This is a genomic window from Pseudomonas putida S13.1.2 (assembly GCF_000498395.2).
GTDB classification, from domain to species: Bacteria; Pseudomonadota; Gammaproteobacteria; order Pseudomonadales; family Pseudomonadaceae; genus Aquipseudomonas; species Aquipseudomonas putida_Q.
On the sequence record NZ_CP010979.1, the window covers coordinates 6,545,776 to 6,603,446 of the forward strand.

The following is a 57,671-nucleotide window of genomic DNA, read 5'->3' on the forward strand; positions in this document are numbered from 1 at the left end:
CCGTCGGCAAACAGGGCCGCGAATGCCCCCCCGCTAGCGGCGACCTGAAGCACATCTGCACGCCTGGCGATGTCGGCTGGAAGGCTGCCCCCGCTGGCCGCGAGCCCCCACGCTACAATGTGGCCATTTCTACGGCGAGCACAGAAGGCGGACGCTGTGGCCGTCACTTCTACAATGTCGGTCAGCCTGGCTATTTCGGCAGGTACACTACCGCCGTGGTTTACGTGTCCGAACGCCAGGACCTGACCCTGGCTGGTCAACAGGCAGTATGCATAACTGCCATGCGCTTCGATCGACTCGATATCCTCCCGCTGCTGGATGGCGGCGGGCATGTTGCCAGCGCCGGATTCGTTACCCCAGGAGAACACTTTCTTGCGCCCATCCGATGTCACTCGCCGGGCAATGAAGCCGCTGCTACTGCCTCGGACTTCGACCACATCGTCAAATGTCTCGTAGGCTTGGGGAAGAACAGCGCCATAACTGGCATGCCCCCAGCAAGCCACGCGGCCATTATCGCGTAATGCTGCAAAAGCATAGTAACTAGCGGCTACGTCATTCACATCGCGCAGGTCAAGAATGTGTTGCGGAATTCTCGCGCCGTACGCCAGCTGTCCCCAGCCGGTCAGGCGACGTTCGCCAGAATCACTGCCATACAACGCGACGAACGCAGAGTAGTTGGAGCGCACCTTGATGAAGTCCCGCCTGCCGATGTCCTCAGGCCTCATGGTGCCGCCGTGACTCGTGTGTCCCCAGCAAGTAATCGCACCATTGAGCCCCCTGGCTGCCATTGCCAAGCCATTGACGGAAAGATCGACGACGTCATCGAGCCCTGGTGCAACAGCTATGCTCCCCCAGGAATGAAGGCTGTAGGCGCCCGGGGTCGATGTGTCGATCAGGGCTGTGAAGCCATTTTTATTGCCCAGCACGTTTGCGACGTTAAGCACTACGCTGCTGGCGTGGGTGCGGACCTCGAGCATCCGTTCAGGTTGCGTATCGCGCCAAGTCTGCCCCGGGGTCCAATTGGCATCTCCGCTGTAGCGCCATTCGGCAAGCACCGGCACCGATTCCGACGCATGGACCGCAGTCAGCCGGCGTGGGGGTGTGATGTCCGCCCTTCCATCGACGTTGTAGCGCGCGCCCATGACCCGCAACGGTGCAGCACTGACCTCCTGGTTGACCGAGTACAGTCGCTCGGCTGATTGTTCCACCCGACCATCCAGGATGCGTTTGATGCGGTAACTGAGCTTCAAGCCTTGATTGAGGTTGGCGGTGACGACGTCGGTCCGGACCACCACGTGCAAGGCTTTACCTTCCTCGCCCGCTTTCACGATGTGAGTGATGGTTTCCACATGATTTGAAACCAGCCCTACCAGCTGCACCACCACTTCATCGCCAATGGCCAGCTTCGCAGCAGCGGCAATGACGACCGTCGCCTGGCCGTTGAGGTCGAACGGGTTGATATTGTCTTGCACCGCCTCATTGATCACGGGCAACGGCAAAGGACCGCGTTGCACCCGAAAGCTGACCACGCCCGACCAGTCCGAAGGGCGGTTGTGATCGAAGCGGATAATTTCATACTGAACATCAACTTCGCCATTTTCACTGGCAAGTACATACGTCAGGTCAATCGGCAAGGTGCGCGACTGGCCTTCCTCTCCGCGGGCGACTGAGTCATGTACCTCGGTCACACTGTTCGCGTGATCGCCATCCCAGTAGACCACCACCTTGTCACCGGCAGCGAGGCCCGCGGACGCCGGAATGGTCACTGTTGCGCCATGGGCGAGGGTGGAAGGGTCGAGCGTGCTCTGTTGCAGCTCATTGACGGTCGGCAGAGCCAGGTCCAACTGCGGTTGTTCGCCCAGCACCAGATCGAGATCGTACGAGATCTGGTCGGGTTGGGCGGGCCGTACGATGCGGTAGTATGCTGTCACGTCCTCGGTCTGGGTCAGGCCTCCAACGAGCTGCGCCGGCGGAATCTGAAACCTTATGCTAGTAGCGTCCGCGTCAGTGACGCTTTGAGTGTCGTGGTAGACCCCGCCGCTGGATGTGCTCCATTCGATTTCCACATCATAGGGTACGGTGACTGTACCGGGTAGCGTTACCACCAGATCGACGCCTGCGGCATATTCCGGCAGTGACGGGTCCAGCACGCCATTTGCGGGGTCTGGATCGAGTGATGGCGGCGCCAGGGTTTCTGGCGTTTCACCGACATCCAGTAAAGCCGTCTCAGACGGGAGTTGCGCGTTGCCTCGGGTCACGGTGTAGAAAATTTCCAGCGTACCGCCATCCAGCGGCAACAGCGCCCTTGCCGCGTCGATCCGGAACACTACATCCTGCCCGGCCCGGGCATTGCTGATACGCAACGCAGCGGGCTGTTCCAGCAGCAGTGTGGTGTCTGGCCGCTTACCGCGCCATGTCAGGATGACTGTATCGTTGGCCTGCAGTTGCGCGGTTGCTGGAATCACCACGATGACTGGGTCCAGGTCGGCATCCACATAGCCTTGGCTGATGCCGTTGAGCTGAGGCGGTGGCAACCGCAGTGGAGCGCCGACGAAGTTGACCCGGGTGCGCTTGGAGTGCTCCACCTGGCTGCCCTGAATGACTTCGTAGCTGGCCGTCCCACGCCCGCCCCATAACGGCTGCAGGTGCTCGGCAGGCAGGTCGAATACCAACGTACGGTTGGGCCGCACCACCACCTGTGTGCCCAGGTCGACCAGGGTGATCACGCCTTGTGCGGTCTCTGCAGTCCAGGTCACGTGGACCTGCGCACCCAGCGCAAAGCCCTGTGCTGGTGGGTCTATCTCCACACTGAGCCCGCTACTGCCAGGCTCGCCGGGCCTCAGGCGCAGGACGTTTCTTGCCGTTTGCGGATCAATCACGAAGGGCGCTGGCAACCCTGTTGCCTGACCGTTCGGGATGACCGTATCGGCTGACCAGTCAGCGGATTCGTTACCCACCTCGTCAACTACGTAATAGCTGATTTCCACGTTTGCATCCGAGGTTCCATTCACCGCATCCTGGGGAATGTCGATTACAACCGCTCTGCCTACTTCGTTGCGCTTGACCTCGTGCTCAAGCACGTGGCCCGACCAGCTCAGGTGTATGCGGTCGTATCGGCGCATCTTGGCGTAGGCCGGAATAGTTACTTTTACGTTCGTGCTGTCCAACTCGATCGTGGTATGGGACACCTGGGGCGCCGCCAGCTCATCCATATTGGCGGCATCTTCACCCGGATAATTGAACCGCACCAGCACGTTCAGGCGTGCGGACTGTTCTTCGCTATCGGTGCCTGTGGGCGTCACGCTGTAATACAGTTCGGTGATGCCCTCCGGTATATCTTCGGGCGGGATATTCAGCGTCAGGGGAACGCCGGTCTGGCCTTGACGGACCCGGTGAGTCCAGACCAGATCATCACTCCAATAGACCTTGATGACATCGTCCACCTGCATGTTGGGATACGCCTGGACGACCACCGGCAGGCCGGCACTGCCTTCGTTTATCAGATCACCACTGACACCCACTTCTGCGCCCCTGGTCTTGAGCGGTCGCACAGCGTCCGGAATGTAAATATGGCCCAGAGTTCCTGCAGTCACGTTGTTGGGGTCGAGTTCATTCAGATACTCGATGAAATCATCAATATCCGTTTGGAGGCCATTTCCGGCAGTCGTATTAGCCATGACCATACTCCTCAGTCGATGCATGAGATGTTTAATGTAGGGGTGGCGTCGACTTGCAAGGGATCGACGCATTTGTGCGCACTGTCCATCATTGAAAGACTAAGCACTAGCCTATTGGAGGTTCTATTCGAAGTGCTGATCTTCAGGCCGATAGGTAACCAACTTCCCGTTTGGAGCCGCCCCATCCAAACGTAGCAGTGGCAGATACCCAGTGCCGGTATCTGCATGGTATTCACGCTGATAACGCCTTCCGCCTTCCACGCCCTCACCCAATCTGGAGAAAAAGGCTTCCAATGGAAGGCTGGCAGGAACATTGCTGGGCCAGGCTGCCATGATCGCTTCATTCCAGGCGCCAGCCGCGGGTATGTTCGTCTTGATATCGACGATGGTTTGAAATGAGGAAGCGTCTGTACCGAAAGCACACGATGAGCCAATACTGTTACGATACCTATTCAGCCATTGTTGAGCAGTTGCCACTCCCATGGCGGCGCAAGTACCCGTAAATGTACACATATCTGCCGAGCCACCAGTGAAGTTATTGTAGGGGTAAATACAGCGTAATGAGACCCGTTGTGGCGTCGGGGTCCCAGAGGGTAACATTATTAAACCCTGGGGGTACGCGGCGCGAGCGACATTCATGTCGGCGGCAAAGTAGCTAAAAGATATCCCGTTTCCCCTGATCGAAGAAGGGCTCGGATTCCATGCCCTGAAATTCCCCAGACCAGTCCCACGAACCCACACCCCATTGCAGTTATAGCGGCTTGTACCATCGTCACAGGTGGGGGCTGTATCAGCGAAGCGCGCATTGATGCGTGATGCCACTTCATAGCCTTCAAATAACTGCTCTTGTTGCGCGAAGCCGAATGGCGTCAGCGTGTCGTCCGGCAAATAGCGAAGTAGCGGTAGCCATTCCCCTGTTGCCTGGTACCACGCCAGTTGGTGCCTTTGCCCACGCCATAATGCGCCCGGTGCACCCAACCGGTAATACAACGCCTGGATAGCTACTTTCCCTGGCACCGTAGCATCCCAGTTACTCACCTCTACGGTGTCCGGTTGCGGTCTTGCATGCACGTCATATTCTTTTTCCTGAGCCATCGCTTCAAAACGATTCATCAGGATAAAGCCGGTTTTCTCCTGCAGCGGTGCAGCGGGCAGATCACTGCGCAGGTAGTTGAATTGTTCACTGCCCCGCTGGTTGGCTGCCGCATCGTGTTCCCAGAAATTTTGCGCATGAGTTTGCGCCAAAGGGCGGGCCAGTACCCCGCTGCAGGCATAATCAGGTTGATTGGCCGCGCATTGCTCGGGTGTATCGGCCAGGCGTAGATTGAGCGCATCAGCGGTTTCGGCACCACTCATGGCCCAACTGTCAAGCGTGAACAGGCATAGCAAAGCTAAGCCGCAGGTTCGCAGCAATACAGGACTCATTGTCGACTCCTTGGCGCGTGTAGTGAGATGTTGATTACCGGCGTAATGCGTTACTGCAGCATTTATTACAGGTAGGGGACTGCCGGCCAAACATTGCACCCTTCAGCTATAGATTGCTGATGGCTGGCGTCGGGTCGCACCGGCTCCATGTTAAATGTTGGTTTATTTCGTATTTGGCGACCGTTGTCCGCGCCGGTCAAATGACAGACCAGTTGCCTGCGCATGCCGCCACCATACTTGTCACCGCTCCAGCGTGGGTCATCACCATATTTTCTCAGCAGTTCTGCATACATGGCTTCGGTTTCATCCGCTCCAATGGTGCGTGCATGCGCCGTGGGGGTAACCGATAGCGTCCAGACACCATTGCCCAAATGAGGATCGCCATCACGCTGGATCCACGTTGCGCTCTGAATGTAGCCTGCGGGAGAAGTCTTGTTGATCGGTCGCGGCAGGTCTCGATGTTGCGCGTCAGCCTCGCAGGAGAAATTCGCTTTGCTATTGGCGTCCTGCGGGAATTCCATTTTAATTGCCGGCACCCATTGTCCGGTGTGCTGGTAATAATCAAACTGGTTTTTCATTGCTTGCTTTTTTCCAGTTTGGGCGCTATAGAAAAATGCTGCTACTGGAACTTTGTCATTTTCCCAGGTCGCAATGCGCAACTCTGTCTGTGTCTCTTTCGCCTCTGCGGTGTCGGCGATTGCTTGGCGCGCAGCAATGAATTGTTGAAACGCCTGCGTCCGTTGTGCACGTGTCAGGTCCTTGTGCAGGCTGAAGCCGCATTGCTTTCTGTGCCGTTCATAGAGGCTATTGGCGTTCAATGAATTGTAGTGTTGGGTCCAATTCGTAGCACTGTTGACCCCCAGCGCCTGGCAGCTGTCTTCCGCTTCTACAGTGGTTGAATTATCCAGGCAACCTCTACCACTGCGGGTGTCTGTCCAGGCGTCGATTGGAAACGCACAGACCACATTCAATTTCTTTTCTCTATCGTTAACGAATTGGCGTGGCGTAAAGATGATCCCGTTATTTGCTCTCATGCCCGGATCTTTATAGGCGATACGGTCACTCCGTATCCAGGACACCGACACGCCTCCGGATTCCACAGATGCGGGGCTGGGATTCCAAACGTGGTATTTCAGTGGATCCGTGGGCGCGGGGATTTTTTCAGGGTTGCCCGACCTTTCATCCCATCGATGAGTGGCCCTTAACATGACGCCACTGCAGTCGGCTGCCGGGTCTATACCGCAAGTCGAGCTTGTGTCGGAGTACCATTTATCAATTTCCTTGACAACACCTTCGCATGTTGCAGCATCAACAACTGTGGTAAAGAAAAACAGAGGCACTATAACGGCCGAGGCGAACCCCGTCTTTATGTCTTTCATGGTGGCTTCCTTCCCTGTTTTCTACAACTGAGGCCCATGCTAGGAGTGCGCTGTACCTGCAACAACTGGCAAAAATGCTAGTTTTTCGCGCTCGTTGATTGCACTTAATAAATGAGCCTGGAATTCAATGGGTGATGGTCACTCAATCAATGACATAAGGTTCGGCGAGCAAAGCCTGGGTCTCAGGCTGCTTTGCTATGCACTGTGAAAGGAAGAGAAGTAGTACCGCCGTCCTGTAGCGCGAGATGTTCCAGGCAAGCCGTTCTACGAAAAATCAGGCAGCGATTGTCAGCCGCTAAGCGCCGGGCTATAGTCGAGTTCGTTCATGTCTTTTGAAGATCCGGTAATGCCAGCCATCCCTTCCACCACAAGCTTTGCCCTCGCGCCAGTCGCGGGCATGGTCGTGCGTGGCAGCCAGCAGCCGGCCATGATCAGTCATTACCCACCACCTGTCAGTGGCGTTGTAGGCGGCGTAGCTCCGCCTCCTTGCGTGGTCGTGCTGGGCTGATCGGCTTCTTGCCGAACCCCTTCGCACACGCAACCTACTGAACACGGTCGGCTACTTCCCTCGCTGAAGCGCACGCCGTCCGTTTGGCTTTTCTGCCTACTATCAGGTGGCAATACATGTCTGTCTTTACCAAAGCATCCGTGGCCTCGGCGGCCACGACCAGCCTGTTCGTCCTGCTGTGGAGCAGCGGGGCGATCGTCTCCAAGCTGGGCCTGGCGCATGCCAGCCCGTTCGCCTTCCTGCTGTTGCGCTCGGCATTGGCCCTCGCGGGCCTGCTGCTGATCGGCCCGCTGCTGGGGCTGCGCTGGCCGCGCAGCCGCGGGGCCATCCTGCGCGCCCTGGGTACCGGGTGTGTGCTGCTCGGCGCGTACCAGATCTTCTACTTGCTGGCGCTCAACACCCATGTCACCCCTGGCGTCATGGCCACGGTCATGGGGGTACAACCGATCCTTACCGTGGTGCTGATGGAGCGCCAACGTTCCTGGAGCCGTCTGTTCGGCCTGGGTCTGGGGCTGGGCGGGTTGATCATGGTGGTGTACCAAGGCATCAACCTGGGCGGGGTGTCGCTGGCGGGGATGCTGTTTGCCCTGCTTGCGCTGGCCAGCATGACCGTGGGCTCGATCCTGCAGAAACGCATCACCGATAACCCCATGGGCACGCTGCCGCTGCAGTACCTCGCCGGCTTTGCCATGTGCGCGGTGTTCGCACCGTTACAACCGCTGCATGTCGAGTGGACCGGCGGCTTTGTCGGCGCGTTGCTGTGGATGGGCCTGGTGGTTTCATTGCTGGCGACCTTGCTGCTGTACCGGCTGATCGCCAAGGGTAACCTGGTCAATGTCACCAGCCTGTTCTACCTGGTGCCGGCAGTCACTGCGGTGATGGACTTCCTGATCTTCGGCAACCGCCTGGCACCGCTCAGCCTGCTGGGCATGGGGTTGATCGTGGTAGGCCTGCTGTTCGTGTTTCGCAAGCCCGCCGCGCGCCTTGCCCAGGCGTAGGCCCTAGCGGAATTCTTCGGGGATGGCGTGGCGTAGCACGCCTTCCTCGAAGTCCAGCAGGCCGGCTTCGCGCTGGGTGAGCAGGTAGTAGAGCAGGGTGTCGAGCGAACGCGCTGGCGGGACTTCGACAGCCAGCATTCTCACGGCCTTCTCGACTTCGCATGGGCAGCCGAAATCCTCGAGTGCTATGCACACCTGCTCCAGGTCGCCTGCGGCTTTCACAAGAACGCGGAACACCGAAGCGCCGCCGCTTTGCAGCAGGGCCTCGAACCAGGATTGTTCGCCGTCTTCGCGAATGCAGATGGTATCGCCGGGCGCGATGCCGTAGGCATAGAAGGGGATGCTGTCGACCTGGTAACCGGTTGCCGTGGGTTTTGCCCAGAGCCCTTCGACCGAAGCGGGTGGGTAGCCTTGGGCATCCTGCTCCAGGCGCCAGAGCACGATCTTGTAAGCTGAGTTTTGCTCGGGGGGCATGGGCGTGACGAGTCAGGAGGGCTGCCTATCGTAATGCCGTTTGCCAGCGTTGTCTGCACCAGGCCTCACCGCCGGCTTGCCGACGAAGGGGCCGGGTGCAGAAAGCGCAACGTTTCAGAAGTAATAGCCGATGTTGATGTTGGTCCGGTAATACCAGTCATTGCTGCCCACCGAGTTGGTGCTGGTCCACCCGGTGCCATTCTCGGCGCCACCAAACGGGTTGGCATTGCGCGCCCAGGTCAGGTCGACCCAAGCCATGATCGGCATGGCCAGGAACTGCGCGCCGACGGTGAACATCTGCGAGTCGTCCCAGCCGTGCTCATCCTTCATCATCCGGCTGTAGTCGGTGTAGAACTTTATCTTCTTCAACTGCCCAAGCTTCGGGGTGAATACGTCATAGCCAAGGTTGACTGCGGCAATGCTCGCCTTGGAGGCGATCAGGTAAGCCGGGGTCAGGCCATTGCCACCCATCAGCACTGCGCTGTCACTGACGCCGGCCGGGTTTTTCGGGTTGTATTCATAGCGGATCGCCTGGCCCGTCAAAGTCCAGGGGCCTTTGTTGAACAGCGCGTGCACGCCGCCTGCCCAGTAATCGCCATCGTCATGGGTGGTGGCGTTGTACAGTTCGGCAGCGGCCAGCGAAGCGCCCAGTTCGGTCTTCCAGCCGTCGCCTGTGAAGGTGCGGGCGACACGGGCGTTGATCTGGTTGCGTTTCTCGTTGTCCTGGCGCGATTGGGTGAACGGTACGGCATTGTCGTCGAGGTCGGCGTAGCGGCCAACCTCCGGCGAATAGCGCAGGCTTGAGGGCAGCATGCGCGGGAAGTAGCCCAGTTGCAGGTCCCACTGCGCATCCTTGTAGCTGTATTTCAGGCCCGTGCCAGCGCTGACGCCGTAGCCCATGAAGAACGGGATGTGATAGCTCCAGCCAAACTGTGGGTAGGGCTCCAGGCCGAACGGCTTGAACGGTGCGCCAAGTTGCAAGTTGGCTTGTGGGTTGAAGCGGTAGCCGATGTAGCCGCGGTCGATAGAGCGCTTGCCGTCGTCCTGGAACCAGTAGCCGACATCGCTGAACAGCTGGCGGTGGCTGGCCTGCACATCGATGCGAAAGGTGTCGAACAGGAAGCGGCCGTTGTTTTCCGTGGTGTCCCAGTGTTCGTCGCGGTAGTTGATACGCAGGGCGCCGCCGATGTCCAGGCTGCTCTGGCCGTCGTCGCTGCGCCAGGCAATGTGCGGGAAGGGCTTTTTCGCGCTGGGTGGCTGGTCCGGGGCGGCGGGGCCGGGTTCGGAGGCCAGGCTTGCGCAACTGCTGATAATCAGACCGAGGCTTATTACATATCTTTTCATGCCATGCCCTGCAAGGTTGGGTGGTTTTCCGCAGGCAAAGGGCGAGCGTCGCCGCGAAACTGCGGGTTATTGTTTTATGGGTGATATGTTGTTTTACGCAGGGAATGGAGCAGGTTCTGTGCCAAACCTGTTAATTAAATAAATGTTCAATTAAAACAATTATTTATATTTGAAACGGGTGGTTTTGTACCGTATCTGGAACAGGCTGGAAGTTTGGTTACCGTTATGCCCACTCGTTGTGCACGTGTGCCATTGTTTGTGTCAGTAACGAAGAGCGCCAAGTGGCCAATGCCCGTGCAAAAAAAACCGGCCTTCAAGGGCCGGTCAAATTACGCGTGAGCAAAACATCACATCACAGATCAAGCACCAAGCGTCGGCTCTTGCATCCGGACACACACACCATCATCGATTTGTTCGCCGCCCGCTCAGCCTTGGTCAGCACCCCATCGCGGTGGTCCACATCCCCCTCCAGCACTCGGGTCTCGCAAGAGCCACACACACCCTCACGGCAGCTGTACTCGATATCGCATCCGGCTTCGAGCAGCACATCCAGCAGGTTCAACCCCGGCTCGACGCTGACCGTCTTGCCCGATTTGCTCAGCTCGACGCTGTAGCTGTCCTGGGCATCCGCCGATGGCGCCACTTCTGTTGCGCTAAAGCGCTCGATGTGTGCATGCGGGTAGCCCAGCCGTTCGCAGGCCTGCTCGAAGGCATCGAGCATCGGCGTTGGCCCGCAGCAGTAAAAGTGCGTATCCGCAGGACGACCGCCCAGGTAGCTGGCCAGGTCCGGCAGGCCGCCTTTCTCATCGTTGAAGTGGTACAGCACCTTTGCACCCAGCCCAGTGATCTCCTCCACCAGCGCCGCCTCGGCGCGCGAGCGGGCGCAGTAGATCAGCTCGGCCGAACGCCCCAGCGCCAGCAACTGGCGGAACATGCAGTAGATCGGCGTGATGCCGATACCGCCGGCCACCAGTACGCTGTGGCTGGCGCGGGTGTCGAGGGCGAAGTTGTTGCGCGGTTGGGAAATCTGCAACTGCGTGCCCACCCGCAGTTGCTCGTGGACGTAGCGCGAGCCGCCGCGGCTGGCGCGGTCACGCAGGATACCGACCACATAGCGGCCCTGATCGCTGGGCGCGTTCAGCAGCGAGTAGCTGCGCACCAGGCCGTTGGGCAGGTGCAGGTCGATGTGCGACCCGGCCTCGAAGGGGGCGAACACGGTATCGCCCCACGGGCGCAGCTCGACGCTGATGATGCCTTCGGCTTCATGGCGCAGGGTGTGCACCAACGCGCTGATGGTGGAGGAGTTGGACATCGGTCACCTCATGCTCAGGCCAGTTGCCGGGTTTCGATCAGGGCCAGCTGTTCCTTGGCCTTGCCCTTCAGGTAACGGCGCAGGCGCACCACGCCAAGGTCGTGCTGGTAGAGGTTTTCGCGCTGGTTGGCTTCAAACTCCATGAACTCCAGCAACACCCGGTCCTGTTCCAGCACTGCCCAGTGGCGCGCCTCCAGGCGGTTCTTGTAGAGGAAGCGCCAGGTGTCGCGCTGCCAGCCGCTCAGCCGCCGCGTGCGCCAGTGAAATACTGCGGACAGGGCGCGGCTGCTGGGGGTGTAGCTGGCGACAATCGAGAAGTTGCCGCCCGGGCCACCGGTCTTCGGGTAGGGTATTTCCAGGCGCAGCCAGTGGCAGCCGTTGTCGAGGAATTCGGTCCAGTCGAAGTTGACCCCGCGCTGGCCTTCCTTCTCGAAGAAGAAGCCCTGGTCGGTGTCGCGGGTGACGAACTTGGCGGTAGCCTCACCCTCGCTCATCGAATGCGACATCTTGTGCAGGTAGGTGCCGTGCATCGGGTCCATGACGTTGTCGAGCACGTAGCGGTAGTCGCCTTTCCACTCGGTGTAGCAGAGGAAGCTGCTCCACTCGGGCGAGCTCAGCTGTTCAGGCAGCACCAGCTCCGGCGGTGTGTCCAGGTTCGGCTCGGTGGCGTTGAACAGGAAGATCGCGCCAGCGGCCTCGCGGGTATGGAACATCCGCGTCGGGCGGCTGCCTTCGAGCTTGCAGCCGGGGCTGCCGGGCACTTTGGTCACGGTGCCGTCACAGCGCACTTCGACACCGTGGTACGGGCACTGCAAGCGGTCGCCCAGTACCGGCCCCTGGGACAACGGCGCACCGCGGTGCGGGCAGTGGTCTTCGAGGGCATGGACGCTGCCGTCGTTGTCGCGCCACAGGGCGATCTTGTAGCCCAGGCGGCGAATCGAGACGGGTTTCTCGCCGAGCAGCTCCGACGGTAAAACCGGGAACCAGAGGTCTTTCAGGCCGTTGGCCAGGTGGTTTTCAACAGGGTCGACGGTAATCTGCATGTTCATCTTGTTCTACCTCCGGCGGGTCATTCGCCCAGCCGTGCCATCAGGGTTTTGAAAGTGTCTTCGGTCCATTCACCGCTGGTCAGCGGGCAGGGCGGGCCGGCCAGGTTCAGGTGCGCAACCAATTCGCCCAGTTCGCTCACGCCGTTGCCGTAGGCGCGTTCGATCGAGTCGCCGAGCAGGTCTTCGAACGGCGTGTTGGGGCGTTTACGGGCCTGGTGCGGCTGCAGGTAAACCTCGGGTGTGCTCATGGGGTTGGCCTCAATTGTTCTTGGGTTTGTCGGTGAGGAACTTGCCTTGCGGTGCTTCGATATGCTGCTGGCGCCGGGTGTTGCCATCGATGCCACCGGCGATCGCCCATTCGGCGAACACGGTCGGGCCGGGTTCGAATTCGCGCGGTTGCCAGTCGCCGGTCAGTTGGTCTTCGTCGGCGTAGTACTCGACCAGTGCGCCTGCGGGGTTCTTGAAGTACCAGAAGAACGCCGACGACACCGGGTGCCGGCCCGGGCCGATTTCGGTGGCCCAGCCACAGCGGGAAATGTGCATGCCGCCGCCGAACACTTCATGCAGGTCGCGCACGGTGAAGGCCACATGGTTGAGCCCGGCACGTGGGGCCGGCAGCTGCAGCATGAACAGGTCGTGGTGGCCGCCTTCCTCGGCGGTGCGCAGGAAGGCGCCGCGGTTGGGGTAGCGGTCCGAGGCCTGGAAGCCGAAACGCTCGTGGTAGAAGGCTTCGCAGGCATTCACATCCTTGACGAAGAACACCACGTGGCCCACTTCGATGGGCGTGGCGCGTTCGTAGACCGGCGCCGGCTTGTTGATCCGGCCCTTGCTCTGCCAGGTGTTGTGGCCGCTGCACTCGATGTCCAGCGCGCGCTTGCGGGTGACCTGCAGGCGGATCGCCAGGCCGTTGGGGTCGGTGCAACCGATGCGGCCGTTGCCTTCGACGAAGCCCGGGTCGTTGGCGATGCGCTGGCTGTACAGTGCAAGGTCCGCCTGGCTCTCGACGCCCCAGACCACTTCACGCACGGTCGAACCGGGCTCGATGGCTGGCGGCAGGCCAGGTTTGTCGAGGGCTGCCAGTACCACGCGGCAGCCGTTGAGGGTTTCGAAGACGACCTCGTCGGCCTGCTCGCTGACTTTGTTCAGGCCCCAGTCGGCGAAGAAGCGTGCGCAGGTGGCGAGGTCTTCCACGCCATAGGTGACTTCGTCGATGCCCAGTACGCTCATTGCCCTGCCTCCACGCCGGCCCAGGCCAGCGGCTGTTGGTTCATGCCCCAGTAGAGGCTTTTCTGTTCCATGTACTGCAGGATGCCCAGGCGGCCTTTTTCGCGGCCCAGGCCGCTGTCACGCCAGCCGCCGAATGGCGTCGAAATGGAAAACTGCTTGTAGGTGTTGATCCATACCGTGCCGGCCTGCAACTTGCGGCCCAGGGCCCAGGCGCGTTTGTAGTCGCGGCTCCAGATGCCGGCGGCCAGCGCGTAGAGGCTGTCGTTGGCCTGAGCCAGCAACTCGTCTTCGCTGTCGAATGGCATGGCTACCAGCACCGGGCCGAAGATTTCTTCCTGGCAGACCTGCTGGTGGTTGCCAAGGCCTTCGAGGATGGTCGGCGGGTAGAAGTAGCCTTGGTCGAACAGCCCGCCACGCGGGCGTTCACCGCCCAGGCGCAGGCTGCCACCTTCGGCCAGGCCCAGGGCTACGTAGCGTTCCACCGATTCACGGTGGGCAGCGCTGATCAGCGGGCCCATCTGCGTACGCTCGTCGGCGGGGTCGCCCAGGCGCAGCTGCGAGGCAGCGGCGGTCAGGCGAGCCATGAACGGTTCGTACAGGGCGCGAGCGACGAACAGCCGCGACCCTGCGATACAGGCCTCGCCCGAGGAGCTGAAGATGCCGTACAGCACACCGGCCACGGCGTGGTCGAGGTCGGCGTCGTCGAGGACGATGGTCGGCGACTTGCCGCCCAGCTCCAGCGACACCGGCATCATCTTGTCGGCGGCAATATGGGCGATGTGCTTGCCAGTGCGGGTGCCGCCGGTGAACGACACGCGCTTGACCAGCGGGTGGCGGGTCAAGGCGTCACCGAGCAGCGAGCCCTTGCCCGGCAGCACGCTGACCAGCCCCTTGGGCAGCCCGGCCTCTTCGCAAATGTGGGCCAGTTGCAGGGCCAGCAGCGGGGTGATTTCCGCCGGTTTGATCACCACCGCGTTGCCGCCGGCCAGGGCCGGGGCAACCTTTTGCGCCTCGCTGGCGATGGGCGAGTTCCACGGTGTGATCGCTGCGACCACGCCCATGGGCTCGTACACGCTCATGCTGACGAAATCGCCGCGCGACGGTGTGATGGTTTCTTCCAGCGTTTCGCAGGCGGCGGCGAAGAACTGGAAGGTACCTGCCGCGCTGGCGACCAGCGCGCGGGTTTCATTGATCGGCTTGCCGTTGTCCTGGCGCTGCAGTTGCGCCAGTTCTTCGCTGCGCTCACGTATCAGCCCGGCGATGCGGTACAGCACGGCCGCGCGTTCGTGCGGTTTGCGCTGCGCCCAGCCGCTGTGCAGGAAGGCTTGGTGCGCGCCCTGTACGGCGGCCTCGACATCCTCAAGGCTGGCGGCGTTGAGCCAGGCCACCGGCTCGCCGCTGGCCGGGTAGCGGGTGGCGTAGCGTTCGCCACCGCCCAGGCGCCAGGTGCCGGCGATGCAGATGGGTAAGGTCTGTTCCTGTGTCATTGGCAGTCCCCTAGATGGATATGGCATGGGCGTGGTTGCCGAGGGCACGCACCACGCTGTAGACGGTCAGTGCCGAGGTCTTCGGGTTGGCAGCCAGCGGTTTGCCGCGCAGGCTCATCTCGAAGCGGCCAAAGGCGCCGCAGGCTTCGACCTGGTGCACGTTTTCTTCGCTGTGCGGGTCGGCGATCAGGGTCACGCGGGTGCGGTCCAGGCCGAGCCCTGCCAGCGACAGGGTGGCCGCGACGTTGGCGTTCTTGGGGTACAGCCGCGCCGCCTCACGGGCGCTGCCGTCGAAGATCACTGTCGCTTCGCTGAGGCTGTCCAGCGTGCACACCTGTTCGGCAGGGGTGTGCTTCCAGGCCTGTGCCGGCTTGCGGCCGATGTAGGCGACAGCGTCGAGGCCGCCGACCTTGGCCGCCGACAGGGCGTCGATGCCACCGATGGCGCCTGGCAACAGCTCGATCCGCGTATTGCCGCGTGCCGCTGCCGCCTCCAGGCGCTCGACCAGGCCGGGCTCGGACAGCGCGCCGACCGAGACGATCAGGCAGGCGATGCCCCGCTCCAGCGCTGGTAGCACGTGCTCCTCAATCGCCTTGTGGCCGGCGCACTCGACCAGCAGGTCGGGGCGCGCATCGGCGGGCAGGGCGGTGAGCACCTGGGGGGGCTGACGGAAGCTGGCCAGCCGCTGGCGCACCAGGACTTCGGAGCCGGCAGAGGCAATCACCGCGTCAACGCACAGTTGCGGGTCTTGCTCCAGCAGTTCGAGCACGCCGACGCCAATGGCGCCGCAGCCGATCATGGTGATATGCAACATGGCGGGGTCCTCAGGCCGTAGCCTTCTGCGCCTTGGTTTCGCTGTTGGGCGGGCCGGCGAACTGGGTGGCGAAGCCGCCGACGCTGAGCATGTCCACTTCCAGCAGGAACGGGCCTTGTTCGCCCAGGGCACCTTCGAGCACGTTGCCGAAATTGTTCAGGTCGCTGACCAGGCCATGGCGCAGGCCGAGCGATTCGGCGAGCTTGCTGTAGTCGGGCGTATGCAGTTCGACGTAGGCATGGCGTGCGCCGTAGATGGCATCCTGGATGTTGCGGATCACGCCGTAGCGCTGGTCGTTCATCAGCAGGATGACCACGTTGGCCTTCTCCTGGACCAGCGTTGCCAGTTCACCCAGGTTGAGGATGAAACCACCGTCGCCTGCCAGGGCAAACACCTTGCGCCCCGGTGCGGTTTCTGCCGCTGCCACCGCCGCGCCAATGCCCATCGCCAGGCCCTGGCCGATGCCGCCACCGAGGGCGTGCACGCCGGCCAGCGGGTGGTAAAGGTTAAGCAGGCGGTTGCCCCAGATGCTGTTGGACAGGGTCACGTCGCGCACCCAGGTGAAGTTGCGCCCGGTTTGCGCTTGCAACTGTTCGACCAGCGCCGAGTACGGGCCAAGGTCGGCGACCAATTGCTTGCGCGCTTGCTCGCGCACGGCCTTGAGCTCGGCCAGGAAGTTCGGGTCGATGTTCAGGCGGCCCTGCAGGCGGTCGGCCAGGCCTTCCAGGGCCAGGGCGGCGTCACCGCAGACGAACAGGTCGCTTGGGTAGCTGCGGCCTTCGATGGCGGGGTTGACGTCGATGCGCAGGGTGGTGCGCGGCAGCTTCAGGGCATATTTGAAGGTCTCGTTGCTGCGCAGGCGCGAGCCCGCCACCACCAGCGCGTCGCAGGTCTGCATGAAGCCTTCGACCAGCTTGTTCTGCGAGAACGCGCCCAGGCAGCGTTCGTCGTCCTCGTTGACCACGCCACGGCCTTGGGTCGAGGTAATCACGCCGACACCCATGTCCAGCAGGCGTTTGACCTGTGCGCCCGCATGCCGGGCGCCGCCGCCCAGCCACAGCAGAGGGCGGGTGGCGTTGGCCAGGCGCTCGGCGACCAGGTCGAGGGCTTCGGCGGCGGGGGCGGCGACCGGGATCGGCAGCGGTGACAGGTCGGTCGGCATGGGAATGAAGGCCGACTGGATATCGATCGGGATCTCCACACTGACCGGGCCGGTGGGCGCGGTCAGGGCCGTCTGCACAGCCAGCTTCAGGGTACTGAGTGCGGTCTCGACACTGCGTACGCGGAATGCTGCCTTGGACACCGCCTTGAGCATGGTCAGCTGATCACGCGCTTCGTGGATGTAGGCCAGCTCCTGGTCCAGGTAGGGCGTTTCGATCTGCCCGGTGATGTGCAGCAGCGGCGTACCGGCGGTGAGTGCTTCGACCATCGCCCCGGCAGCGTTGCCGGCGGCGGTTCCGGTGGAAGTCAGGCACACTCCCAGGCCACCGCTGCTGCGGGCGTAGGCGTCAGCCATATTGGTTGCCCCGGCTTCACCGCGGGCCATCACGAAGCGGATGTTGCCGCGCACGGCGAATGCATCGAGGATCGGCATGTTGTGGATCGAGATCACGCCGAACGCCGCCTTGACGTCGCATTGCTCGAGGAACGCGGTGATGACGGCACCGACGGTGACAGTGTTTTCGTTACGCATGGCGAGACAGGCCTCCGGATACATCGATATGACTGCCAGTGGTGTAGGCCGACAGGGGGGAGGCGAGGAACAGGATGGCCTGCGCCGCTTCCTTCGGCAGGCCAAGGCGGCCCAGGGGAATTTGTTTGCGTTGCGCCAGCTGCGCGGTCCATTGCGACCAGTCCAGCTCGCGTTCTTCGCGGGCCTCGAAACGGCGCCGCCATTGTCCGGACTCGACCAGGCCGATGAGGATGCCGTTGACCCTGATGCCGTGTTCGGCGAATTCGAAGGCCATCGAGCGCACCAGGTTCTTGAGCCCGGCGCGGGCGGCCGAGGTGGCGACCATGTGTGGCTCGGGCTGGCTGGCCAGCAGCGAGTTGACGCAGACGATCGAGGCGTTTGCCTGGCCTTGCAGCTGCGCCAGAAAAGCCCGCACAGGGTGGATGACCGAGAAAAACTTCAGCTGCAGTTCGTCGTTCCAGGCGTCGTCGGTGGTACTTGCGAAGGTCGACACGCGGCCTTGGCCGGCATTGTTGACCAGTACCTGGGCTGGGCCGAGGGCGGCCAGGCTGGTGGCGGCAAAGGCCTGCACGGAACCTGCGTCGAGCACGTCGCACACCTGGGCCAGCAGGCGCGCTTGGGGGAACCGCTGGCGCAGGCGCGCTTCGGCGCTGCGCAGGCGGTCTTCGTTGCGCCCGCAAAAGGCCACGCGGGCGCCGGCTTCGAGCAGCAGTTCGACGCAGGCGTAGCCGATGCCGGACGAGCCGCCGGTGACAATCACCGTGCTTTCGTGAAGTTGATAGGGGTTCATCTCAATCCCTCATCAGGGCGGTGACGCGGCCGTGGCCTGCGTTGGGTGTGTAGTTGAGCAGCCGCGACAGCTCATCGGCGCTATTGCGTACCTGGCCCAGCATGTTGTCGAAATTGACGTGGCCGATCTGCACGGTGGGTATGGTCAGGCCGAGCGCGGCGACCACCTGGCCGCTGACATCGCGCACCGGCGCTGCGACCGTGGAGATGCTCGGTTCGAAAAAGCCTTCGCCGCTGACATAGCCCCGCAGGCGGTCGGCCTGGACCAGGTCGAAGAGTTCCAGCACGGTTTTTGGCGTGCACGCTGAAAACTGCTCCAGGTGCTCTTCCGGGTACAGTTCGCGCAGTTCGCCCAGGCTCAGGTCAGCCAGCAGGATGCGACCCAGTACTGTGGCATGGGCGGGGAGGCGGGTGCCGACGGTGACCGCACTGGAGAACACCGAGGGTGGCGAGACCTTGGCCACGTAGACGATCGAGCGGCCGTCGCGCACCACCAGGTTGCTCGGGTAGTTGAGGTGGTCGCACAGCCGTGCCAACAGTGGCTGGCCGAGCTCTGTCAGCTCCAGCGAGGCCAGGTACTCGAAGCCCAGGCGCAGCACCGACATGCCGAGGCGGTACTCGTTGCCGCTGCGGGTGACGAAGCCCATGGTTTCCAGGGTGGTCAGCAGGCGGAAGATGGTCGAGCGTGGTAGCGACAGGCGTCGGGCCAGCTCGGGGGCGGTCAGGGTACGGTTCTGCCGGCTGAATTCGCACAGCAGTAGCAGGCCGCGTTCCAGGCCCGGAACAATGTACTTGTCCTGGTTTTCCTTCAACGGATCCATATCGTTCATAGCACGCTACCTGTGAGGGAGGTGTCCAGGGCACGGGCAAGCAAGCCCGTCACCCTGTCAGGTTGTTCGATGGCGCAGGCATGGCCGGCGCCAGGTATCAGCTTGAAAGGCGCGCCCAGTGCCTCGGCCAGGGCCTGGCAGTCGCGCGCGGGGGTGATGGCATCGGCGCTGCCGCAGTGCACTTCGCAGGGCACGGTCGGCGGCGCAAAGCGCAGCAGATGGTCGCCGCACAACAGCTCGATGGCTTGGCGGTAGCCGTGCGGCAGCAGCCGCGCCATGTTCCAGTGCACCCAGGCCAGCGCTTGGGTGCTGGCGCTGGCAGACAGCAAGTGCGCGCTGCGCTCACGGGCCATGTGCTCGATGCCCATGTGCTCCAGGGTGTGCAGGCGCTTGCTGCGTACGGCCTGGCCTTGCTCGGGTTGCTCCCCGTAGCCGCGCGCCGGGCTCAGCAGTACCAGGCGGCTGACCCGGGCCGGGTGGGCCTGGGCAAAAGCGGCGGCGGTCAGCGCGCCGAGGGAATGGCCCACCAGCACGCAGCGTTCGATGTCCAAGGCGTCGAGCGTGTGCAGCAGGCGGGCGGCATAGTCGCCGGCCTTGGGCGCAGCCATTGGCAGTGGCGTGGACTGGCCGTAGCCCGGGGCGTCCCAGGCGATCACCCGCGCCCGCTCGCTCAGGCCCAAGGCCACTTGCAACCAGCTGGCCGCGCCCGACCCTATGCCGTGCAGCAGCATCATGGCCTGGCCACTGCCAGCCTCGCGCACCGCTTGCTGGCCTTGGTCCAGGCGTAGCAGGCGCTCGGCGAAGCGCTGGTCGAGTTGCCCGAGCAGTGGGGCAATGGGGGTGATCGGCATCATCGGCTTACCCGCGCTTGATCGAAGCCAGCGGGTGTGCTGGCGGGTAGGTCGGGGTCACCGGTTTCTTGGCGCCCAGCATCACGCACATCAGCGCGTCTTCATCACCCACGTTGATCTCTTCGCGGTACACCCCGGGTGGTACCGAGATCAGGTCGCGGTCGGTGAGGATGGTCTCGAAGCGCTCGCCGTCCTTTTCGATGATCACTTTCAGCTTGCCGCGCAGCACGAAGAACACTTCCTCAACGTCGGTGTGCAGGTGGGGCGGGCCTTCGTGACCGGCCGGGATGACCATGGTGGAGAAGGTGAAGTGCTCGGACGGAATGGTGTTCATGTCACTGCCCACACCGGTGCCGCCAGTGCCTACATAGCGCATCTGCGCGCGGCGGAACTTGGGGTCGTAATCGGCCTGGAACTTGAGCGCGTCCCAGTCGTAGCGACGGGTCTCGTAGCGGGCGATGCGGCTCTGCATCCAGCTGGCGAGGTCGGCGTCGGCCGGGCGGTCCCAGGATTTCGGGGCGTCGTGCTGTTGGGAAAGGTCGGTCATGGGATTCTCCTTTGCTCAGGGCATGACGAACCCGCCGTTGACCGGCAGGGTTTGTCCAGTGATGAAGCGCGACAGGTCGGACAGGGCGAACAGCACCGCACCACTGACGTCGTCGGGCAGTTGCGGGCGCTGGATGGCCCGTTGTTCGGTGTACAGGCGATGGCGGGCCTCAGGCACGTAGGCGGTGGCCTCGACCAGCACCAGCCCGGGGGCGATGGCGTTGACGGTGATGTTGGCATTGCCCAGCTCGCGGGCCAGGCTGCGGGTCATGGCAATCACTGCGCCCTTGCTGGCCACATAGGCCAGCAGGTTCGGCGCGCCCCACAGCGGGGTGTCGGAGGCCAGGTTGATTACCGCACCACGGCCGCTTTCACGCAGGGCCGGCAGGGCGGCGCGCGTCATCAGCCAGGTACCGCGCACGTTGACTTGCATGACCTGGTCCCAGGTCTCGATGTCCAGTTCTTCGCAGTTCTTGCCGCCGGAGTTGGTGATCGAGGCGTTGTTGACCAGGCCGTCCAGGCCGCCCAGGCGCTTGACCGTGCGTTCGATGCAAGCGTCGATCGATTCGGGGCTGGCCAGGTCCAGGCTGACGCCAGTGACATCCAGGCCCATGCCGCTCAGTTCGCAGGCTGCCTGCTGCACGCGGCCGGCGAGGACATCGGCGATCACTACCCGGGCACCGGCCTGGGCGATGGCTTGGGCAAAGGCATAGCCCAGGCCGCGGGCACCACCGGTTACCAGCACGCGGCGGCCTTCGAGAAGGGTGTTGAAGCTGCTCATCATTGGCTACTCAGCATGGCTTTGGGGAGGTAATGCAGCACGCGTTTCTCGGCCCAGACCACGGCGCCGTAAGCCAGCACGCCGATCAGGGTGAGCATGACGATGGCGACGAACACCCCTGCGGTGTTGCCTTGGCCTTCTGCATCCACCAGCAGGAAGCCCAGCCCTTGGTTGCCCCCGACCAGCTCGCCGACGGTGACGCCGATGACCGCAAGGGTGGAGGCGATGCGCAGGCCCGAGAACAGTGCCGCCATGGCCGAGGGAAACTCCACCAGGCGGAAGATCTGCCAGCGGCTGGCGTTCATGGTGCGTACCAGGTTGATCATGTCCGGGTCGACGGTGCGGATGGCCGAGAGCACGTTGATCATCACCGGGAAGAACACGATCAGGATGGCGATGAGGATCTTCGGGTAGATGGTGTAGCCCAGCCACATCACGAATAGCGGCGCAAAGGCCACCTTGGGAGCGATCTGCAATGCCAGGATGTAAGGCGACAGCATGGCCTCGGCTGACGGCGACAGGCCCAGCGATACGCCGATGGCCACACCCAGCAGGGCGCCGAGGGCGAAGCCGACGATGATCTCGAAGGCGGTGATCAGGGTGTGTTCGAGCAGGCTGCCGGACTGCCACATCAGCAGGCTTTCCTGAGCCACACGGCTCAGTTGCGGCATGACGAACTCGGGCATGCCGACCAGCCCCGGGCCCCATTGCCAGAGCACCAGGAACAGGACCAGCAGGGCGATGCTGCCGGCCACGGAGGGGTTAAGGTTTTTCATCGGGCGTCTACCTTGTTATTGCCGCGCCTTCACTTGGCTGCGGTGCTGGTTTCGATGAACTGGTTGCTGTAGAGCTCGTCGAGCTTGGGTTCGCGGGGGACGATGCCCTCGCTGACGTAGAACTTGCGCACCGTGTCCAGGCGTGCCGGGTCGATACGGCCAAGCACTGGCTGGCCGGCATAGACGTACTCCACATACAGGCGCAGGGTTTTCTCCAGCGACGCTTCCTTGCCGGCATAGGCCGGAACGGCGCGGGCAAAAGTGGCGGCGGCGGCCTTGGGGTCGTCGATGATGTCCTGCAGCCCGCGCAGGGTCGCCTGGACGACACCGCGGACGATCTGCGGGTGATGTTCGATGGCATCGTCGGAGGCGAGGATGGCCTGGGCCATGCTCTCGAACACTTGCTCGCGTGGGATCAGCGAGTACTTGAGCCCGGCATCCTCGGCGTTGACCACCCAGTCCGGCACGCCGGCCATGGCCTGGGCCTTGCTGGCCGAGAACAGTTGCCATACACCCGACGGGCCGGCGGCCTGGATGTCCACGTCGTCCTTGCTCAGGCCGGCTTTGCGCAATGAGGCGAGCAGGGCGTAGTAGGTGGTGTCGGAGTAGGACATCACCGTCACGGTCTTGCCCTTGAGTTGCTTGATCGACTGGATGTTCTCGCTGGCGTTGGTGGCGATCATGGTCACACCGCCGCCACCGAGCACCGCCACCGTGCGTACAGGGATGCCGTTGGGCCGGACGATGATAGGCGTGTCGCCAATGGCACCGCCTACCAGGGCGTTGCCGGCGCCGATCTGCTTGGCCACGTCGACCCCGCCCTTGGCGGCGATGAAGGTCAGGTCCAGGTCCTGAGCCTGGTAGTAGCCCTTCTCCTTGGCGATGATCCACGGCGCGAATGCCGGCAGGCTGGGTGGGGCGGGCAGGAGGTAGGTGACCTTGGTCGGCTCGGCCTGAACCTGGGCGGCCAGGCTCAGGGTGAGGGCGGCGAGGGCAGCCTGTGCGGTGAGCGCCGCGTGCTTGAGGTGTGTGGTGAACATGCTAACTCCCGAGTGGTGAGTGGGGCGTCGGTCAGTGCAGGTCGAGGTCTTCACCGACCTTGAGCAGATCCATCAGGCGGCCCGCCAGCGGGCCGATTTCCGGCAGCTTGCGGCGCTCGAGCGGGTTGTTGCGGTGTGGCAGGTCGATCTCGATTTCCTCGATGATCGTGCCGGGGCGTGCGCTCATCACCAGCAGGCGATCGGACAGGGCGATCGCCTCGACCAGGTCGTGGGTGATGAACAGGGCGGTTTTCTTTTCCTCGTACAGCATCTGCGCCAGGTCCTGCTGCAGGATCATCTTGGTTTGCGCATCGAGGGCCGAGAACGGCTCGTCGAGAAACAGCACCTGCGGGTCGATCGCCAGGGTGCGGGCCAGTGCGGCGCGCTGGCGCATGCCGCCGGACAGCTGGAACGGGTAATGGTCGGTAAAGCCTTGCAGGTGGCAACGCTTGAGCAGATCCTCGGCGATGACCTTGCGCCGGGCGGCGGGCATGCCTTGGATCTCCAGGCCCAGCTCTACATTGCGGCGGATGCTGCGCCACGGCATCAGCAGGTCTTTCTGCAGCATGAAGGCGACCTTGGGTACCGGGCCGTTGACCGCTTCGCCGCTGACCAGCACTTCACCCTCGGTGGGGCGGTACAGGCCAGAACCCATATTCAGGATGGTGCTCTTGCCACAGCCGGATGGCCCGATGATGGACACCACTTCGCCGCGACGGATCTTGAAGTTCACACCACGGATGGCGAATGGGGCATCGGCCTGCCCTTTGGCCGGGAATGCCTTGCCGACGTTGCGAAATTCGATTTCCGTCGGGGCTTCATTGCGCTGAGGTTCATGCCATTGCGGGGCGATTGCGTACATCTCTTTCACAGCCATGGGAATGCTCTCTGGTCTGTTTTATAGGTGATACGCCGTTTAGTGCATGAAAAATGCCAAGTGAGGAATTTCGCTTACATTATTGGAAATGGCTTATTTATTAATAAGTTGCGATTTTGTTGCACAGCAAGTGCTGTTTTATATATGAAACATGGTTTTTTATATGGCACGAAAATGCCCAGCAACTGCGCACCGATTTAGCGTCGTGCGAGTTTCCCGGGCATTTTGGGTAACGTGATCAGGTGGGGTTTTACAGGTGAAACGGGCTGCGACGCAGCCCCATGCAATTTGTCAGGCGCTGCGCCGTGCGGGCTTGAGAACCAGCCACAGGGCAGCCGCGATCAGCAGGCCGCCATACAGGTGGCCCATCGACAGTGACTCATCCAGCAGCCAGGCGCCCCACAGTACACCGAACACCGGGATCAGGAAGGTCACGGTGCTGGCCTTTACCGGTCCGATTTCTTCCAGCAGGCGGAAATAAAGGATGTAGGCGAACGCCGTGCACAACAGCCCCAGGCCCAGCAGCGACAGCCACACCTGCCAGCCGCCCCAGCTGGCGGGCGGCTGGCTCAGCGCGCTCCAGGCGAACAGCGGGCTTAGCAGCAAGGTGGCGCCGAGCATGCTGCCCAGTGCTGACAGGCGGCTGTCCAGGCCGCTGACCCAGCGGCGGGCAAGGAAGCCGGCAAAGCCGTAGCAGGTGGTGGCCGCCAGGCAGGCGAGGGCACCTTGCAGCAGGGCCATGTCCAGTGCGACCGGGCCGGCGCCGCTGAGGATGCCGACGCCAAACAGGCCAAGGAAGATGCCGCACAACTTGGCCAGGGTCATGGGCTCGCGGAAGAACAGCATGCCGATCAGCACGCCCATCAGTGGCGTGGTGGCGTTGAAGATCGCCGAGTAGCCGGCCGGCAATACCTGAGCGGCAACGGAATAGAAGGTGGCCGGGATTCCGGAGTTGATCATGCCCAGCACCAGGCAGGCACCCAGCTTGCCCTGGAAGTCCCACCGCACGCGGGCGACCGCAACGATGCCGATCAACCCCAGGCAGGCAATGGATACACGGAAAAACGCGGTCGGCACCGTGCCCAGCTCGGGGGCGATGATGCGCATGAACAGAAAGCTCGCCCCCCAGACGGCAGCAAGTGTCAGCAGGCGGGCTAGGGCGATGGGGCTCACGGCGGTCTCCGGGTACAGGGCAGGGCGCGAGTGTACGCCAGGGGGCGGGGGGATTCTTGCGCTTTCTTGCGGTGCAATCCTGTACCGGCCCCTTCGCGGGTGAACCCGCTCCCACAGGTACACCACAAGCTTCAAGTGCCGTGCGTTACCTGTGGGAGCGGGTTTACCCGCGAAGAGGCCGGCACAGGCTCCACACCCTCGATAGTGCGACTAAGCTGTCTATCTCACCCCGCACCGAGGTGTCCTGCATGACCCAGCACTGGCCTGCCGGCGAGATCGCCCGGATGATCCTCGATGGCTTCGACGACTATCGCGAGCATTTCCGCCGCATCACCCTCGGCGCCCGCGAGCGCTTCGAGCAGGCGCGTTGGCAAGACAGCCAGCGGGCAGCCGCTGCTCGGATCAACCTTTACGAACAGAAGGTCGGCGAGGTCAACGGCTGGCTGCGTGATGCGTTCGATGACGAGGTATTGCTGGAGGTCGAGCAGTGGCCGCTGGTGAAAAGTGCCTACATACGCCTGATCGACCCGCGCCTGGACGATGAACTGTCCGAGACCTGGTACAACTCGTTGTTCTGCAGCCTGTTCAGCCATGACCAGATCAGCGACGGCTGCATGTTCATCCACACCACCCGGCCGTCCATCCGCAGCCACCAGCGCGCCACACAAACCTGTACCTATCGCCCCGATGGCAATCTGCAGGGTCTGCTGCGGGCGATGCTTTCCGACTACGCATTCGCTTATGGCGACCTTGAAAGCGACGTGTCGCGCCTTGAGGAGCAACTGCGCGAGTGCCTGCCCGACTGGGTTTGCAAGGACCCGACGCTGGCGGTGGAGCTGTTTTCGCCGGTGCTGTACCGCAACAAGGGTGCCTACCTGGTCGGCCGGCTGTACAACAGCGATGAGCAGTGGCCGCTGGTGATACCGCTGCTGCACCGCGAAGGGCATGGTATCGAGGCCGATGGGCTGATCACCGACGAGGCAGAGGTGTCGATCATCTTTTCCTTCACCCGCTCCTATTTCATGGTCGATGTGCCGGTGCCCGCAGAGTTCGTCAACTTCCTCAAGCGCATCTTGCCGGGCAAGCACATTGCCGAGCTTTACACCTCCATCGGTTTCTACAAACACGGCAAGTCGGAGTTCTACCGGGCGCTGATCAACCACCTGGCCGGCAGCGAAGACCGCTTCGTCATGGCGCCTGGGGTGCGCGGCATGGTCATGAGCGTGTTCACCCTGCCGGGCTTCAACACCGTGTTCAAGATCATCAAGGACCGCTTCTCGCCATCGAAAACCGTCGACCGCGCCACGGTGATCGACAAGTACCGGCTGGTGAAAAGCGTCGACCGCGTGGGGCGCCTGGCCGATACCCAGGAGTTTGCCGATTTTCGCTTCCCACAGGGCAAGTTCGCGCCGGAGTGCCTGGCCGAACTGCTGGAGGTGGCGCCGTCGACGGTAATACTGGAGGGTGACACGGTACTGATCCGCCACTGCTGGACCGAGCGGCGCATGACGCCGTTGAACCTGTACCTGGAGCATGCCAGCGAAGGCCAGGTGCTGGAGGCGCTGGAGGATTACGGCCTGGCCATCAAGCAGCTGGCGGCGGCGAACATTTTCCCCGGCGACATGTTGCTGAAGAACTTCGGCGTTACCCGCCATGGCCGGGTGGTGTTTTACGACTACGACGAGATCAGCTTCCTGACCGAAGTGAACTTCCGCCACATCCCGCCACCGCGTTACCCGGAGGACGAAATGTCGGGCGAGCCGTGGTACTCGATCGGGCCGCACGACGTGTTCCCTGAAGAGTTTCCGCCGTTCCTGTTTGCCGATCTCGGCCAGCGGCGGCTGTTCAGCCGCTTGCATGGGGAGTTGTATGACGCGGATTACTGGAAGGGGCTGCAGGCAGCGATTCGCGAGGGGAAGGTGATTGATGTGTTTCCCTACCGGCGCAAGGCCCGGTAATCTTGGTTCAACCGGGCCGGCCTCTTCGCGGGCACGCCCGCTCCCACAGAAACCCCACAGCATTCGAGTGGTGTGCGGTACCTGTGGGAGCGGGCGAGCCCGCGAAGAGGCCGGACCTGGTGTTCGCAATTACCCCTTCAAACACTTCAACTCACTGAAGTCCGTGCGCACCTTGCCCAGCTTTTCTTGCAAGAACCGCCGCTGTTGCGGCGTACTCTGCTGCACCAAGTCCACCAGCAAACTGCGCGCCTGTTGTTCGGTATTTTGAAATGCTGAGCGGTATTCAGGCGTCCACAAACTTTCCTTGCGTTGCAGCAGCGTCGCCAGGCGTGGCTCGAAGCTGGCGTCGTTACGCTGGTTCATCGCCAGCAACAATTGCTGCTGCCAGTGGGCGCGGTTGGCGATCCATTCGCGGTTCTGGTCGCCCAGCGCTGCGGACCAGGCCTGCACCCGCTGCTTCTGTGCTGCGGTCAACTCGCCAAACCACGGAGTCAGGCGTTTCTCCATGCGTTCGCTACGCCGGGCGACCTGCTTGGGCAGCGGGGTATCCACGTACTTTTTCTGCCGTTCGTTGATGTCCTCGCGGAACGCCTCGCGCATTTCAGCCACCTGACTGTCGCTCATGCCGCGCAACAGTTCCGTGGCCGACGGGGTGATCTCCTCTGCTACCCGGCCAATCGCCTCACGGGCCTCGCGGGTACGTTGCTCCAGCGCCTGGTCGGTCACTTGGCCATCGGCGACCATACCGCGTACCCGGTCCAGCCAGTCGATGTAGCCGGGCAGCTGGGTCTTGCAATGCCATGCCAGGTGTTCGCGCAAGCGGTCGTCGAGCAAGGCCTTCTGCTCGCTGTTCATGTCCAGGTAATCGCCCAGCGACCACGGCACCAGGCGGTCCAGGTTGCGGTAGGCCAGGTCGATACGGCTGCAGGCGGCCAGGGCCAGGGCGAAGCCGAGGGTGATAAGCAGGGCTTTGGACAGGCGTGCAGGCATGTGCTGTTCCTTGCAGTGGCGGCCAATCGGTAGAGGTAAGGGTAGCCGCAGGGTTCCATTGCATCGCTGCAATGGCGATTCCCTTCCATCGGCAATCTCACTATTATTGCGACTAATTCTTATCCGCATCGTTACAAGGATGATTGCGTGTACAAGGTCCCGCCTGCACCGCACGATGACATGCACTGCCTGTACCGCGACCACAGCGGCTGGCTGCAAGGCTGGCTGCGCCGGCGCCTGGGCGACCGGGAGCGGGCGGCGGACTTGACCCAGGACACCTTCGTGCGGCTGATCGCCTGCACGGTGGCCCACCCGTTGCGTGAGCCACGCAATTTTCTGGCGACGGTGGCCAAGCGGGTGATGGTCGACCATTTGCGCAGGCGCTCGCTGGAGCAGGCCTACCTGGAGGCGTTGGCACTGGAGCCGGAGTTGCTGGAGGTGTCTGCCGAGCAACGGGTGATCCTGCTGGAAACCTTGTTGCAGCTCGATGCCATGCTGGACGGCCTGAACCACAAAGTGCGCCAGGCGCTGTTTCTGTCGCACCTCGAAGGCCTGAGCTATGCCGAAATCGGCAAGCGCCTGGGGGTGTCTGTAAGTTCGGTGACCAAATACATCGCCAAGGCCACCGAACAGTGCCTGCTGTTCGCGCTGGATGCCGAGCTGTGAGCCCGGCGCAGCAACGCCAGGCGCTGCGCGATGCGGCGCAGTGGCATGCCCGCTTGAGTGCCGGGGCGGACTACCCGGCGCTGTATCAGCGTTGGCAGGCGTGGCACCAGGGCGACCCTGTTCATCAGTGGGCCTGGCAGCGGCTGGAGGCGTTTCACGCCGAGCTGAGCAGCGTGCCGGCGACCATGGCACAGCGAACCTTGGCGGTGGAACAACCACTGGCAGGCAGGCGTACCGTGCTCAAGGGCCTGGTGCTGGGCCTTGGCGTGTCGGGCCTGGCCTGGACTGGCTACCGGCAGACGCCGCTGTGGCTGGCCGATGTGCGCACGGCCACGGGCGAGCGGCGTCAGCTGCGGCTGGAAGATGGCACCCAGCTCACCCTGAACACGGGCAGTGCCGTGGACATCCGCTACGACCACCAGCAGCGCCTGATCATCCTGCGTGCTGGGGAAATCATGGTGACCACAGGCAAGGATGCACGACCACTCAGCGTGCGCAGCCAGCAGGGCGAGATGCGCGCGTTGGGTACGCGTTTTGTCGTGCGCCAACTGGACGGGCAGACCGAACTGGATGTGCTGGAACACGCTGTTGCCGTGCGCAACCGGGCAGATGCCGAGCCGTTGCGGGTGGAGGCGGGCATGAGCTTGCGCTTCGGGGCTGGGCCATTGCCCGAACCACAGGCGCTCGACCCCAACAGGGACGAGTGGGTGAATGGCCGGCTGGTGATCGACAACTGGCCGCTGGGCAGGGTGTTGGACGAATTGCAGCGTTATCGCCCGGGCTTTATCGAGTGTGCCAAGGAGGTTGCGCACCTGCGCCTTTCGGGGGCCTTCCCGCTGGACGATACCGCGCGAGCGCTGGAGGCGATTGCACAGGCGCTGCCGGTGCGGATCGAGACACGTACCCGGTTCTGGGTGCGGGTGCGGCCTTTGGCTTGACGCTGTAATTGGGGCTGCTGCGCAGCCCTTCGCGGGCACGCCCGCTCCCACAGGGGCAAGGCTGTTGCAGTACATGTGGGAGCGGGCATGCCCGCGAAGGGTCGCAAAGCGACCCCAAAGTGCCGCAGACAGTTTTTAAAATATTTCTCGTTTGCATTGTCGGTTTTCCGGTTTCACACGACCCCTCCTGCAAACCGCCACCACAGGCATTTGAAGGAGCCCCCCATGCACCCCCGTGTTACCCGCCACAGCTACCCCAGAAAACCCCTTGTCGTTGCCATGTTCAGTGCCGCCTTGCTGCTGCAGGGTGGGGTAGTTCATCCACTGACGAGCGCCGGGCGAGTCAGTGCCGCTGAAGCCGCTCGCAGCTATTCCATCGCCGCAGGGCCACTGGGCGCGGTGCTCAGCCGCTTTGCCAGCGATACCGGGGTGGTGTTGTCGTTTGAAGCCGAACTGACTCAAGGCAAGCACAGCCCGGGGTTGCAGGGGACATACAGCGTCGAGCAAGGTTTTGCCCGGTTGCTGGCGGGCACTGACCTGCAGGTGATGGCCGCGAGCAATGGCAACTACGTGCTGCTGCCTCGCTCGAAGGATGGTGCGCTTGAACTGGGTGCGACCAGTATCAATGCCTCGGGCTTGGGGGCTACGACGGAGGCGACAGGGTCTTATACGACCGGGTTAACCAGCACGGCAACAAAGATGAATTTGTCCATTCGTGAAACGCCGCAGAGTATAAGTGTAATTACTCGTCAGCAAATGGATGATCAGCACTTGGCTAGCATGACCGACGTACTTAATCAGACGCCTGGTGTAACTATGTCCCAAGATGGTGGCGAACGTTACAATATCTATGCCCGCGGCAGTGCCATCAACACTTATCAGTTTGACGGTGTGAACACTACCCAGGAGAACCAGACCCGCAATATGCCCAGTACCCTGCTCGACATGGCCCTGTACGATCGGGTAGAGGTTGTCCGGGGCGCTACCGGGTTAATGACCGGTGCTGGTGATCCAAGCGCCGTGGTGAACTTGGTCCGAAAAAAACCAACTCACGAGTTTCAGTCTTCTTTCCAGAGCACAGTTGGAGCCTGGGATTATTATCGCGCTGAGGCCGATGTGGCCGGTCCGCTGAACGAGCAAGGTAGCGTACGCGGACGCTTCGTGACGGCAAAGCAAGATAACAAGAGCTACATGGACTGGTACAGTCAGAAAAGAGATATTTTGTATGGCGTAGTGGAAGCCGACGTGACGGATTCGACCCTGATTCGCTTCGGTGTCGATTATCAAAAATACAAAGCAATGGGCTCGCCTGGCGTTCCATTGTTGTATAACAATGGAGCGGCCACAAACTTCTCACGTTCGACCAGCTCAGGATCTCGTTGGTCGTATGACGAATTCGAAACGACCAACTACACCCTGACCTTCGAGCAGACGCTCGCTAATGACTGGAAAGCAAGGCTGGTCACCAACTACATGGATATCGACCGCGACTCTCCGTCGGCTCGCTATCGAAGTACTAGTGGCTTATCCTATCTTGACCCGGTTACCGGGGCAGCAAGTCTGGAGCGCTCGACCACCACCGCCGACCAAACCCAGCGCGGCGTAGACTTTTCAATCCAAGGTCCACTCGAGTTGTTTGGCCAAACCCATGAGCTGATTGCCGGCTACAATTATTCTGACTACGAAAACAACCACTACTCGACCTCGGGCGGCATAGTCAGTGTTGACTTCAATAACTGGGAAAATGAAGTTGATCGTGGCACTTATGTACCCGGGCTGGATTTTGATATCAGTTCACGGCAGTCCGGTTATTATCTGGCAGCCCGGCTTAATTTTACCGAAAACCTTCATCTGATCCTGGGTGCGCGCGCCTCCAATTACAGCTATGACTATTACCTGAAGAGCCTAGCTGTCGTAAACGCAAAACCTACCACCTATGGCATGACTGAACGTGGAGTGGTCACTCCCTATGCGGGCTTGATTTACGACTTGACCCCAGAGCAGTCGGTATATGTAAGCTATACCGATATCTTCAAGCCGCAGAGCAACGTTGATATCGCCGGTAAACCGCTTGACCCCGAAGTCGGCAAAAACTACGAGCTGGGCTGGAAGGGTGAGTTTTACAATGGCCGCCTGAATGCGAATATTGCCGCGTTTATGGTGAAGCGCGACAACTTCGCCGAAGACATCGGTACAAATGTACCGGGTACGACTATTGCGGCTTCTCGCCCGATCGACGGCGCTGAAACCAAAGGTTTCGACCTTGAACTCTCTGGAGAGATCGCGCAAGGCTGGAACTTGCACACAGGCTTCAGCCACGCCAAATCCAAGAACGCCGATGGCGAGCGCTTGAATACACAACTGCCACTAGAAACATTCCGCCTGTGGAATACCTACCGACTGCCAGGCGAATGGGACAAACTGATGATTGGCGGCGGCGTCAACTGGAATTCAAGCTCCTCCTTGACCTATACCCGTTACAACACAAAAATCAAGCAGGACGATTATGCAGTGACCAGCCTGATGGCGCGTTACAAGTTAAATGAAAACTTAGCTGCAACGCTGAACCTGAACAATGTCTTCGACAAGAAGTACTACGCTGGGATGGCCGGCAGTTACGGTCACTACGGAGCCCCTCGCAACGCCACTCTGAACCTGCGCTACGACTTCTGATCTAGCGCCCCAAAAACTCAAGCACAAAGGGGCAACCGTCCGGAAGCTTTGACACCACCCCGTGTCTGTCTGGAAAATAGCCCCCTTGTCTTGAGGATCATCGGAAATGGCTCTGCTTGGGCGTTACAACAGTTTGCAAATCGTGAAGCACGTGGACTTCGGCCTGTACCTGGACGGCGGCGCCGATGGCGAGATCCTGCTGCCGGGGCGCTACATCCCGAAAAACGCCGAAACCGAGGTGGATGACTGGCTGAACGTATTCATCTACCTGGACAGCGAAGATCAGCTGATCGCCACCACCGAAAAGCCCAAGGTGCAGGTGGGTGAGTTTGCCAGCCTCAAGGTCAAGGACATCAATGGTGCCGGCATCTTCCTGGACTGGGGCCTGCCCAAGGACCTGCTGATGCCGTACTCGGAAGAGGCACGGCAGCTGAAGATCGGCGATTACTGCGTGGTGCACGTCTACCTCGACAAGCGCACCCGCCGCATCACCGCCACCTCGCGCCTGGACCGTTACCTGGACGTCACCCCGGCCGACTACAAAGTCGGGCAACCGGTGGAGTTGCTGGTGGCCGGCGAAACGCCGATGGGCTTCAAGGCCATCATCAACAACCGCCACTGGGGCCTGATCCACAAGAACGAGGTGTTCAAGTTCCTGCGTTCGGGCATGCACGAGAAGGGCTTCATCAAGGAAGTTCGCCACGACGGCAAGATCGCCCTGAGCCTGCAACCGGTAGGTGCGGCCCTGGCCGACAGCCTGCAAGAGCAGATCATGGCGCGCCTGGAGGCTGAAGGTGGGGTGTTGGCCGTGTGCGACAAGAGCGACCCGGCGCTGATCAGCAAGCTGTTCAACGTCAGCAAGGGCAACTTCAAGAAGGCCATCGGCGCATTGTTCAAGCAGGGCCTGATCGTCATCCATGACGACCGTATCGAAAAGGCCTGACGGCCTTACGCCTGCACGAAGTTGCGGAAGTCCAGCTGCTCGCCGCCCGGACGGGTGTCGCGCAGCAGCGAGTCGCGGTCGGCGCTGAGGGCCAGGCTGATGGTGGAGCGGCGCTTGCCGGGCTTGCGCACTTCCATCTGCTCCAGGTGAGCCTTGAGGAAGTTGGTGGGCACCTTCAGGTGCTGCAGCTCATCGCTTTCTGGCGTGTGCAGCAGCAGGTTGACCCAGTCGGCCTGGCCTTTGCCCAGCAGCTTCACGGGCACTTCGAACCACCACAGGTTGCGTTTGTTGTCCAGGATGGCGAACAGGGTGTTGCTGCTGTTCAGCACCGGCTTGGCCAATGCTTCGTTGCGCCGGGCGATGGCGGCGGGTTTGTCGAGTTTCATGCAGGTTCCTGCGGGTTGACGCTATGAAGGCCTGCATTGTGAGGGGTGGCACGGGGCGGGGCAAGGTTTGTAACTTGCGTTGCCTGTGCCGGCCTCTTCGCGGGCTTGCCCGCTCCCACAGGTTTACCACAGGTTTGTAAACCGTGCGGTCCCTGTGGGAGCGGGCAAGCCCGCGAAGAGGCCGGTAGCGTTAGCGTCGAACCGGCAGGCTCAACTCGGAAGTTGCCCCGTCAGCTGTCGTCACGGTCGCAGTAAAGCTGCGCAACCCGCCGATGTTCTCCAGCACTTGCGCAAACTGCGCCTGCCCCTGCTTGCCACTGTTTACCAGCACCTCCCCAAGGTACTGCTCCGCCTCGGTGCCATCCGCCTCGGCATTGCCAAAGAACTCCACCCGCAGCAGGCTCGACACCGGCCCCTGCACTTCACCACGCAACACATTGCCCTCCAGCGCAATCAGGCGTGGCGCCTGCTGGTTATGATTGGGCAGCGGCTGGCAAGGCTTGGGCTCGCCGTTGGCATCGCAGATGATCGCCTGGTCTTTCTTCGGCAAGTCGGCGCCCACCCCGCGCGAACCCACATACAGCGCATGCGCCTGCGCCGGCACGCCAAACACGATGGCACCGGTGCGCTGGCCCGGCACGCACGAACCGCCGGCTTCGCAGCGGCGGATATCCTGGCTGTTACCCCAGATGCGGTTGCCGGTCAGGCGGGTGGCGGTGGCCTCCGGCTCCGGGCGCAGGGCCACGCCGATTCGGTTGCCGTGGATCAGGTTGCCGTCGAGCATGTTGCCCTCGCCGGTGACGCTGACGCCGATCGAGTTGCCGCTGAACGTGTTGGCTGCCAGGTAGTTGCGCTTGCCCCAGTTGATCTGCAGGCCGTCGGAGTAGTTCTCGAAACGGTTGCGCACCACGCTGTTGTCGTTGCCCAACAGAATCTCGATACCCTGCGAGGGCTCGGGGTTGGCTGCAGTGGAGCGGAACAGGTTGTCGGCCACCAGGTTGAATGCCGCGCCGCGGGTCAGCTCCAGGCCGTCGCCATTGTCGAGCAGCTGGTTGCGCAGCACCTTGTTGTGGTTCGTGGTGGTGGCGGTGGGGTTACCCGCGCCGTCGTCACCGGTCAGCATGATGCCTGCGCCGCCTTTGTTGGCGACGATGCGGTTGTCTTCGATCACGTTGCCACTGGCGCGGTTGACCAGGATGCCGATGCAGAAGTTGCGCACTTCCAGGCCGCGCAGGTGCACGCCCTGGGTGTCGCGCAGCACCAGCCCGGGGTTGGTGGTGGTGCGCACGTTGGTGCCGAACTGGCCGGGCAGGGCGCCGGGGCAGGTGCGTACGCCCTGGTCCTTGATGTAGGCCGAACCGTCGATGGCGATGTATTGGCCATCGCGTGCCCAAGGCAGGCCGGTGATGCGCACCGGGCCCTTGATTTCCGGCAGTGCACGGCTGGGGCGGATCACGTAGGGCGGTTTGCCGACTGCAGCAATGTCGATGCTGTAGTGGCCGGGGTTCTGGTTGCTGGTTTCGATGGCCCAGCGCAGCGAGCCGGGCTGGTCGTCATCGGCGTAACGCTCGACACGCAGGGTTTCGGGGTTGGCCGGTGCGGCGGCCAGGGCGGGCAGGGGGAGCAGTGGCAGCAAGGCCACCAGCGCAGGCATCAGACGCATGGGTGCGGGTATCCGGAAAACATTGTTCTTATCGAGTGCCAGCCTGCTGTGGGCGGACGTTTGCGGGGATTCTAGGGCAGCTGCGTGAACTGCGTAGGTGCGCCGGGCTGATTTGGTGCGGTATTCGCCCGCAGTTTTACCGCTCGGCTTGTGACTGGAAAATCCGTTGAAACTCTCGGCGAGGGTGTTGGGTCCACCTTCTGTCGACACGGTTCACGTGTCTCCATTTGCAGGAGTTTTGCCATGAGCGGTACTAAAGACAAAGCGAAAGGTCTGGCCAACGAAGCAATCGGCAACGTGAAACAGGGTGTTGGCAAGGTGACCGACAACGACAAGCTGCGCGCTGAGGGTAAGGCGCAGGAGCTTAAAGGCGAGGCGCAGCAGGTCAAGGGCGATGTAAAGGATGCAGTGAAGAAGCCTTGATTTGAGGCAACCTGAACCGGCCTCTTCGCGGGCATGCCCGCTCCCACACGCACGTACCTGTGGGAGCGGGCGTGCTCGCGAGGAGGCTGATACAGGCTTACACATTTTTTGATGCATTGGCCGGGAGCAGCACAGCAGCGGTATGGTCTATTAGACTTGTCTGTTGAATCGATCGAGCGGCGAAAGGAGACGCTATGATTTTTTCCGCCCTGCAGGGCCTGCCCTTGCACCGCGTGCTGGTTCGTACCATCAAGGAATTTCTTGATGACGAGATGTCCACCTACGCCTCCGCGCTGGCTTACCAGGCGCTGTTCTCGCTGTTCCCTTTTCTGCTGTTCCTGATTGCCCTGATTGGTTTCCTGCATTTGCCGGACTTCTTTTCATGGCTGCGCCTGCAATCGGAACTGGTGCTGCCACCTCAGGCGCTGGAACAGGTCAACCCGGTGATCGACCAGTTGCAGCAGTCCAAGGGCGGGCTGTTGTCGGTGGGTATCGTGATCGCCTTGTGGACCGCGTCGGCCGGCGTGCGCCTGATGATGAGCGCGATGAACGCCGCTTACGATGTGCCTGAGGGCCGCCCGGTATGGAAGCGTATCCCGCTTTCCATTTTCTATACCATCGGCCTGGCTGGCATGCTGCTGGCGGCCGCAGCACTGATGGTGCTGGGCCCCCAGGTGATGGAGTGGATCGCCGCCCAGATCGGCATGCAGGAGTTCATCGTCACGCTTTGGACCATTCTGCGCTGGCCGGTGATCATCATATTGCTGATGGTGGCGGTGGCCCTGATCTACTACGTAATGCCTGACGTGAAACAGAAGTTTCGCTTCATCACACCCGGCTCGGTACTGGCAGTGGTGGTGTGGATCGTGGCGTCACTGGGCTTTGCCTACTACGTGAAAACCTTTGCCGACTACAACGCCATGTACGGCAGCATTGGTGCAATCATCGTGCTGTTGCTGTATTTCTATATTTCCGCTGCCGTGTTGCTGCTGGGTGCGGAGATGAATGCGGTGATCGAGCACATGTCGAGCGAGGGCAAGAACCCTGGCGAGAAGGATTTCGAAGGGCACAAGGCCCCGGAAACCATCACCGTGCTGGGCCATGAACACCCGCAACCGAGCCAGCACCAACCTTCCGAGCCGAACCCCAGATGATCCGTGACATTCTCAAGATGGGCGACGAACGCCTGCTGCGCATCGCCCCGCCAGTGCCCGAGCACATGCTCGGCACTGCCGAACTGCAGCAACTGATCGACGACATGTTCGAAACCATGCGCCATGTGGGCGGCGTCGGCCTTGCCGCGCCACAGATTGGTATCGACCTGCAGTTGGTGATTTTCGGTTTCGAGCGCAGCGAGCGCTACCCGGATGCCGAGGCGGTGCCGCAGACCATTTTGATCAACCCGGTCATCACGCCCACGTCCACTGAACTGGAGGACGGCTGGGAAGGTTGCCTGTCGGTGCCCGGCCTGCGGGGTGTGGTGCCACGCTTCAAGCATATCTGCTACGAAGGGGTCGACCCCCAGGGCAACCCCATCAACCGCTTTGCCGACGGCTTCCATGCGCGGGTGGTGCAGCACGAGTGCGACCATCTGATCGGCCGGCTGTACCCGTCGCGTATCCAGGACTTTGCCAAGTTCGGCTACACCGAGGTACTGTTCCCCGGGCTTGAGGTCAGCGACGACTGACCCCGCTGCAGGGCCACCAGGCGTTTGCTGCGCTGGTAGCGCTGCAGGCGGCTGGCCAGGGGTTCTGGCAGTTGCCCGGCCATGTGGAAACCCAGGCGCTCATAGAACGGCACCAGGTCCGGGTGGCAGAACAGCCAGGTCGGCCCCTTTGCCTGTTTCAGCGCCGCCTCGATCAATTGCCCAGCCACCCCTTGGCCGCGTTGCTGCGGGTCGACAAACAGCCCCGTCAGCCATAAGCCTTCGCCCACCGCGCTCAAACTCAAGCCTGCAATAATGCCCGGGGCCCTTGCCACCCACAGTTCAGCGTCGCCCGCAGCACGCATGCGCGAGGCGTGTTGGCGGTAAAAGTGGTCCAGCAGCCGGCGTTCTGTGGCCGAGAGTGTCGAGCAGTAAATATTTTTTAATGAGATGGCGGGTCCTGCCCTGAAAGCTGGCCAAAGGCTCTGGCCTGAGATGTTGCGGCCAATTTGACGCAGATTGTTGCAAATGCGGCAAGGGTGAATATCCGACTTCAGGGTTCAACTATTGCCAACCGGGAGTAGAATTTTAATCATCCCCCCTGGCAGTACGAAGCGGGATCGGTACTTCGTGCCATCTTCACCGTAGATGGCAACTTCTCCGCGCCATTGACGGCATTAGAAGTCAATCGATCAGCTTGAATGCTCAAAAGGCACACTCACATGAAACCATTACTGATTCTTGCATTGGTCGGTATGTCCTCGTTCGCCCTTGCCGACGAGGCCAAACCTGTCTCCAGCGAGCCTGTGGCCCAGCAGTACGACTACACCATGAACCTGGACATCAAACGGGTGATCAACCTCTCGACCATCCCCAATGTCTGCGAAGTGGTGCCTGCGACCATGACCTACGAAGACCACCAGGGCCAGGTGCATACCATCCAGTACCGGGCCATGGGTGAAGGTTGTCAGCAGGGTTGATCGGGGCAATGACTGATGGCCCCATCGCCGGCAAGCCAGCTCCCACAGGTGCTGCACAGGCCTCGGGCTTTGTGTAATCGCTGTGGGAGCTGCCTTGCCAGCGATGGGGCCATCAGCATTCAGAATATTTTCAAGCGTTGTCGATTACTCTGCTCTCCGTTCGACCATAGGTGAAGGCACGCCGCACTGCGTGTCAAAACCTATGCACTGTCGGAGAAACCCTCGATGAGCACCGCAGCCGAAACCGAGATCCGCCAACTGATCGAGCGCTGGATGCAGGCCGTGCGCGATCGCGACATCCCCAGCATCACCGCCCCCTATGCCGATGACATCGTTGCCTTTGATGCCATCCAGGCCCTGCAATTCAAAGGCAAGGACGCCTACACGGCGCACTGGGAAATGTGCATGGGCATGTGCACCGGCCCCATGGTCTTCGAACTGGCCGAACTCACCGTACATGCCTCTGGCGACCTTGCCCTGGCCCACTGGCTGAACCGCTGCGGCCCGGGCGACGATGAAAGCCAGTGCGGCTTCATGCGCGCCACCGTGGGCTATCGTCGTCAAGGTGGCCAGTGGCAGGTGATCCACGAGCACTGGTCGGCGCCTTTCGACATGGAAACGCAAAAAGCCCTGTTCGATCTCAAGCCCTGAGCCGTTATCGCCAAACGCACTTTGCCGCTGCCCTGGAGGCGACCATGAAATACCTGTGCCTGGTCTATTGTGACGAGGGGCTGCTGCACAGCCTGCCCGACAGCCCGGAAGACGCCGAATGCATGGCCTACGCCGAAGCCGTGCATGGCTCGGGGCGAATGCTGGCGGCCGAGGCGCTCAAGCCTGTGCAAACCGCCACCACGGTGCGTGTGCGTAACGGGCACATGAGCCTGACCGACGGCCCGTTCGCCGAAACCAAGGAGCAACTTGCCGGCTTTTACCTGGTGGAGGCCCGCGACCTGAACGAAGCGTTGAACATCGCCAAGGGCATCCCTGCGGCACGGGTCGGCAGTGTCGAGGTGCGACCGGTGCGTGAACTGCAACCCTGACAGCTACGGAGAACCATCAGCATGAGCCTTGCACACCCCACGCAAGCGCAACACGAGTTGTCCATCAGCCGCCTGATCGACGCACCACCGGCCAAGCTGTTTCGCGCCTGGACCGAGCCCCGGTGGCTGATGCAGTGGTGGGGGCCGCATGGCATGACCACCCCGGAGTGCGAGATGCAGTTGTGGGTCGGGGGGTATTCCGCACCCTGATGCGCGCGCCAGATGGTAGCGAATACCCGACCCAAGGCGTGTTTCTGGACATTGCCGCGCCGCGTCGGCTGGTGTTCACCGATGCATTCGGCCCCGGTTGGGTGCCGTCGGACAAGGCCTTCATGACCGCTGTGATCAGCTTTGACGAGGAGCAGGGCAAAACCCGCTACACCGCCCGCGCCTGGCACTGGAATGCTGCCGACTGCCGGGCCCATGAAGAAATGGGCTTCTATCAGGGCTGGGGAGAAAGCCTGGACCGCCTGGTGGAGGTGGTGACCCAAAGGATGCCGGACTGATGACAGCACTGGCGCAGGTGCGCGCCGAAGTCGAGGCGGTGTATCGGCGGGAGTCGCGGCGCATCCTGGCGACGTTGATCCGCCTGCTGGGTGATTTCGACCTGGCCGAGGAGGCCATGCATGACGCGTTCTTCATCGCCGTCGAGCGCTGGCAGCGCGATGGCATCCCCGATAACCCCCGGGCGTGGCTGGTTTCCACCGGGCGCTTCAAGGCTATTGATGCGTTGCGACGACGCGCCCGTTTCGACCGTTCCCAGGCAGACCTGAGCATGCTGCTCGATGGCCAGGCGCAGGACCCCAGCGAAGAAGAGCTGCTGGCGGACGACCGCCTGCGGCTGATTTTCACCTGTTGCCACCCGGCGCTGTCCGCCGATGCCCAGGTGCCGCTGACCCTGCGCGCAGTCTGCGACCTGACCACCGAGCAGATCGCCCGCGCCTTCCTGCAAAGCCCGGCCACCATCGCCCAGCGCATCGTGCGCGCCAAAGCCAAGATCCGCGATGCCGGCATCCCGTACCAGGTACCAGAGCTGGGCGAACTGCCCGAGCGCCTGGAGAGCGTGTTACGGGTGATCTACCTGGTGTTCAACGAAGGCTATTCGGCGTCATCGGGCGAGTCACTGCTGCAGCAGGAGCTGAGCGATGAAGCCATTCGCCTGGCGCGGCTGCTGGTGCAATTGTTGCCTGATGCGGAGGCTATCGGCCTGCTGGCCTTGATGCTGCTGCAGGCGTCCCGGCAGCAGGCGCGAACCGATGCCCAGGGCAACCTGGTGCTGCTGGAACAGCAGGACCGCAGCCTGTGGGACCGGCAACGCATTGACGAGGGCTGCGAGCTGGTGCGCCTGGCCCTGCAAAGCCGGGCGTTCGGTGCTTATACGGTGCAGGCGGCGATTGCCGCGGTGCACGCTGAAGCGGCAACGGCAGAAGAGACGGACTGGGCGGAAATCGTCGGGCTGTATGATGTGTTGCAGCGGCATTGGCCGTCAGCGGTGGTGGAACTGAACCGGGCGGTGGCGCTGGCGAAGCGCGATGGGCCGGCGGTTGGCTTGCGGGAGGTCGAAGGTATTCTGGCGCGCGGTGAGCTGCTGGACTATCACCTGGCGCATGCGGCGCGGGCCGAGCTGCACTACCAGCTGGGGCAGGTGGAGGAGGCGCGTGAGGCGTGGCGGCAGGCGCTGGCGCTGACCCGGCAGGCGCCGGAGCGGCGGCATATCGAGCAGCGGCTGAAAGTCATCGAGTGATGTTGGCTGCGCTGGCCTCTTCGCGGGTAAACCCGCTCCCACAGGATCACCACAGATTGAGCATTTTGCTGTACCTGTGGGAGCGGGTTTACCCGCGAAGAGGCCGGTGCGGTCTACATCAATCTTCAGCTGGCGACGAAATTCGGCGGCGACACGAGTTCGACTGTCTGCTGCTTGCGCGGTGCGAGGATCTCGGCCTCACCCTGCACCACCAGCTCATCGTTCTGGTTGTACACATTGGTGGCGATGCGCACCTTGAACTTGGGCAGTTTCTCGAGAATTTCCAGGCGCACGGTCAGGGTGTCGCCAATTTTTACCGGTTTCTGGAAGCTCATCTGCTGGCCCAGGTAGATGGTGCCTGGGCCAGGCAGGGTGCAGGCCACTGCAGCACTGATCAGCGCGCCGCTGAACATGCCATGGGCAATACGCTCGCGGAACATGCTCTTGGCGGCGAACTCGGCATCCAGGTGAACCGGGTTGTGGTCACCGGACATCGCAGCGAACAGCTGGATGTCGCGTTCTTCAACGGACTTCTTGTACTCGGCCGTCTGGCCAACTTCGAGGGCTTCGTAAGGCGTGTTGGTGACCTGGGACATCGGTGCTTCCTTAAGCGTTGGGCGAGGGCGGCTATCATTCACTGCGCACGGGGCGGCCAAGGGCCAGCGCCTGTTCTAGCCAGCCGAGAATATCGGCGGTGACCTCGTCACGGTTGGTTTCGTTGAGTACTTCATGCCGCGCCTCAGGATAGACGCGCAGCTGTACATGTCGATTGCCGGTCGCACGCAGGGCGTCGGCCAGATGGGTTAGACGCTTGCCGGCACTGACCGGATCACATTCGCCACCGATCACCAGCATGGGCAGGTTCGGATCGATCTGCGCGAGGTTACCCGGCTGGCTGATCTGCGCCAAGCCTTGCAGCAGGTCGAGCCACAGCTGGTTGCTGCAGCGAAAGCCGCACAACGGGTCGTTGACATACAAGTCGACCTCGGCCGGGTCGCGGCTGAGCCAGTCGAACGCCGTGCGGTTGGGTTTGAAGGCTTTGTTGAACGAACCGAACGACAACCATTCGATCAGCGCACTCTTGCCTTGCGGCCCCTGGCGCCAGCCCTCCAGCCGGGCAATCAGCCGCGCCACGCGGTACAGCGCCGCCGGTTGGTAGTTGGAGCCACTGAGAATCGCCCCGTGCAGGCTGGCGCTGTGGTGCAGCAGGTAGGCCTGGGCAATGTAGCTGCCCATGCTGTGGCCGAACAGAAACAGCGGTGTACCCGGGAACTGCTGGCCGATGTGCTGGGCCAGCAGCCCAAGGTCGTTGACTACGGCATTCCAGCCATGATGGCGGGCGAACAGGCCGAGGCTGCCCAGCTCGGCGGTGCGCCCATGGCCGCGCTGGTCGGCAGCGAACAGGGCAAAGCCGGCCTCGCTCAGGGCATGCCCCAGGCGCAGGTAGCGCCCGGCATGCTCGGCCATGCCGTGGGCCAGCAGCACCACGGCTTTTACCGGTGTGGCCGGCAGCCATTGGTGCACGTACAGGCTGCAGTGCTCGCTGGCGGGTAGCCAGAAGGCGTCGTGGGGCATGGCGGGTCCTTGTGCGCGCGGGTACCCGAACAGTGTATGCACAACCGGCCGGATTGCAGGAAGGGCACAAATAAGATTCACAATGTTAATGGCGGCACTTGGCGTATATGCCGTCCTGGGCTTACCTGCTAACGTCGGATCAACGCCTTTTCGCCAGCAGGCGATCAGGTAAAGGACTAAAGGACGCAGTGCAGGTCCAGGCAGAGGAACAATAATAAATGCAAGCCGACTTCTGGAATGACAAGCGCCCGGCGGGCGTACCTTCCACCATCGACATCAATGCCTACACCTCGGTCGTCGAGGTGTTCGAGCGCTCCTGCAAGCGCTTTGCCGACCGCCCGGCGTTCAGCAACCTGGGCGTGACCCTGAACTACGCGGAGCTGGAGCGCCATTCGGCAGCCTTTGCCGCCTGGTTGCAGCAGCACACCGACCTCAAGCCGGGCGACCGCATCGCGGTGCAGATGCCCAACGTGCTGCAATACCCGATCGCCGTCTTCGGTGCCATGCGCGCCGGCCTGATCGTGGTCAACACCAACCCGCTGTACACCGAGCGCGAAATGCGCCACCAGTTCAAGGACAGTGGCGCACGCGCGCTGGTGTACCTGAACATGTTCGGCAAGCGCGTGCAGGAGGTGCTGCCCGATACCGGCATCGAGTACCTGATCGAGGCGAAAATGGGCGACCTGTTGCCTGCCGCCAAGGGCTGGCTGATCAACACCGTGGTCGACAAGCTGAAGAAGATGGTGCCAGCTTACCGGTTGCCCCAGGCGATATCGTTCAAGCAGGTGCTGCGCCTGGGCCGCGAGCAGTCGCCCAAACCGGTGCCGTTGAGCCTGGACGACATTGCCGTGCTGCAGTACACCGGCGGCACCACCGGCCTGGCCAAGGGCGCCATGCTCACCCATGCCAACCTGGTGGCCAACATGTTGCAGGTGCTGGCCTGCTTCTCGCAGCACGGGCCCGATGGGCAGAAGCTGCTCAAGGACGGCCAGGAGGTGATGATTGCGCCCCTGCCGCTGTACCACATCTATGCCTTTACCGCGAACTGCATGTGCATGATGGTCACCGGTAACCACAACGTGCTGATCACCAACCCACGGGACATCCCTGGCTTCATCAAGGAGCTGGGCAAGTGGCGTTTCTCCGCGCTGTTAGGGTTGAACACACTGTTTGTCGCGCTGATGGACCATCCCGGTTTCCGCCAGCTGGATTTCTCGGCGCTGAAGGTCACCAACTCCGGCGGCACGGCGCTGGTCAAGGCCACTGCCGAGCGCTGGGAAGCCCTTACCGGGTGCCGCATTGTCGAAGGCTACGGCCTGACAGAAACCTCGCCGGTGGCCAGCACCAACCCTTATGGCCAGTTGGCGCGCCTGGGCACCGTGGGCATACCGGTGGCGGGTACCGCGTTCAAGGTTATCGACGATGACGGCAACGAATTGCCGCTGGGCGAGCGGGGCGAGTTGTGCATCAAGGGCCCGCAGGTGATGAAGGGTTACTGGCAGCAGCCTGAGGCCACTGCTCAAGCGCTGGATGCGGACGGCTGGTTCAAGACCGGGGATATCGCGGTGATCGACCCGGACGGCTTCACCCGCATTGTCGACCGCAAGAAGGACATGATCATCGTCTCGGGCTTCAACGTGTACCCCAACGAGATCGAGGACGTGGTGATGGGCCACCCCAAGGTTGCCAACTGTGCGGCTATCGGCGTGCCGGACGAGCGCTCAGGCGAGGCGGTGAAGCTGTTCGTGGTGCCGCGCGAGGGCGGGTTGAGCGTGGAAGAGCTGAAGGCCTACTGCAAAGCCAACTTCACCGGCTACAAAGTACCCAAGCACATCGTGCTGCGCGAGTCGTTGCCGATGACGCCGGTGGGCAAGATCCTGCGGCGAGAGCTGCGCGACATAGCGTGATACCGAAATGGCATTCGCGGGCTTGCCCGCGAATGCTTTAAAAACCGCTCTAAAAGGATGATTACAGCCTGATGTGCGACATTTTGGTTAAAAACTCTAAAAATGACCTGTATTGTTCATTGAGTCATTTTTGTGACTGCAAGGCCTGTTTTGGCCTCTAGGCGACCCCAGGCAAAGCTGTTACTCTCGGCCCGCTTTCAGACGATCCGGTTTGCAACGAACCGCCGTCTCATATCAATAATAAGCGCATCGACGCGCCAATCGAACTTCGCTGTTGCTGAAGGAGTGGGCTTCCATGATCGAAAATTTTTGGAAGGATAAGTACCCAGCCGGGGTTACGGCGGAAATCAATCCTGACGAATTCCCCAATATCCAGGCAGTACTCAAGCAATCCTGCCAACGCTTTGCCGACAAACCGGCCTTTAGCAACCTGGGCAAGACTATCACTTATGGCGAGCTGTATGCGCTGTCGGGGGCGTTTGCCGCCTGGCTGCAGCAGCATACCGACCTCAAGCCGGGTGACCGCATTGCCGTGCAACTGCCCAATGTCCTGCAATACCCGGTCGCGGTCTTCGGCGCCATGCGTGCCGGGCTGATCGTGGTCAACACCAACCCGCTGTATACCGTGCGGGAGATGGAACACCAGTTCAACGACTCCGGCGCCAAGGCCCTGGTGTGCTTGGCCAACATGGCCCACCTGGCCGAAAAGGTGGTACCCAAGACCCAGGTCAAACACGTCATCGTCACCGAAGTGGCCGACCTGCTGCCGCCGCTCAAACGCCTGCTGATCAACAGCGTGATCAAGTACGTGAAGAAGATGGTGCCGGCCTACAGCCTGCCGCAGGCCGTGCGCTTCAACGACGCCCTGGCCCTGGGCAAGGGCCAGCCGGTGACCGAGGCCAACCCGCAGGCCAACGACGTGGCTGTGTTGCAGTACACCGGCGGCACCACCGGCGTGGCCAAGGGCGCCATGCTGACCCACCGCAACCTGGTGGCCAACATGCTGCAGTGCCGGGCGCTGATGGGCGCTAACCTACACGAAGGCTGCGAAATTCTCATCACCCCGCTGCCGCTGTACCATATCTACGCCTTTACCTTCCATTGCATGGCGATGATGCTGATCGGCAACCACAACGTGCTGATCAGCAACCCGCGTGACCTGCCGGCCATGGTCAAGGAACTGGGCAAGTGGAAGTTCAGCGGCTTTGTCGGCCTCAACACCCTGTTCGTTGCCCTGTGCAACAACGAGGCGTTCCGTGCCTTGGACTTCTCGGCGCTGAAAATCACCCTGTCGGGCGGCATGGCCCTGCAACTGAGCGTGGCAGAGCGCTGGAAGGCCGTTACCGGCTGTGCCATCTGCGAAGGCTACGGCATGACCGAAACCAGCCCGGTGGCGGCTGTGAACCCGGCAGAAGCCAACCAGGTGGGTACCATTGGCATTCCGGTGCCGTCGACCTTGTGCAAGATCATCGATGACGCTGGCAACGAGCTGCCGTTGGGCGAGGTGGGCGAGCTGTGCGTCAAGGGCCCGCAGGTGATGAAGGGCTACTGGCAGCGCGAAGATGCCACCGCCGAGATCCTCGACAGCGAAGGCTGGCTGAAGACCGGTGATATCGCGCTGATCCAGGCGGACGGTTACATGCGCATCGTCGACCGCAAGAAGGACATGATCCTGGTCTCGGGCTTCAACGTGTACCCCAACGAGCTGGAAGACGTGCTGGCGGCCTTGCCGGGCGTGCTGCAGTGCGCAGCCATTGGTGTGCCTGACGAGAAGTCGGGTGAAGTGATCAAGGTGTTCATCGTGGTCAAACCGGGCATGACCGTGACCAAGGAGCAGGTGATGGAGCACATGCGTGCCAACGTTACCGGCTACAAGGTGCCACGCCTGATCGAGTTCCGCGATACGCTGCCGACCACCAACGTGGGCAAGATCCTGCGCCGCGAGCTGCGCGATGAAGAGCTCAAGAAGCAGGGCTTGAAGAAGATCGCCTGACGCCCCGCCAGCGCGGTCCCTGTAGGAGCAGCCTTGTGCTGCGAAAGGGCCGCAAAGCGGCCCCAGGAATTTCAGCATTACGGCTGAGAACCTGGGGCCGCTTTGCGGCCCGATCGCGACACAAGGCCGCTCCTATGTATGGACTCGCCCACACTGTCTAGCTGCTTTTGAACATAGGAACCCGGTTGCATCTATGTATCAGGCCTATTCGAGGAAGCTTTTCGCTTCTGGCCAACATCGTGGTGAGCTCGCAGTGTGCCGTTTACATTGAGGCCATTACGTTAGGCCTGTAGGAGCGGAGGCATCTGTCTGCGACGGTCTTACCTAGGGTCAATGTTCACTAGCAGGGGTTGGAGCGCTCAGCGCCCCGGTGGCATTGCTCGGTTGGTCAGAGGCTCATAGCAGCCTCCGGGTTGTTGTTCGGTTTACGTTGGTAGACCTGATTGCTCTGTAACAGAGCCCAGATAATGCGCAGATTTCGATTAGCCAGTCTGATCGCCGCCTCCTTGCGTCCAAGGCGGGATAGCCAGCGCAACAGGCGGCGATCGTCTGGCTGATCGGAATCAGGTCTTAGCTGACTCAAGACAGCATGGGCGCCCTGGATCATCAGGCTGCGTATGTAGCCGTCACCTCGCTTGCTCATTCTGCCCAGCCTGATTTTGTTTCCGCTACTGTGCTGGTCCGGCACGATACCGAAGAAGGCGGAATACATTCGGCCACTCGCGAAGCGGCTGGGTTCGGTCTGTTTTGCCACGATCGCCGTGGCGATGATTGGGCCAACGCCACGAATGGTGATCAGCCGCTGTGCCACCTTATCTTGCTGGGCTGTCACTTCGAGCCGTCCACTCAGCGCCGCAATGCGTTCACCTAAAGACAGCCAGTCAGTCAGCAGCTCATCAAGCAACTCGCGCAACAAATCGGGCAGAGGCAAGGAGGCATCCTCAAGCGCCCGCGGTACCTGCTGACTGATCGCGGCATCGCCTTGAGGCATGGATACGCCATGCTCAAGCAGCAGGCCACGTATCTGATTGCCCAGCGCTGTATGCCGCTTGATGTTGCCGCGCCGGATGCGATGCAGTGCTTGAATAGCCAGCGCTGTGGTGCTCTTGATCGGTACGGAGGCAATGCTGGTATCGCGACCGGCACGCAGAATGGCATGGGCATCGTTACGGTCGTTCTTCGCGCCGCTACGGTGTTCGGCGACGCGTTGCGCAGGCAGGATGCGAACCGGATTACCTTTGGTTTGCAGCAGCCTGGCCCAGGCTTGTGCACCTGGACCGCACTCCATCAAGACGGCCACGGTCGTTGGCAGCCTGATCAGGAAGTCATGGAATGCTTGACGGGATTTGATGCGATCTTCGTAGATCACCCGACCAGTAGCGTCCTCGCCTGCCAACTGGAAGACCTGTTTGGCCAGGTCAACGCAGATGGTTGTGCAAAGTTCCACGTCGGTGGAAGACAGGGAATCGTGCTTCGAACTATGCTTTTTCATGGTCTCGCCCTCGCTGCCGTTGGCTTCTTCGAACGCCACCGTGGCACTGTGATGCCTCGGCGGGGGCGAGTCCATCGATTACAGATGTCGAGCAGAACTCGGATTCAGCGCAGTTTTTCCAGCATCTGGTAGTACCACATCCCCGCCGCCAGCAGCGGGTTGCCCAGCAAATCCCCCATCGGCACCCGCACATGCTTGCACTGGGCAAAGGTGTCGAACTTCTCCAGCGTCCCGGTCAGTGCCTCGGCCATGATCTCGCCCATGATGTGGCTGGTGGCAATGCCGTGCCCCGAATAACCCTGGCAGTACCACACGTTGTCCGACAGCTTGCCCAGCTGAGGGATGCGGTTGACAACGATGCCCATTGCGCAGCTCCACTGGAACTCGATCGGCACGCCTTTCAATGCCGGGAAGGTGCGCTCGATGCACGGGCGCAGTTCACTTTCGATATCCCGTGAGTCACGGCCGGAATAGTTGGCGCCACCGCCGAACAGCAGGCGCTTGTCGGCGGTGAGGCGGTAATAGTCGAGCACGAAGCGGCAGTCGTACACCGCCAGGTCCTGCGGGTTGATCTGCTTGGCCAGCTCGCCCAGCGGCGCGGTGGTGACGATACCGCCCATGGCCGGGAAGATCTTGCCCTTGAGCTGGCGCTTTTCCAGTTTGTGATACACATCACCGGCCAGCATCACCTGGCGCGCCTCTACCCGGCCGTGGGCGGTGACCACCGCCGGGCGCGGGCCGTGGACGATGTCCAGCACCTCGGAGTTCTCGAAGATAAGCGCACCCAGGCTGTGGGCAGCGCGGGCCTCACCCAGGCACAGGTTGAGCGGGTGCAGGTGCAGGTTGCGCAGGTTCTTCAACGCACCCAGGTACAGCGGGCTTTGCAGGTGTCCGGCCACTGCCGCGCGGTCCAGCAGTTGCACCTGCTCGCCCATGCCCCGGCGCTGGGCCTCGGCCTCGAAGGCACGCAGCTCGTCCATGTGCGAGGGCTTCATCGCCGCATGCAGGTGGCCGTGCTTGAGGTCGCAGTCGATGCCATAGCGCGTCACGCGCTGTTCGATCACCTGGTGCCCGCGCCAGCGCAGATGCCAGATGAAATCGTCGACGTCGGTGCCCAGGTGGTTGCGCATCTGCGTGCGCATGGCCTCGTCGCCCGACAGGCTGCCGGTGACCTGGCCGCCATTGCGCCCGCTGGCGCCCCAGCCGATGCGGTTGGTTTCGACGATAGCCACCTTCAGGCCACGTTCGGCCAGCTCCACCGCCGTGGCGACGCCGGTGAAGCCGCCGCCGATGATGGCCACATCCACCTGCACCGTGCCCTTGAGCTGCGGGTACTCGGTGTGGTCGTTGAGGGAGGCGCTGTAGTAGGACGGCGCACGCTGCGCCGGGCCTTTGTTGAATGCTGCGTTCATGGGTGTTCCTTGTTATGTAGGGGCTCAGGCCTGGTGCAGGTACCAGCGCCAGTCCTGCTCGCTGACTTCGGCCATGAACTGGCGGTACTCGGCGCGTTTGACCTTCAGGTACACGCCAAGGAAGTCTTCGCCCAATGCTTCGCGGGCCCAATGGGAATGTTGCAGGGCGTCGAGGGCCGTCAGCCAGTCGGTAGGCAGGTGTTCGGTGGCCTGGGCATAGCCGTTGCCTTCCACCGGTGCGCCCGGGTCCAGCTGTTCGCGGATGCCTCGGTGGCTGGCGGCGAGAATTGCCGCTGCGGCCAGGTAGGGGTTGGCGTCGGCGCCGCAAATGCGGTGTTCCACATGCCGGCTGTTGGCCGGGCCGCCTGGCACGCGCAGGCTCACGGTGCGGTTGTCTACGCCCCAGGTCGGTGCCAGCGGCGCATAGCTGTTGGCCTGGAAGCGGCGGAACGAGTTGGCGTTGGGGCAAAACAGCAGCAGCGAGTCGCGCAGGTGGCGCAGCATGCCGGCCACAGCCTGGCGCAGCAGCGGGGTACCGGCTTTGTCTTCACTGGCGAACAGGTTGTTGCCAGCGCTGTCGGCCAGGCTCAGGTGCATGTGCATGCCGGTGCCGGCCAGGTTGGCAAACGGCTTGGCCATGAAACAGGCCTGCATGCCGTGGGCATGGGCCACGCCTTTCACCAGCCGCTTGTAGCGCACGGCCTGGTCCATCGCCTGCAGCGCATCACCGTGCTCCAGGGTGATTTCCACCTGGCCTGGGGCGTATTCCGAAATGGCGGTACGCGCCGGAATGCCCTGGGCCTTGCAGGCAGCATAAAGGTCGGCGAGGAACGGTTCGATCTGCTCCAGTTCGCGCAGGCCATAGACCTGGGTTGTGCGAGGGCGGCCGCCATCGTTGTCCAGCGCCGGTTGCGGGCGGCCCTGGGCGTCGCGTTGCTGGTCGAGCAGGTAAAACTCCAGCTCGCAGGCCATTACCGGGTGGTAGCCGTCGGCTTTCAGCGCTTCGATGGTGCGCAGCAGCACATGACGCGGGTCGGCGACGCTGGCCGGCAGGCCCTCGCTCGGGTGCATGCTGACCTGCACGGCAGCCGTTGGCACCCGGCGCCACGGCAAGCGCACCAGGCTGCCTTCAAGCGGGTAGGCCCGGCAGTCAATGTCGCCCACGTCCCACACCAGGCCCGAGTTTTCCACGTCGTCACCGTTCAGGGTCAGGCCGAGGATGGTGCTGGGCAGCGGCCGGCCGGTCTGGTAAACGGCCAGCAGTTCCTCGCGGTGCAACAGCTTGCCGCGCGGTACGCCGTTGGCGTCGAGGATGAACAGTTCGAACAGCTCGATATCGGGGTTGTCGGCCAGGAAACGGGTAGCCTGCTCTACGGGTGCAAAGTGCATGATTGATTCGCTCGCGTGCGCACAGGGCCACCGCACAAGCAGGCGGCCCAGTTGAGTCAAACGGCCAGACGCCGGCCGTGTTTGGTCACAATGGCGTGAGCGAGGTGTCCGGTGGGCGCGCGTGGCGGCAGTGCCACAGGGCCCAGAAGGCGAGGATGATGTGAACCAGCGGATTTTCCCCGGCACGGCTCCGGGCCTTCGGGAGCGAAGGGCGGGAGGACGGTGGCGCGATGGGCTGGACGGGAATCATGCCTTTGATACTCACATGCGGCGTAAGGTTGATTAAAGCAGTGAATGGCAACCTTTACATATGCCCTTGCTAAACTTTCAGCCGCTATCCGATCCCTGTAGGAGCGGCCTTGTGCCGCGAATGGGCCGCAAAGCGGCCCCAGGTTTTCAGTGGTGTTGCTGAAATTGCTGGGTCCGCTTTGCGGCCCATTCGCGGCGCAAGGCCGCTCCTACAGGGACCGTGCCAGGCTGGACAGCAAAGTAGGCCCAAATCTGCGACAATCGCGCATCCTTCGAATGCCGATCATGAAAAAGCAGGCTCACCTGCATCACTAAAAAGCCCCATGACTGACCACGCCATCGACAAACTGCTGCAAAACCTCGACCACGCCATGATTGCCGACCGCCATCGCCTGCGCCGGCAGCTGCACGAACTGCGCAAGCGCCCCGACGAGGCGAAGCTGGCGCAGTGGGTGGAAAAGGTCCAGGCCTCCTGCGCCCAGGTCACCGCGCGCCAGCAAAGCGTGCCGACCGTGCGCTACGACGACAACCTGCCGATCGCCGCCAAGCGTGATGAAATCAAGAAGGCCCTGGCCGAAAACCAGGTGCTGGTGATCGCCGGCGAAACCGGTTCGGGCAAGACCACCCAGCTGCCGAAAATCTGCCTGGAGCTGGGCCGTGGCAGCCATGGCCTGATCGCCCACACCCAGCCGCGCCGGATCGCCGCGCGTAGCGTGGCGGCGCGGGTTGCCGAGGAGCTGGGCACGCCGCTGGGCGGGCTGGTCGGTTACCAGGTGCGGTTCGAAGACCAGAGCGATTCCAACACCCTGGTCAAGCTGATGACCGACGGCATCCTGCTGGCCGAAACCCAGCACGACCGCCTTCTGGAGCGCTACGACACCATCATTGTCGACGAAGCCCACGAACGCAGCCTGAACATCGACTTCCTGCTCGGCTACCTGAAGACCCTGCTGCATCGCCGGCCAGACCTGAAGCTGATCATCACCTCGGCGACCATCGACCTGGAGCGCTTCTCCAAGCACTTCGATAACGCGCCAATCATCGAGGTGTCCGGGCGCACCTTCCCGGTAGAAACCTGGTACCGCCCGCTGACCAGCGAGCAGGACGAGGAAGGCAACCAGATCGAAGACGACCTCACCGTCGACCAGGCCATCCTCGCCACCCTGGATGAGCTGGCGCACCATGAGCGCAGTGAGGGCAAGGGCCCGGGCGATGTGCTGATCTTTTTGCCGGGCGAGCGGGAAATCCGCGATGCCGCCGAGATCCTGCGCAAGGCGCAACTGCGCCACACCGAGATTTTGCCGTTGTACGCGCGCCTGTCGCCGGCCGAGCAGCAGCGCATCTTCCAGCCACACACCGGGCGCCGCGTGGTGCTGGCCACCAACGTTGCCGAAACCTCGCTGACCGTGCCTGGCATTCGCTATGTGATCGACACCGGCACGGCGCGCATCAGCCGTTACAGCTACCGCGCCAAGGTGCAGCGCCTGCCCATCGAGGCAGTGTCGCAAGCCAGTGCCAACCAGCGCAAAGGCCGCTGCGGCCGGGTAGAGCCAGGCATCTGCGTACGGCTGTACAGCGAAGAAGATTTCAACAGCCGGCCCGCGTTCACCGACCCGGAGATCCTGCGCACCAACCTGGCGGCGGTGATCCTGCAGATGCTGCACCTGCGCCTGGGCGCGATCGATGCCTTCCCGTTCATCGAGCCGCCGGACGGCAAGGCCATCAGCGATGGCTTCAACCTGTTGCAAGAGCTGTCGGCGGTCAACCGCGAGAACCAGCTGACCCCGATCGGGCGCCAGCTGGCGCGCCTGCCGGTCGACCCACGGCTGGGCCGCATGCTGCTCGAAGGCGCACGCCTGGGCAGCTTGCAGGAAGTGCTGATCGTCACCAGTGCGCTGTCGGTGCAGGACCCGCGCGAACGCCCGCCAGAGCGCCAACAGGCCGCCGACCAGGCCCACGCACAGTGGAAGGACGTGGACTCCGACTTCGCCGCGTTGGTCAACCTGTGGCGTGGTTTCGAAGAGCAGCGCCAGGCGCTCACGGCCAACCCGCTGCGCAACTGGTGCCGCAAGAACTTCCTGAACTACCTGCGCCTGCGTGAATGGCGCGATGCCCACCGCCAGCTGGCACTGATCTGCCGTGAGCTGCAGTTGACGGTGAACAAGGAACCGTCCGACTACCTGAAGATGCACAAGGCCATCCTCAGTGGCCTGCTCAGCCAGATCGGCCAGAAGACCGAAGAGGGCGACTACCAGGGTGCCCGCCAACGGCGCTTCTGGGTGCACCCTTCATCAGGCCTGGGGCGCAAGCGCCCGCAGTGGGTAATGGCCGCCGAACTGGTCGAGACCACCAAGCTGTATGCGCGCATGGTCGCCAAGATCGAGCCGGACTGGATCGAGCCGCTGGCCGGCCACCTGGTCAAGAAGAACCACTTTGAACCGCACTGGGAGAAGAAGCGCGGGCAGGTGGTGGCCTATGAGCAGATCACCCTGTACGGGCTGATTCTGGTTGGCCGCCGCCCGGTGCATTACGGCCCGATCGACCCGGTTACCTCGCGCGAGCTGTTTATCCGCGAAGGCCTGGTGGGGGGTGAAATCCAGTCACGGGCCAAGTGCCTGGCAGCCAACAAACGCCTGCTTGAGGAGCTTGACGAGCTGGAGGCCAAGGCCCGCCGGCGCGACATTCTGGCCGACGAAGAAACGCTGTACGCCTTCTACGAAGCGCGCCTGCCGGCAGAAATTCACCAGACCGCGACCTTCGACAGCTGGTACCGCATGGGCAGCCAGAAAGACGCGAACCTGCTGATCATGCGCGAGGAAGACGTGCTGGCCCGCGAAGCCAGCGAAGTGACGGCAGCGCAGTACCCCGACAGTATGCAGGTGGGCGAGCTGCGCCTGCCGCAGAGCTACCACTTCGAGCCCGGTCACCCGCGTGACGGCGTGACCGTGCGGGTGCCGGCACCGCTGTTGCCAAGCCTGCCCGGCGAGCGCCTGGAATGGCTGGTGCCAGGCCTGCTGGAGGCCAAGTGCGTGGCGCTGGTGCGCAACCTGCCCAAGGCCCTGCGCAAGAACTTCGTGCCGGTGCCGGACTTCGTCAAGGCCTCGCTGGCGCGCATGACGTTCGGCCAGGGGGCGCTGCCGCAGGCTCTGGGCCAGGAGCTGTTGCGCATGACCGGTGCGCGGGTGTCCGATGAGGCCTGGGAAGAATCGGTCAAACTGGTCGAAGGCCACCTGCGGATGAACATCGAAGTGGTCGATGGCCAAGGCAAGTTCCTTGGCGAAGGCCGCGACCTGGCCGAGCTGACTGCACGCTTTGCCGCTGCCAGCCAGGCAGCACTGGCGGTGCCGCGTGATGCCAAAAGCGAACAACCGGTGCAGGCCAAAGCTTTCAGCGAAGTGAAACAGACCGCCCAGCAGAAGATTGCAGGGCTGTCGATGACCGTGTACCCGGCGCTGGTCGAAGACAACGGCACCGTGCGCGAAGGGCGCTTCTCGACCCAGGCCGAAGCCGAGTTCCAGCACCGCCGCGCGTTGCAACGGCTGTTGCTGCAGCAACTGGCCGAGCCGGCCAAGTTCCTGCGCGGCAAGCTGCCGGGGCTGACCGAGCTGGGCCTGCTGTACCGTGAAATGGGGCGGGTCGAGGCGCTGGTCGAAGACATTCTGCTGGCCAGCCTGGACAGCTGCATCCTCGAAGGCGAACAACCACTGCCTCGTGATGGCGCGGCCCTGGCCGGGCTGGCTGAGCGCAAGCGCGGCAGCTGGGCGGAGCATGCCGAGCGCCTGGCGCGCCTGACGTTGGAGGTGCTGAAACTCTGGCATGGCCTGCAGAAGCGCTTCAAGGGCAAGATCGACCTGAGCCAGGCGGTGGCGCTGAACGACATCAAGCAGCAGCTGGGTAACCTGGTGTACCCGGGCTTTGTGCGCGAAACGCCCGCGGCTTGGTTCAAGGAGCTGCCACGCTACCTCAAGGCGGTGGAACTGCGCCTTGAGAAGCTGGGTTCGCAAGTGCAGAAGGACCGGGTCTGGTCCGGCGAGCTAGCCAACCTGTGGGCGCAGTACAAGGCCCGTGCCGACAAGCATGCCCAAGAGGGCAAGCGTGATGAGCAACTGGCTTTGTACCGTTGGTGGCTGGAGGAATATCGGGTGTCGTTGTTTGCCCAGCAGTTGGGGACCAAGGTGCCGATTTCCGACAAGCGATTGAGCAAACAGTGGAGTCAGGTGGAAGGCTAAACTTCCACAGTTGTGGCAATATTGATGCAATTTGGGGCCGCCTTGCGGCCCTTCGCGGGCACGCCCGCTCCCACAGGGGTGAGCGTACGCGCCTAAATTGGTACTAAAGTGCCATTAATCTGTCATATTTCCAGCCAGCGCCCCGTGGCGATGGCCTTTGACCAGAGGAACGACCGTGCATAACGTCGTGATCAGCGGCACCGGCCTGTACACCCCGGCCCAGAGCATTTCCAACGAAGAACTGGTGGCCTCCTTCAACGCCTGGTCGCAGCAGTTCAACCAGGACAACGCCGCCGCCATCGAGCGCGGTGAAGTCGAAGCGGCGCCGTTGTCCGACGCGGCGTTCATCGAAAAGGCCTCGGGCATCAAGAGCCGCTTCGTCATGGACAAGGCCGGCATCCTCGACCCCCAGCGCATGAAACCACGCTTGCCAGAGCGGTCCAACGACGAACCGTCGGTGCTCTGCGAAATGGCCGTGGCCGCTGCCCGCCAGGCCCTGGAGCGCGCCGGCCGCACGGCTGCGGATGTCGACGGGGTAATCGTCGCCTGCTCCAACTTGCAGCGCCCGTACCCGGCGATTGCCATCGAAGTGCAGCAGGCGCTGGGCATCCAGGGCTTTGCCTTCGACATGAACGTGGCCTGCTCGTCCGCCACCTTCGGCATCCAGACCGCCGCCAACAGCGTGGCCCTGGGCCAGGCGCGCGCGGTGCTGATGGTCAACCCGGAGGTGTGCACCGGCCACCTGAACTTCCGCGACCGTGACAGCCACTTCATTTTCGGTGATGCCGCTACCGCGGTACTGATCGAGCGTGCCGACCAGGCCACCTCGGCGCACCAGTTCGACATCGTCAGCAGCAAGCTGTGGACCGAGTTCTCCAACAACATCCGCAACAACTTCGGCTTCCTCAACCGTGCGGCGGAAGAGGGCGAAGGCGCAGCGGACAAGCTGTTCATCCAGGAAGGCCGCAAGGTGTTCCGCGAGGTGTGCCCGAAAGTGGCCGAGCTGATCGGTGAGCACCTGCAGGAAAACGGCCTGCAATCGAGCGATGTGAAGCGCTTCTGGCTGCACCAGGCGAACCTCAGCATGAACCACCTGATCGTCAAGAAGCTGCTGGGGCGTGAAGTGGCCGAGGAAGATGCACCGGTCATTCTCGACCGTTATGCCAACACCAGTTCGGCGGGTTCGGTGATTGCCTTCCACCTGTACCAGGATGACCTGGCCAAGGGCTCGTTGGGCGTGTTGAGCTCGTTTGGTGCGGGGTATTCGATTGGTAGCGTGATTCTGCGCAAGCGCTGATTTATCAGGCGCCTGTAACGGCCTCTTCGCGGGCTCGCCCGCTCCCACAGGTACAGCATAGTTCTCAAGGTCTGTGGTGATCCTGTGGGAGCGGGCAGGCCCGCGAAGGGGCCGGCGCATTCGCACAGGCAAAAAAGAGGGAAACGCCGGATGGGGTCGGCGTTTCCCGCTTCAGCGTGAAGCAGAGAGGTTGCCGCTTAGAACTTGGCTTCCAGGTCCACCTGCAGGGTGTCGACGTCAGCATTGCTGTTCGGCAGCTGCGACAGATCTGTCTTGGCCATCAGGTAGGCAGCACCCAGGGAGAAGTTCTTGTCGATCTCGTAACCGACCTTGAACTTGTGACCACGCGAACCGGTGAAGCCGTTGCCAAAGTCCGAATCGGTGAACAGGCTGACCACCGCGTTACGCTGCACATCGCGGTAGTTGTAGTCCAGGCTCCAGGCTCCCACCTTGGTTTTCAAACCAGCCAGCCAGGCTTGATCTTCGCCATCGGTGCTCTCGGTATTCTTCACGTACTGACCATAGGCCGACAATGGAATGGCCAAGCCGGTGAAATCGATCTGGCCAAAGCCTTCCACCAGATTGAACTCGTTGGTGGTGTTGCCGAACGACTGCAGGATGGCTGCTTCCTTGTCGTTGTCGTAACCATAGATGCTGGCACCCACGGTGAGCTTGAGCACGTCAGCCGGGGCGAACTTGGCGCCCAACTGGCCGTGGTAAACCTGCGCATCGTGCTTGTACTGGACACCATCACCATCGACGTTGTCTTTCAGGGTGTACTGACCGGCGCTGGCAAAGACTTCGGCTCCGCCCAGGTCAGCCTTGTAAGTGGCAGCCACACCTTCCGGGTTGATGTCGCTATCCCAGATGATGTCGCCCATGCTTACCCAAGGCTGTGGCATCTTGCCGCCAATAAGGTGCAGGTTAGGGACTGCAGTAGGGTGCCAGTCGAGGTAGGCGAGGTCGACCCACAGCGACTTCTTGTCAAAGTAGTTGTCGAGGCTCTGGTTGGTCGAGCGCCGGTCGGCG

The 57,671-nt window shown here is 62.3% G+C and carries 49 protein-coding genes and 1 pseudogene (2 of these 50 only partly in view); 19 read left to right on the top strand and 31 right to left on the bottom strand.

Going from position 1 to position 57,671, the window contains the following annotated elements; all coding sequences use genetic code 11:
- From N805_RS29440 to N805_RS29025, 3 genes are all read right to left on the bottom strand, one after another.
- On the bottom strand, positions 1-3,677 hold the 5' portion of the coding sequence (locus tag N805_RS29440) for an RCC1 domain-containing protein (protein ID WP_050551691.1). 217 nt of this gene lie to the left of the window's left edge; the window shows 3,677 of its 3,894 coding nt (coding positions 1-3,677); the start codon lies at positions 3,675-3,677; the stop codon falls past the left edge of the window.
- A 123-nt stretch (positions 3,678-3,800) separates the two neighbouring features.
- Positions 3,801-5,102: a hypothetical protein gene (locus N805_RS30650; protein WP_155412714.1), complete on the bottom strand. Its 1,302-nt coding sequence runs from the start codon at positions 5,100-5,102 to the stop codon at positions 3,801-3,803.
- A 65-nt stretch (positions 5,103-5,167) separates the two neighbouring features.
- A complete protein-coding gene (locus N805_RS29025) occupies positions 5,168-6,481 on the bottom strand; it encodes a DUF2599 domain-containing protein (RefSeq protein WP_019473487.1) in 1,314 nt (437 codons plus the stop codon).
- A 325-nt stretch (positions 6,482-6,806) separates the two neighbouring features.
- On the opposite strand from N805_RS29025, the gene N805_RS30655 reads away from it, so the two are divergent.
- Both N805_RS30655 and N805_RS29030 read left to right on the top strand, forming a co-directional pair.
- Positions 6,807-6,989 (top strand): hypothetical protein, encoded by a 183-nt coding sequence (locus tag N805_RS30655; protein ID WP_155412715.1) that lies wholly within the window; start codon positions 6,807-6,809, stop codon positions 6,987-6,989.
- A 116-nt stretch (positions 6,990-7,105) separates the two neighbouring features.
- On the top strand, positions 7,106-7,987 hold the full coding sequence (locus tag N805_RS29030) for a DMT family transporter (protein ID WP_019473488.1): 882 nt from the start codon (positions 7,106-7,108) through the stop codon (positions 7,985-7,987).
- Positions 7,988-7,990: 3 nt separating this feature from the next.
- On the opposite strand, the gene N805_RS29035 is transcribed toward N805_RS29030, so the two are convergent.
- The 18 genes from N805_RS29035 to N805_RS29120 form a co-directional block, all read right to left on the bottom strand.
- A complete protein-coding gene (locus N805_RS29035) occupies positions 7,991-8,461 on the bottom strand; it encodes a DUF4265 domain-containing protein (RefSeq protein ID WP_019473489.1) in 471 nt (156 codons plus the stop codon).
- Between the two features lie 114 nt (positions 8,462-8,575).
- Positions 8,576-9,805, bottom strand: coding sequence for a hypothetical protein (locus N805_RS29040; protein ID WP_019473490.1), 1,230 nt, complete (start codon positions 9,803-9,805; stop codon positions 8,576-8,578).
- Between the two features lie 352 nt (positions 9,806-10,157).
- On the bottom strand, positions 10,158-11,117 hold the full coding sequence (locus tag N805_RS29045) for a PDR/VanB family oxidoreductase (protein WP_019473491.1): 960 nt from the start codon (positions 11,115-11,117) through the stop codon (positions 10,158-10,160).
- A 14-nt stretch (positions 11,118-11,131) separates the two neighbouring features.
- Positions 11,132-12,166 (bottom strand): aromatic ring-hydroxylating oxygenase subunit alpha, encoded by a 1,035-nt coding sequence (locus N805_RS29050; RefSeq protein WP_019473492.1) that lies wholly within the window; start codon positions 12,164-12,166, stop codon positions 11,132-11,134.
- 20 nt (positions 12,167-12,186) lie between these two features.
- Complete coding sequence (locus tag N805_RS29055; RefSeq protein WP_019473493.1) at positions 12,187-12,414, bottom strand: recombinase-like helix-turn-helix domain-containing protein; 228 nt, start codon at positions 12,412-12,414, stop codon at positions 12,187-12,189.
- Between the two features lie 10 nt (positions 12,415-12,424).
- Positions 12,425-13,393, bottom strand: coding sequence for a VOC family protein (locus tag N805_RS29060; RefSeq protein WP_019473494.1), 969 nt, complete (start codon positions 13,391-13,393; stop codon positions 12,425-12,427).
- Positions 13,390-14,880, bottom strand: coding sequence for an aldehyde dehydrogenase (locus tag N805_RS29065; protein ID WP_019473495.1), 1,491 nt, complete (start codon positions 14,878-14,880; stop codon positions 13,390-13,392). The genes N805_RS29060 and N805_RS29065 overlap by 4 nt, the downstream gene beginning before the upstream one ends.
- A gap of 10 nt (positions 14,881-14,890) precedes the next feature.
- Positions 14,891-15,694 (bottom strand): aspartate dehydrogenase, encoded by an 804-nt coding sequence (locus tag N805_RS29070; RefSeq protein WP_019473496.1) that lies wholly within the window; start codon positions 15,692-15,694, stop codon positions 14,891-14,893.
- A 10-nt stretch (positions 15,695-15,704) separates the two neighbouring features.
- Positions 15,705-17,387 carry a thiamine pyrophosphate-binding protein gene (locus N805_RS29075; protein ID WP_019473497.1) on the bottom strand — a complete coding sequence of 561 codons (1,683 nt, stop codon included), beginning with the start codon at positions 17,385-17,387 and terminating at the stop codon, positions 15,705-15,707.
- Positions 17,380-18,177, bottom strand: a complete 798-nt coding sequence (locus N805_RS29080) for an SDR family oxidoreductase (RefSeq protein ID WP_019473498.1) — start codon at positions 18,175-18,177, stop codon at positions 17,380-17,382. The genes N805_RS29075 and N805_RS29080 overlap by 8 nt, the downstream gene beginning before the upstream one ends.
- 1 nt (position 18,178) lies before the next feature.
- Complete coding sequence (locus N805_RS29085) at positions 18,179-18,997, bottom strand: IclR family transcriptional regulator (protein ID WP_026034667.1); 819 nt, start codon at positions 18,995-18,997, stop codon at positions 18,179-18,181.
- A gap of 5 nt (positions 18,998-19,002) precedes the next feature.
- Positions 19,003-19,860, bottom strand: coding sequence for an alpha/beta fold hydrolase (locus N805_RS29090; RefSeq protein ID WP_019473500.1), 858 nt, complete (start codon positions 19,858-19,860; stop codon positions 19,003-19,005).
- Between the two features lie 4 nt (positions 19,861-19,864).
- On the bottom strand, positions 19,865-20,404 hold the full coding sequence (locus N805_RS29095) for a cupin domain-containing protein (protein ID WP_019473501.1): 540 nt from the start codon (positions 20,402-20,404) through the stop codon (positions 19,865-19,867).
- Positions 20,405-20,419: 15 nt separating this feature from the next.
- A complete protein-coding gene (locus N805_RS29100; protein ID WP_019473502.1) occupies positions 20,420-21,187 on the bottom strand; it encodes an SDR family oxidoreductase in 768 nt (255 codons plus the stop codon).
- Entirely contained in the window at positions 21,184-21,960 is a 777-nt protein-coding gene (locus N805_RS29105) for an ABC transporter permease (RefSeq protein WP_019473503.1), read from the bottom strand. The genes N805_RS29100 and N805_RS29105 overlap by 4 nt, the downstream gene beginning before the upstream one ends.
- Positions 21,961-21,989: 29 nt before the next feature.
- Positions 21,990-23,000, bottom strand: a complete 1,011-nt coding sequence (locus N805_RS29110) for an ABC transporter substrate-binding protein (protein WP_019473504.1) — start codon at positions 22,998-23,000, stop codon at positions 21,990-21,992.
- Positions 23,001-23,031: 31 nt separating this feature from the next.
- Positions 23,032-23,862 (bottom strand): ABC transporter ATP-binding protein, encoded by an 831-nt coding sequence (locus tag N805_RS29115; RefSeq protein WP_046811392.1) that lies wholly within the window; start codon positions 23,860-23,862, stop codon positions 23,032-23,034.
- Positions 23,863-24,168: 306 nt separating this feature from the next.
- Positions 24,169-25,050 (bottom strand): DMT family transporter, encoded by an 882-nt coding sequence (locus N805_RS29120; RefSeq protein WP_019473506.1) that lies wholly within the window; start codon positions 25,048-25,050, stop codon positions 24,169-24,171.
- 248 nt (positions 25,051-25,298) lie between these two features.
- On the opposite strand from N805_RS29120, the gene aceK reads away from it, so the two are divergent.
- On the top strand, positions 25,299-27,008 hold the full coding sequence (gene aceK, locus N805_RS29125; RefSeq protein WP_019473507.1) for a bifunctional isocitrate dehydrogenase kinase/phosphatase: 1,710 nt from the start codon (positions 25,299-25,301) through the stop codon (positions 27,006-27,008).
- Between the two features lie 129 nt (positions 27,009-27,137).
- Here the strand turns inward: aceK and N805_RS29130 are convergent, their stop codons facing one another.
- Complete coding sequence (locus N805_RS29130; protein ID WP_019473508.1) at positions 27,138-27,998, bottom strand: DUF6279 family lipoprotein; 861 nt, start codon at positions 27,996-27,998, stop codon at positions 27,138-27,140.
- Between the two features lie 147 nt (positions 27,999-28,145).
- On the opposite strand from N805_RS29130, the gene N805_RS29135 reads away from it, so the two are divergent.
- The 4 genes from N805_RS29135 to N805_RS29150 all read left to right on the top strand — a co-directional run bounded on the left by N805_RS29135 (position 28,146) and on the right by N805_RS29150 (position 33,218).
- Positions 28,146-28,664, top strand: coding sequence for a sigma-70 family RNA polymerase sigma factor (locus N805_RS29135; RefSeq protein ID WP_019473509.1), 519 nt, complete (start codon positions 28,146-28,148; stop codon positions 28,662-28,664).
- On the top strand, positions 28,661-29,602 hold the full coding sequence (locus N805_RS29140) for a FecR domain-containing protein (RefSeq protein ID WP_019473510.1): 942 nt from the start codon (positions 28,661-28,663) through the stop codon (positions 29,600-29,602). The genes N805_RS29135 and N805_RS29140 overlap by 4 nt, the downstream gene beginning before the upstream one ends.
- Before the next feature lie 225 nt (positions 29,603-29,827).
- Positions 29,828-32,275, top strand: a complete 2,448-nt coding sequence (locus tag N805_RS29145) for a TonB-dependent siderophore receptor (RefSeq protein WP_019471034.1) — start codon at positions 29,828-29,830, stop codon at positions 32,273-32,275.
- Between the two features lie 106 nt (positions 32,276-32,381).
- Entirely contained in the window at positions 32,382-33,218 is an 837-nt protein-coding gene (locus N805_RS29150) for a S1 RNA-binding domain-containing protein (protein ID WP_019471035.1), read from the top strand.
- 5 nt (positions 33,219-33,223) lie between these two features.
- Here the strand turns inward: N805_RS29150 and N805_RS29155 are convergent, their stop codons facing one another.
- Complete coding sequence (locus N805_RS29155) at positions 33,224-33,604, bottom strand: hypothetical protein (protein WP_019471036.1); 381 nt, start codon at positions 33,602-33,604, stop codon at positions 33,224-33,226.
- 190 nt (positions 33,605-33,794) lie between these two features.
- Positions 33,795-35,267 carry a right-handed parallel beta-helix repeat-containing protein gene (locus N805_RS29160; RefSeq protein ID WP_019471037.1) on the bottom strand — a complete coding sequence of 491 codons (1,473 nt, stop codon included), beginning with the start codon at positions 35,265-35,267 and terminating at the stop codon, positions 33,795-33,797.
- A 243-nt stretch (positions 35,268-35,510) separates the two neighbouring features.
- Between N805_RS29160 and N805_RS29165 the strand changes: the two genes are divergently transcribed.
- The 3 genes from N805_RS29165 to def all read left to right on the top strand — a co-directional run bounded on the left by N805_RS29165 (position 35,511) and on the right by def (position 37,377).
- Positions 35,511-35,690, top strand: a complete 180-nt coding sequence (locus N805_RS29165; RefSeq protein ID WP_016498416.1) for a CsbD family protein — start codon at positions 35,511-35,513, stop codon at positions 35,688-35,690.
- Positions 35,691-35,884: 194 nt separating this feature from the next.
- Positions 35,885-36,844, top strand: a complete 960-nt coding sequence (locus N805_RS29170; protein WP_019471038.1) for a YihY/virulence factor BrkB family protein — start codon at positions 35,885-35,887, stop codon at positions 36,842-36,844.
- Positions 36,841-37,377 (top strand): peptide deformylase, encoded by a 537-nt coding sequence (def, locus tag N805_RS29175; protein WP_019471039.1) that lies wholly within the window; start codon positions 36,841-36,843, stop codon positions 37,375-37,377. Before N805_RS29170 ends, def begins: the two co-directional genes overlap by 4 nt.
- Here def and N805_RS29180 read toward each other — a convergent pair.
- Positions 37,332-37,700, bottom strand: a complete 369-nt coding sequence (locus N805_RS29180) for a GNAT family N-acetyltransferase (RefSeq protein ID WP_019471040.1) — start codon at positions 37,698-37,700, stop codon at positions 37,332-37,334. The two genes, def and N805_RS29180, sit on opposite strands and share 46 nt — an antisense overlap.
- Before the next feature lie 357 nt (positions 37,701-38,057).
- Between N805_RS29180 and N805_RS29185 the strand changes: the two genes are divergently transcribed.
- From N805_RS29185 to N805_RS29205, 5 genes and pseudogenes are all read left to right on the top strand, one after another.
- Positions 38,058-38,315 carry a DUF2790 domain-containing protein gene (locus tag N805_RS29185; protein WP_019471041.1) on the top strand — a complete coding sequence of 86 codons (258 nt, stop codon included), beginning with the start codon at positions 38,058-38,060 and terminating at the stop codon, positions 38,313-38,315.
- Between the two features lie 225 nt (positions 38,316-38,540).
- Complete coding sequence (locus tag N805_RS29190; RefSeq protein ID WP_019471042.1) at positions 38,541-38,966, top strand: YybH family protein; 426 nt, start codon at positions 38,541-38,543, stop codon at positions 38,964-38,966.
- 44 nt (positions 38,967-39,010) lie between these two features.
- Positions 39,011-39,355, top strand: coding sequence for a YciI family protein (locus tag N805_RS29195; RefSeq protein ID WP_016498423.1), 345 nt, complete (start codon positions 39,011-39,013; stop codon positions 39,353-39,355).
- 21 nt (positions 39,356-39,376) lie between these two features.
- Positions 39,377-39,861: pseudogene (locus N805_RS29200) on the top strand (SRPBCC family protein).
- Positions 39,861-41,099 (top strand): RNA polymerase sigma factor, encoded by a 1,239-nt coding sequence (locus tag N805_RS29205; protein ID WP_019471044.1) that lies wholly within the window; start codon positions 39,861-39,863, stop codon positions 41,097-41,099. The pseudogene N805_RS29200 and the gene N805_RS29205 overlap by 1 nt, the downstream one beginning before the upstream one ends.
- Before the next feature lie 125 nt (positions 41,100-41,224).
- On the opposite strand, the gene N805_RS29210 is transcribed toward N805_RS29205, so the two are convergent.
- Positions 41,225-41,695, bottom strand: coding sequence for a MaoC family dehydratase (locus tag N805_RS29210; protein ID WP_016488563.1), 471 nt, complete (start codon positions 41,693-41,695; stop codon positions 41,225-41,227).
- A gap of 34 nt (positions 41,696-41,729) precedes the next feature.
- Positions 41,730-42,674, bottom strand: coding sequence for an alpha/beta hydrolase (locus tag N805_RS29215; RefSeq protein ID WP_019471045.1), 945 nt, complete (start codon positions 42,672-42,674; stop codon positions 41,730-41,732).
- Between the two features lie 218 nt (positions 42,675-42,892).
- Here N805_RS29215 and fadD2 point away from each other — a divergent pair, with 218 nt between their 5' ends.
- On the top strand, positions 42,893-44,581 hold the full coding sequence (gene fadD2, locus N805_RS29220; protein ID WP_019471046.1) for a long-chain-fatty-acid--CoA ligase FadD2: 1,689 nt from the start codon (positions 42,893-42,895) through the stop codon (positions 44,579-44,581).
- 295 nt (positions 44,582-44,876) lie between these two features.
- Positions 44,877-46,574, top strand: coding sequence for a long-chain-fatty-acid--CoA ligase FadD1 (gene fadD1, locus N805_RS29225; protein WP_019471047.1), 1,698 nt, complete (start codon positions 44,877-44,879; stop codon positions 46,572-46,574).
- Positions 46,575-46,962: 388 nt separating this feature from the next.
- On the opposite strand, the gene N805_RS29230 is transcribed toward fadD1, so the two are convergent.
- From N805_RS29230 to N805_RS29240, 3 genes are all read right to left on the bottom strand, one after another.
- A complete protein-coding gene (locus N805_RS29230) occupies positions 46,963-48,021 on the bottom strand; it encodes an IS110 family transposase (RefSeq protein WP_080956862.1) in 1,059 nt (352 codons plus the stop codon).
- Positions 48,022-48,170: 149 nt separating this feature from the next.
- A complete protein-coding gene (locus tag N805_RS29235) occupies positions 48,171-49,478 on the bottom strand; it encodes an NAD(P)/FAD-dependent oxidoreductase (RefSeq protein ID WP_019473633.1) in 1,308 nt (435 codons plus the stop codon).
- A 24-nt stretch (positions 49,479-49,502) separates the two neighbouring features.
- Positions 49,503-50,867: a glutamine synthetase family protein gene (locus N805_RS29240; RefSeq protein WP_019473634.1), complete on the bottom strand. Its 1,365-nt coding sequence runs from the start codon at positions 50,865-50,867 to the stop codon at positions 49,503-49,505.
- A gap of 572 nt (positions 50,868-51,439) precedes the next feature.
- Between N805_RS29240 and hrpA the strand changes: the two genes are divergently transcribed.
- Together hrpA and N805_RS29250 are read left to right on the top strand one after the other, a co-directional pair.
- Positions 51,440-55,345, top strand: coding sequence for an ATP-dependent RNA helicase HrpA (hrpA, locus tag N805_RS29245; RefSeq protein WP_019473635.1), 3,906 nt, complete (start codon positions 51,440-51,442; stop codon positions 55,343-55,345).
- A gap of 175 nt (positions 55,346-55,520) precedes the next feature.
- A complete protein-coding gene (locus N805_RS29250; RefSeq protein ID WP_019473636.1) occupies positions 55,521-56,642 on the top strand; it encodes a beta-ketoacyl-ACP synthase III in 1,122 nt (373 codons plus the stop codon).
- A 197-nt stretch (positions 56,643-56,839) separates the two neighbouring features.
- On the opposite strand, the gene N805_RS29255 is transcribed toward N805_RS29250, so the two are convergent.
- A protein-coding gene (locus N805_RS29255; RefSeq protein WP_019473637.1) for a putative porin crosses the window boundary here: on the bottom strand, positions 56,840-57,671 show its 3' portion. It continues 413 nt past the right edge of the window; 832 of the gene's 1,245 nt are visible here — the last part of the coding sequence; its start codon lies beyond the right edge, outside the window; it ends in the stop codon at positions 56,840-56,842.

Coding starts and splice junctions, on each gene's coding strand:
- N805_RS30650 (WP_155412714.1), bottom strand. CDS start 5,102: ATGAGTCCTGTATTGCTGCGAACCTGCGGCTTAGCTTTGCTATGCCTG.
- N805_RS29025 (WP_019473487.1), bottom strand. CDS start 6,481: ATGAAAGACATAAAGACGGGGTTCGCCTCGGCCGTTATAGTGCCTCTG.
- N805_RS30655 (WP_155412715.1), top strand. CDS start 6,807: ATGTCTTTTGAAGATCCGGTAATGCCAGCCATCCCTTCCACCACAAGC.
- N805_RS29030 (WP_019473488.1), top strand. CDS start 7,106: ATGTCTGTCTTTACCAAAGCATCCGTGGCCTCGGCGGCCACGACCAGC.
- N805_RS29035 (WP_019473489.1), bottom strand. CDS start 8,461: ATGCCCCCCGAGCAAAACTCAGCTTACAAGATCGTGCTCTGGCGCCTG.
- N805_RS29040 (WP_019473490.1), bottom strand. CDS start 9,805: ATGAAAAGATATGTAATAAGCCTCGGTCTGATTATCAGCAGTTGCGCA.
- N805_RS29045 (WP_019473491.1), bottom strand. CDS start 11,117: ATGTCCAACTCCTCCACCATCAGCGCGTTGGTGCACACCCTGCGCCAT.
- N805_RS29050 (WP_019473492.1), bottom strand. CDS start 12,166: ATGAACATGCAGATTACCGTCGACCCTGTTGAAAACCACCTGGCCAAC.
- N805_RS29055 (WP_019473493.1), bottom strand. CDS start 12,414: ATGAGCACACCCGAGGTTTACCTGCAGCCGCACCAGGCCCGTAAACGC.
- N805_RS29060 (WP_019473494.1), bottom strand. CDS start 13,393: ATGAGCGTACTGGGCATCGACGAAGTCACCTATGGCGTGGAAGACCTC.
- N805_RS29065 (WP_019473495.1), bottom strand. CDS start 14,880: ATGACACAGGAACAGACCTTACCCATCTGCATCGCCGGCACCTGGCGC.
- N805_RS29070 (WP_019473496.1), bottom strand. CDS start 15,694: ATGTTGCATATCACCATGATCGGCTGCGGCGCCATTGGCGTCGGCGTG.
- N805_RS29075 (WP_019473497.1), bottom strand. CDS start 17,387: ATGCGTAACGAAAACACTGTCACCGTCGGTGCCGTCATCACCGCGTTC.
- N805_RS29080 (WP_019473498.1), bottom strand. CDS start 18,177: ATGAACCCCTATCAACTTCACGAAAGCACGGTGATTGTCACCGGCGGC.
- N805_RS29085 (WP_026034667.1), bottom strand. CDS start 18,997: ATGGATCCGTTGAAGGAAAACCAGGACAAGTACATTGTTCCGGGCCTG.
- N805_RS29090 (WP_019473500.1), bottom strand. CDS start 19,860: ATGATGCCGATCACCCCCATTGCCCCACTGCTCGGGCAACTCGACCAG.
- N805_RS29095 (WP_019473501.1), bottom strand. CDS start 20,404: ATGACCGACCTTTCCCAACAGCACGACGCCCCGAAATCCTGGGACCGC.
- N805_RS29100 (WP_019473502.1), bottom strand. CDS start 21,187: ATGATGAGCAGCTTCAACACCCTTCTCGAAGGCCGCCGCGTGCTGGTA.
- N805_RS29105 (WP_019473503.1), bottom strand. CDS start 21,960: ATGAAAAACCTTAACCCCTCCGTGGCCGGCAGCATCGCCCTGCTGGTC.
- N805_RS29110 (WP_019473504.1), bottom strand. CDS start 23,000: ATGTTCACCACACACCTCAAGCACGCGGCGCTCACCGCACAGGCTGCC.
- N805_RS29115 (WP_046811392.1), bottom strand. CDS start 23,862: ATGTACGCAATCGCCCCGCAATGGCATGAACCTCAGCGCAATGAAGCC.
- aceK (WP_019473507.1), top strand. CDS start 25,299: ATGACCCAGCACTGGCCTGCCGGCGAGATCGCCCGGATGATCCTCGAT.
- N805_RS29130 (WP_019473508.1), bottom strand. CDS start 27,998: ATGCCTGCACGCCTGTCCAAAGCCCTGCTTATCACCCTCGGCTTCGCC.
- N805_RS29145 (WP_019471034.1), top strand. CDS start 29,828: ATGCACCCCCGTGTTACCCGCCACAGCTACCCCAGAAAACCCCTTGTC.
- N805_RS29150 (WP_019471035.1), top strand. CDS start 32,382: ATGGCTCTGCTTGGGCGTTACAACAGTTTGCAAATCGTGAAGCACGTG.
- N805_RS29155 (WP_019471036.1), bottom strand. CDS start 33,604: ATGAAACTCGACAAACCCGCCGCCATCGCCCGGCGCAACGAAGCATTG.
- N805_RS29160 (WP_019471037.1), bottom strand. CDS start 35,267: ATGCGTCTGATGCCTGCGCTGGTGGCCTTGCTGCCACTGCTCCCCCTG.
- N805_RS29165 (WP_016498416.1), top strand. CDS start 35,511: ATGAGCGGTACTAAAGACAAAGCGAAAGGTCTGGCCAACGAAGCAATC.
- N805_RS29170 (WP_019471038.1), top strand. CDS start 35,885: ATGATTTTTTCCGCCCTGCAGGGCCTGCCCTTGCACCGCGTGCTGGTT.
- def (WP_019471039.1), top strand. CDS start 36,841: ATGATCCGTGACATTCTCAAGATGGGCGACGAACGCCTGCTGCGCATC.
- N805_RS29180 (WP_019471040.1), bottom strand. CDS start 37,700: ATGCGTGCTGCGGGCGACGCTGAACTGTGGGTGGCAAGGGCCCCGGGC.
- N805_RS29185 (WP_019471041.1), top strand. CDS start 38,058: ATGAAACCATTACTGATTCTTGCATTGGTCGGTATGTCCTCGTTCGCC.
- N805_RS29190 (WP_019471042.1), top strand. CDS start 38,541: ATGAGCACCGCAGCCGAAACCGAGATCCGCCAACTGATCGAGCGCTGG.
- N805_RS29195 (WP_016498423.1), top strand. CDS start 39,011: ATGAAATACCTGTGCCTGGTCTATTGTGACGAGGGGCTGCTGCACAGC.
- N805_RS29205 (WP_019471044.1), top strand. CDS start 39,861: ATGACAGCACTGGCGCAGGTGCGCGCCGAAGTCGAGGCGGTGTATCGG.
- N805_RS29210 (WP_016488563.1), bottom strand. CDS start 41,695: ATGTCCCAGGTCACCAACACGCCTTACGAAGCCCTCGAAGTTGGCCAG.
- N805_RS29215 (WP_019471045.1), bottom strand. CDS start 42,674: ATGCCCCACGACGCCTTCTGGCTACCCGCCAGCGAGCACTGCAGCCTG.
- fadD2 (WP_019471046.1), top strand. CDS start 42,893: ATGCAAGCCGACTTCTGGAATGACAAGCGCCCGGCGGGCGTACCTTCC.
- fadD1 (WP_019471047.1), top strand. CDS start 44,877: ATGATCGAAAATTTTTGGAAGGATAAGTACCCAGCCGGGGTTACGGCG.
- N805_RS29235 (WP_019473633.1), bottom strand. CDS start 49,478: ATGAACGCAGCATTCAACAAAGGCCCGGCGCAGCGTGCGCCGTCCTAC.
- N805_RS29240 (WP_019473634.1), bottom strand. CDS start 50,867: ATGCACTTTGCACCCGTAGAGCAGGCTACCCGTTTCCTGGCCGACAAC.
- hrpA (WP_019473635.1), top strand. CDS start 51,440: ATGACTGACCACGCCATCGACAAACTGCTGCAAAACCTCGACCACGCC.